The sequence below is a fragment of the uncultured Halomonas sp. genome (assembly GCF_947501415.1).
Lineage (GTDB): Bacteria > Pseudomonadota > Gammaproteobacteria > Pseudomonadales > Halomonadaceae > Halomonas.
This window is the reverse complement of record NZ_CANMVL010000011.1, coordinates 225,135-281,089: the sequence shown is the minus strand read 5'-3', so window position 1 is coordinate 281,089 and position 55,955 is coordinate 225,135. Positions and strand designations below refer to the sequence as shown.

At 62.3% G+C, this 55,955-nt stretch carries 54 protein-coding genes and 1 pseudogene (2 of these 55 cut by a window edge); 24 read left to right on the top strand and 31 right to left on the bottom strand.

Translation table 11 applies throughout. The features are described from left to right. Both Q0894_RS09845 and Q0894_RS09840 read left to right on the top strand, forming a co-directional pair. Positions 1-262: the 3' portion of a cytochrome c gene (locus Q0894_RS09845; RefSeq protein ID WP_299234500.1), read on the top strand. Its footprint begins 80 nt before the window's first position; the window shows 262 of its 342 coding nt (coding positions 81-342); its start codon lies beyond the left edge, outside the window; the stop codon is at positions 260-262. Positions 263-269: 7 nt separating this feature from the next. Next, the gene (locus tag Q0894_RS09840; RefSeq protein WP_299234497.1) at positions 270-1,478 is read left to right on the top strand and encodes a cytochrome D1 domain-containing protein; all 1,209 of its coding nucleotides are present in this window, start codon (positions 270-272) and stop codon (positions 1,476-1,478) included. Between the two features lie 150 nt (positions 1,479-1,628). Here Q0894_RS09840 and Q0894_RS09835 read toward each other — a convergent pair whose 3' ends face one another. Then, complete coding sequence (locus tag Q0894_RS09835; RefSeq protein ID WP_299234495.1) at positions 1,629-2,786, bottom strand: cytochrome P450; 1,158 nt, start codon at positions 2,784-2,786, stop codon at positions 1,629-1,631. Positions 2,787-2,876: 90 nt separating this feature from the next. Next, entirely contained in the window at positions 2,877-3,290 is a 414-nt protein-coding gene (locus Q0894_RS09830) for a MarR family winged helix-turn-helix transcriptional regulator (protein ID WP_299234492.1), read from the bottom strand. A gap of 120 nt (positions 3,291-3,410) precedes the next feature. On the opposite strand from Q0894_RS09830, the gene Q0894_RS09825 reads away from it, so the two are divergent. Together Q0894_RS09825 and hmpA are read left to right on the top strand one after the other, a co-directional pair. Next, a complete protein-coding gene (locus Q0894_RS09825) occupies positions 3,411-3,977 on the top strand; it encodes a YIP1 family protein (RefSeq protein ID WP_299234489.1) in 567 nt (188 codons plus the stop codon). A 117-nt stretch (positions 3,978-4,094) separates the two neighbouring features. Further along, positions 4,095-5,264 (top strand): NO-inducible flavohemoprotein, encoded by a 1,170-nt coding sequence (gene hmpA, locus Q0894_RS09820; protein WP_299234486.1) that lies wholly within the window; start codon positions 4,095-4,097, stop codon positions 5,262-5,264. 100 nt (positions 5,265-5,364) lie between these two features. Here hmpA and Q0894_RS09815 read toward each other — a convergent pair whose 3' ends face one another. The 5 genes from Q0894_RS09815 to Q0894_RS09795 all read right to left on the bottom strand — a co-directional run bounded on the left by Q0894_RS09815 (position 5,365) and on the right by Q0894_RS09795 (position 11,683). After that, positions 5,365-6,072, bottom strand: a complete 708-nt coding sequence (locus tag Q0894_RS09815) for a succinate dehydrogenase iron-sulfur subunit (RefSeq protein WP_299234483.1) — start codon at positions 6,070-6,072, stop codon at positions 5,365-5,367. A 26-nt stretch (positions 6,073-6,098) separates the two neighbouring features. Next, positions 6,099-6,446: a hexameric tyrosine-coordinated heme protein gene (locus Q0894_RS09810; RefSeq protein WP_299234480.1), complete on the bottom strand. Its 348-nt coding sequence runs from the start codon at positions 6,444-6,446 to the stop codon at positions 6,099-6,101. Between the two features lie 115 nt (positions 6,447-6,561). Continuing rightward, positions 6,562-9,690: an efflux RND transporter permease subunit gene (locus tag Q0894_RS09805; RefSeq protein ID WP_299234477.1), complete on the bottom strand. Its 3,129-nt coding sequence runs from the start codon at positions 9,688-9,690 to the stop codon at positions 6,562-6,564. Further along, positions 9,687-11,069: an efflux transporter periplasmic adaptor subunit gene (locus Q0894_RS09800; RefSeq protein WP_299234474.1), complete on the bottom strand. Its 1,383-nt coding sequence runs from the start codon at positions 11,067-11,069 to the stop codon at positions 9,687-9,689. The genes Q0894_RS09805 and Q0894_RS09800 overlap by 4 nt, the downstream gene beginning before the upstream one ends. Continuing rightward, complete coding sequence (locus Q0894_RS09795; protein ID WP_299234471.1) at positions 11,066-11,683, bottom strand: TetR/AcrR family transcriptional regulator; 618 nt, start codon at positions 11,681-11,683, stop codon at positions 11,066-11,068. The genes Q0894_RS09800 and Q0894_RS09795 overlap by 4 nt, the downstream gene beginning before the upstream one ends. 217 nt (positions 11,684-11,900) lie before the next feature. Between Q0894_RS09795 and Q0894_RS09790 the strand changes: the two genes are divergently transcribed. After that, positions 11,901-13,097 carry a PLP-dependent aspartate aminotransferase family protein gene (locus tag Q0894_RS09790; RefSeq protein WP_299234468.1) on the top strand — a complete coding sequence of 399 codons (1,197 nt, stop codon included), beginning with the start codon at positions 11,901-11,903 and terminating at the stop codon, positions 13,095-13,097. Continuing rightward, positions 13,097-14,143, top strand: coding sequence for a tellurite resistance/C4-dicarboxylate transporter family protein (locus Q0894_RS09785; RefSeq protein ID WP_299234465.1), 1,047 nt, complete (start codon positions 13,097-13,099; stop codon positions 14,141-14,143). The genes Q0894_RS09790 and Q0894_RS09785 overlap by 1 nt, the downstream gene beginning before the upstream one ends. Before the next feature lie 3 nt (positions 14,144-14,146). On the opposite strand, the gene Q0894_RS09780 is transcribed toward Q0894_RS09785, so the two are convergent. Continuing rightward, entirely contained in the window at positions 14,147-14,500 is a 354-nt protein-coding gene (locus Q0894_RS09780) for a helix-turn-helix domain-containing protein (protein WP_299234462.1), read from the bottom strand. A gap of 268 nt (positions 14,501-14,768) precedes the next feature. Here Q0894_RS09780 and Q0894_RS09775 point away from each other — a divergent pair, with 268 nt between their 5' ends. Genes Q0894_RS09775 through Q0894_RS09765 form a run of 3 tightly spaced genes read left to right on the top strand, consistent with a single transcriptional unit; the run spans position 14,769 to position 17,443 of the window. Beyond that, positions 14,769-15,764 carry a peptidase U32 family protein gene (locus Q0894_RS09775; protein WP_299234459.1) on the top strand — a complete coding sequence of 332 codons (996 nt, stop codon included), beginning with the start codon at positions 14,769-14,771 and terminating at the stop codon, positions 15,762-15,764. A gap of 9 nt (positions 15,765-15,773) precedes the next feature. Continuing rightward, positions 15,774-16,697, top strand: coding sequence for a U32 family peptidase (locus Q0894_RS09770; protein WP_299234456.1), 924 nt, complete (start codon positions 15,774-15,776; stop codon positions 16,695-16,697). A 5-nt stretch (positions 16,698-16,702) separates the two neighbouring features. Next, entirely contained in the window at positions 16,703-17,443 is a 741-nt protein-coding gene (locus tag Q0894_RS09765) for an anaerobic ribonucleoside-triphosphate reductase activating protein (RefSeq protein WP_299234453.1), read from the top strand. 81 nt (positions 17,444-17,524) lie between these two features. On the opposite strand, the gene Q0894_RS09760 is transcribed toward Q0894_RS09765, so the two are convergent. From Q0894_RS09760 to trmB, 4 genes are all read right to left on the bottom strand, one after another. Next, positions 17,525-18,295, bottom strand: a complete 771-nt coding sequence (locus Q0894_RS09760; protein ID WP_299234450.1) for a ribonucleoside-diphosphate reductase — start codon at positions 18,293-18,295, stop codon at positions 17,525-17,527. A 54-nt stretch (positions 18,296-18,349) separates the two neighbouring features. Next, a complete protein-coding gene (locus Q0894_RS09755; RefSeq protein WP_299234447.1) occupies positions 18,350-20,461 on the bottom strand; it encodes an adenosylcobalamin-dependent ribonucleoside-diphosphate reductase in 2,112 nt (703 codons plus the stop codon). Positions 20,462-20,499: 38 nt separating this feature from the next. Next, entirely contained in the window at positions 20,500-20,994 is a 495-nt protein-coding gene (locus tag Q0894_RS09750; protein ID WP_132041768.1) for an SCP2 sterol-binding domain-containing protein, read from the bottom strand. A gap of 314 nt (positions 20,995-21,308) precedes the next feature. Then, a complete protein-coding gene (gene trmB, locus Q0894_RS09745; protein ID WP_299234441.1) occupies positions 21,309-22,049 on the bottom strand; it encodes a tRNA (guanosine(46)-N7)-methyltransferase TrmB in 741 nt (246 codons plus the stop codon). A 291-nt stretch (positions 22,050-22,340) separates the two neighbouring features. Here trmB and Q0894_RS09740 point away from each other — a divergent pair, with 291 nt between their 5' ends. Then, positions 22,341-22,724, top strand: a complete 384-nt coding sequence (locus Q0894_RS09740) for a DUF423 domain-containing protein (RefSeq protein WP_299234438.1) — start codon at positions 22,341-22,343, stop codon at positions 22,722-22,724. 6 nt (positions 22,725-22,730) lie between these two features. Here Q0894_RS09740 and Q0894_RS09735 read toward each other — a convergent pair whose 3' ends face one another. Both Q0894_RS09735 and Q0894_RS09730 read right to left on the bottom strand, forming a co-directional pair. Further along, positions 22,731-23,144: a PaaI family thioesterase gene (locus tag Q0894_RS09735; protein WP_132041771.1), complete on the bottom strand. Its 414-nt coding sequence runs from the start codon at positions 23,142-23,144 to the stop codon at positions 22,731-22,733. Positions 23,145-23,325: 181 nt separating this feature from the next. Further along, positions 23,326-25,500 (bottom strand): malate synthase G, encoded by a 2,175-nt coding sequence (locus Q0894_RS09730; protein WP_299234434.1) that lies wholly within the window; start codon positions 25,498-25,500, stop codon positions 23,326-23,328. 232 nt (positions 25,501-25,732) lie between these two features. Between Q0894_RS09730 and Q0894_RS09725 the strand changes: the two genes are divergently transcribed. Both Q0894_RS09725 and Q0894_RS09720 read left to right on the top strand, forming a co-directional pair. After that, on the top strand, positions 25,733-26,716 hold the full coding sequence (locus Q0894_RS09725) for an alpha/beta hydrolase (RefSeq protein ID WP_299234431.1): 984 nt from the start codon (positions 25,733-25,735) through the stop codon (positions 26,714-26,716). Next, positions 26,713-27,201, top strand: coding sequence for a hypothetical protein (locus Q0894_RS09720; RefSeq protein ID WP_161422856.1), 489 nt, complete (start codon positions 26,713-26,715; stop codon positions 27,199-27,201). Before Q0894_RS09725 ends, Q0894_RS09720 begins: the two co-directional genes overlap by 4 nt. 1 nt (position 27,202) lies before the next feature. Here the strand turns inward: Q0894_RS09720 and Q0894_RS09715 are convergent, their stop codons facing one another. Continuing rightward, on the bottom strand, positions 27,203-28,705 hold the full coding sequence (locus tag Q0894_RS09715; RefSeq protein WP_132041775.1) for a YifB family Mg chelatase-like AAA ATPase: 1,503 nt from the start codon (positions 28,703-28,705) through the stop codon (positions 27,203-27,205). Between the two features lie 71 nt (positions 28,706-28,776). Continuing rightward, positions 28,777-29,136, bottom strand: a complete 360-nt coding sequence (locus tag Q0894_RS09710) for an accessory factor UbiK family protein (protein ID WP_161422855.1) — start codon at positions 29,134-29,136, stop codon at positions 28,777-28,779. Between the two features lie 269 nt (positions 29,137-29,405). Here Q0894_RS09710 and Q0894_RS09705 point away from each other — a divergent pair, with 269 nt between their 5' ends. The 3 genes from Q0894_RS09705 (at position 29,406) to glnK (ending at position 31,555) form a co-directional block, all read left to right on the top strand. Then, positions 29,406-29,744 (top strand): P-II family nitrogen regulator, encoded by a 339-nt coding sequence (locus Q0894_RS09705; protein WP_132041777.1) that lies wholly within the window; start codon positions 29,406-29,408, stop codon positions 29,742-29,744. A gap of 78 nt (positions 29,745-29,822) precedes the next feature. Beyond that, entirely contained in the window at positions 29,823-31,073 is a 1,251-nt protein-coding gene (locus Q0894_RS09700) for an ammonium transporter (RefSeq protein ID WP_161422854.1), read from the top strand. A 143-nt stretch (positions 31,074-31,216) separates the two neighbouring features. Next, entirely contained in the window at positions 31,217-31,555 is a 339-nt protein-coding gene (gene glnK / locus Q0894_RS09695; RefSeq protein WP_023004277.1) for a P-II family nitrogen regulator, read from the top strand. A gap of 137 nt (positions 31,556-31,692) precedes the next feature. Here glnK and Q0894_RS09690 read toward each other — a convergent pair whose 3' ends face one another. Further along, a complete protein-coding gene (locus Q0894_RS09690; protein WP_132041779.1) occupies positions 31,693-32,469 on the bottom strand; it encodes a ferredoxin--NADP reductase in 777 nt (258 codons plus the stop codon). A gap of 143 nt (positions 32,470-32,612) precedes the next feature. Here Q0894_RS09690 and Q0894_RS09685 point away from each other — a divergent pair, with 143 nt between their 5' ends. Beyond that, positions 32,613-33,539, top strand: coding sequence for a LysR family transcriptional regulator (locus tag Q0894_RS09685; RefSeq protein ID WP_299234409.1), 927 nt, complete (start codon positions 32,613-32,615; stop codon positions 33,537-33,539). Between the two features lie 72 nt (positions 33,540-33,611). On the opposite strand, the gene Q0894_RS09680 is transcribed toward Q0894_RS09685, so the two are convergent. Then, positions 33,612-34,040, bottom strand: a complete 429-nt coding sequence (locus Q0894_RS09680) for a host attachment protein (protein ID WP_299234406.1) — start codon at positions 34,038-34,040, stop codon at positions 33,612-33,614. Between the two features lie 202 nt (positions 34,041-34,242). On the opposite strand from Q0894_RS09680, the gene Q0894_RS09675 reads away from it, so the two are divergent. Next, entirely contained in the window at positions 34,243-34,710 is a 468-nt protein-coding gene (locus Q0894_RS09675; RefSeq protein ID WP_299234404.1) for a hypothetical protein, read from the top strand. A 140-nt stretch (positions 34,711-34,850) separates the two neighbouring features. Here Q0894_RS09675 and Q0894_RS09670 read toward each other — a convergent pair whose 3' ends face one another. Both Q0894_RS09670 and hemE read right to left on the bottom strand, forming a co-directional pair. Then, entirely contained in the window at positions 34,851-35,243 is a 393-nt protein-coding gene (locus tag Q0894_RS09670; RefSeq protein WP_299234401.1) for a VanZ family protein, read from the bottom strand. Beyond that, the gene (gene hemE / locus Q0894_RS09665) at positions 35,236-36,312 is read right to left on the bottom strand and encodes a uroporphyrinogen decarboxylase (protein ID WP_195689666.1); all 1,077 of its coding nucleotides are present in this window, start codon (positions 36,310-36,312) and stop codon (positions 35,236-35,238) included. Before hemE ends, Q0894_RS09670 begins: the two co-directional genes overlap by 8 nt. A 138-nt stretch (positions 36,313-36,450) precedes the next feature. On the opposite strand from hemE, the gene ribA reads away from it, so the two are divergent. From ribA to Q0894_RS09650, 3 genes are all read left to right on the top strand, one after another. Next, a complete protein-coding gene (gene ribA, locus Q0894_RS09660; RefSeq protein WP_299234395.1) occupies positions 36,451-37,086 on the top strand; it encodes a GTP cyclohydrolase II in 636 nt (211 codons plus the stop codon). Between the two features lie 146 nt (positions 37,087-37,232). Continuing rightward, positions 37,233-38,219, top strand: coding sequence for a GlxA family transcriptional regulator (locus Q0894_RS09655; RefSeq protein WP_132041786.1), 987 nt, complete (start codon positions 37,233-37,235; stop codon positions 38,217-38,219). Between the two features lie 138 nt (positions 38,220-38,357). Continuing rightward, entirely contained in the window at positions 38,358-38,909 is a 552-nt protein-coding gene (locus Q0894_RS09650; protein WP_132041787.1) for a cysteine hydrolase family protein, read from the top strand. 106 nt (positions 38,910-39,015) lie between these two features. Here Q0894_RS09650 and Q0894_RS09645 read toward each other — a convergent pair whose 3' ends face one another. From Q0894_RS09645 to Q0894_RS09620, 6 genes are all read right to left on the bottom strand, one after another. Further along, positions 39,016-39,918, bottom strand: a complete 903-nt coding sequence (locus Q0894_RS09645) for an EamA family transporter (RefSeq protein WP_299234392.1) — start codon at positions 39,916-39,918, stop codon at positions 39,016-39,018. Between the two features lie 98 nt (positions 39,919-40,016). Continuing rightward, entirely contained in the window at positions 40,017-41,408 is a 1,392-nt protein-coding gene (locus tag Q0894_RS09640; protein ID WP_132041789.1) for an FAD-dependent oxidoreductase, read from the bottom strand. A gap of 154 nt (positions 41,409-41,562) precedes the next feature. Then, on the bottom strand, positions 41,563-43,083 hold the full coding sequence (locus Q0894_RS09635) for an aldehyde dehydrogenase family protein (protein ID WP_299234387.1): 1,521 nt from the start codon (positions 43,081-43,083) through the stop codon (positions 41,563-41,565). 120 nt (positions 43,084-43,203) lie between these two features. Continuing rightward, entirely contained in the window at positions 43,204-44,031 is an 828-nt protein-coding gene (phnX, locus tag Q0894_RS09630) for a phosphonoacetaldehyde hydrolase (RefSeq protein ID WP_132043527.1), read from the bottom strand. 44 nt (positions 44,032-44,075) lie between these two features. Beyond that, positions 44,076-45,413 (bottom strand): MFS transporter, encoded by a 1,338-nt coding sequence (locus Q0894_RS09625; RefSeq protein ID WP_132043525.1) that lies wholly within the window; start codon positions 45,411-45,413, stop codon positions 44,076-44,078. 61 nt (positions 45,414-45,474) lie between these two features. Next, on the bottom strand, positions 45,475-46,641 hold the full coding sequence (locus Q0894_RS09620) for a 2-aminoethylphosphonate--pyruvate transaminase (RefSeq protein WP_366130994.1): 1,167 nt from the start codon (positions 46,639-46,641) through the stop codon (positions 45,475-45,477). 143 nt (positions 46,642-46,784) lie between these two features. On the opposite strand from Q0894_RS09620, the gene Q0894_RS09615 reads away from it, so the two are divergent. Further along, the gene (locus Q0894_RS09615) at positions 46,785-47,666 is read left to right on the top strand and encodes a LysR substrate-binding domain-containing protein (RefSeq protein ID WP_299234377.1); all 882 of its coding nucleotides are present in this window, start codon (positions 46,785-46,787) and stop codon (positions 47,664-47,666) included. Positions 47,667-47,844: 178 nt separating this feature from the next. After that, positions 47,845-48,058: pseudogene (locus Q0894_RS09610) on the top strand (IS1380 family transposase); the annotation flags it as partial. A 289-nt stretch (positions 48,059-48,347) separates the two neighbouring features. Here Q0894_RS09610 and Q0894_RS09605 read toward each other — a convergent pair. The 5 genes from Q0894_RS09605 to Q0894_RS09585 all read right to left on the bottom strand — a co-directional run bounded on the left by Q0894_RS09605 (position 48,348) and on the right by Q0894_RS09585 (position 53,960). Continuing rightward, a complete protein-coding gene (locus Q0894_RS09605) occupies positions 48,348-49,901 on the bottom strand; it encodes a Na+/H+ antiporter NhaC family protein (RefSeq protein WP_299234374.1) in 1,554 nt (517 codons plus the stop codon). A gap of 131 nt (positions 49,902-50,032) precedes the next feature. Further along, positions 50,033-50,803, bottom strand: coding sequence for a co-chaperone DjlA (djlA, locus tag Q0894_RS09600; protein ID WP_299234372.1), 771 nt, complete (start codon positions 50,801-50,803; stop codon positions 50,033-50,035). Further along, positions 50,803-52,779 (bottom strand): 1-deoxy-D-xylulose-5-phosphate synthase, encoded by a 1,977-nt coding sequence (gene dxs, locus Q0894_RS09595; RefSeq protein ID WP_299234369.1) that lies wholly within the window; start codon positions 52,777-52,779, stop codon positions 50,803-50,805. Before dxs ends, djlA begins: the two co-directional genes overlap by 1 nt. A 16-nt stretch (positions 52,780-52,795) precedes the next feature. Further along, positions 52,796-53,680, bottom strand: coding sequence for a (2E,6E)-farnesyl diphosphate synthase (gene ispA / locus Q0894_RS09590; protein ID WP_299234366.1), 885 nt, complete (start codon positions 53,678-53,680; stop codon positions 52,796-52,798). Beyond that, positions 53,670-53,960, bottom strand: coding sequence for an exodeoxyribonuclease VII small subunit (locus tag Q0894_RS09585; protein ID WP_299234363.1), 291 nt, complete (start codon positions 53,958-53,960; stop codon positions 53,670-53,672). Before Q0894_RS09585 ends, ispA begins: the two co-directional genes overlap by 11 nt. Positions 53,961-54,203: 243 nt before the next feature. Here Q0894_RS09585 and serA point away from each other — a divergent pair, with 243 nt between their 5' ends. Together serA and Q0894_RS09575 are read left to right on the top strand one after the other, a co-directional pair. After that, a complete protein-coding gene (serA, locus tag Q0894_RS09580) occupies positions 54,204-55,454 on the top strand; it encodes a phosphoglycerate dehydrogenase (protein ID WP_299234359.1) in 1,251 nt (416 codons plus the stop codon). A gap of 170 nt (positions 55,455-55,624) precedes the next feature. Further along, positions 55,625-55,955, top strand: partial view of an enoyl-CoA hydratase gene (locus Q0894_RS09575; protein ID WP_299234356.1) — the beginning only. 458 nt of this gene lie beyond the right edge of the window; the window shows 331 of its 789 coding nt (coding positions 1-331); the start codon lies at positions 55,625-55,627; its stop codon lies off the right edge, out of view.

Below are 55,955 nucleotides of genomic sequence, written 5' to 3'. Positions count from 1 at the left end.
GCCCTCCATCGAGCGCGAGGCCGAGCTCGAGACACTGCTCTATCAGGATTGCGGCTCCTGCCACGGCATGACCCTGCGTGGCGGCCTGGGACCGGCGCTGCCCGCGTCACGCATGAACGCCTATAGCCGCGAGGGTCTGGCCGCGCTGATCCTCCACGGCGTGAAGGGCACCGCCATGCCCGGCTGGGCCGATCTGCTGACCGAGCAGGAGGCGCTGTGGATCGCCGACCACCTGCAGAATGACAATCCCCTGGATGAGTGACCCCTTCATGCCCACGATGCCCCCATCACTTCGCAAGCCCCTCGCCGCCCTCTCACTTCTTGTCCTGCTGGCCGGCTGCCAGACCACGCCCACCGCCGAGCTACGCGGCACCGGCGATCTCGGTGTGGTCGTGGAGCGTGCGACAGGCAGCCTGGCGGTGGTCGACACCAGCGAGCGACGCATCCTCGAGCGCGTGGAGGGGCTCGGGGATCTCTCCCACGCCTCGGTGAAGTTCTCCCGCGATGCCCGCCATGCCTTCGTGTTCGGACGTGACGGTGGGCTGAGTCGCGTCGATCTGCTGACCGGCGAGATCACCCACCGGGTGATCCAGTCCGGCAACAGCATCGGCGGAGCCGTCTCCCAGGATGGCTCACTGGTAGCGGTGGCCAACTACGAGCCGGGTGGCGTGAAGATCTTCGATAGCGAGAGCCTGGAGGAGGTCGCCGATATCCCGGCGACCTGGGTCGATGGCAACGGCATTCAACAGCGCTCCAAGGTGGTGGGCCTGGTGGATGCCCCCGGCAATCGCTTCGTCTACAGCCTGTTCGAGGCCGGGGAGATTCATCTGGTCGACATGCATGGGGACGCCCCCGAGGTGACGCGCTTCACCGATATCGGCAAGCAGCCCTACGACGCCCTGATCGGCCCCAGTGGCCGCTACTACATCGCCGGGCTATTCGGCGAGGATGGCCTGGCGCTGCTCGATCTGTGGCACCCGGAGCAGGGTGTTCGCCGCATCCTGCCCGACTACGGCCGCGGCGAGGAGCGCCTGCCGGTCTACAAGATGCCCCACCTGGAGGGCTGGACCCTGGCCGGCGACGAGGCGTGGCTGCCGGCGGTGGGTCGCCACGAGGTACTGGTCGCCGACGGCGACGACTGGACACTGGTCGATCGTATCCCGGTCCATGGTCAGCCGATCTTCGTGATGCGTCGCCCCGACGAGCGCCAGGTCTGGGTCAACTTCGCCCATCCTGACAACGACGTGGTGCAGGTCATCGACACCGAGAGCCGCGAAGTGGTCGCCACCCTGACACCCGGTGAGGCGGTGCTGCATATGGAGTTCACCCCCAAGGGGGAGCACGCCTGGGTCTCGGCCCGCGACAGCGACCGGGTGGTGGTCTATGACACCCATACCCTGGAGGAGATCTCACGCCTTCCCAGCGAGTCACCCAGCGGCATCTTCTTTACCGACCGGGCTCACCGCATAGGACTCTAGCGAGAAGGGACTGCCCCCGGCTCGGCCGGGGACAGTCCCTGATGGTAGTCCCTGATAGTAGAGTGCCATTCGGCTCTGAAGAGCCGCCACCGAAAGAGGGAAGGCGCCCGGTCGGCACCTTCCCTGATTATGACATGGTCAAAATGACCCTCAGCGGCGCACGTGCAGCGGCACCTCGGAGTAGCCCCCGGCAGGATAGAGGGCACGCACCGCGGGGCGACCCGGCAGCGGGGCGATATCGACCGTGGCGTCGAGCAGCGCATCCATGAAGTCCTCGAGCTCCATGCGCGCCAGCGGCGCTCCGGGACAGACATGGATTCCCGCCCCGTAGAGCAGGTTGTCTGCAGGATCGCGATCCAGGCGGACCTCGTCGGGAGCCTCGAATACCGTCTCGTCGCGATTGGCCGAGCCCCACAGGATCGTCAGGCGTTCGCCGGCCTCGAGGCGGCGGCCGCCGATCTCCACCGCGCGGGTGGCGATGCGGCGATTGGACATCAACGGCGCGTCGAGGCGCAGGATCTCGTCGATGGCCGTCGAGAGCTGGTGGCGATCGGCACGCAGCCGCCCCTGCAGCTCGGGGTCGGCGGCCAGGTAGCGCATCAGGATACCGATGCTAGCCGAGATGGTGCCGAGCTCTCCCACCGTCCAGTTGCGCAGGATGCTGACGATCTCCTCATCGGTCAGCGCACGGCCCTCGACGGTCTCGTTCATGATGCGAGTGGTGACATCATCCGGGGCATCATCGCCGGCCGCGCGACGACTGGCCAGCTGCTCGCGGATCACGCCGTCGAACTCCAGCGCCAGCCCCCCCAACGCCTCGCGATCCTGGGCCAGGGTAGCGGCCTGCTGACGCTTCACCCAGGCCCGCAGTGGCTCGTGAAGCGTGGTCGGCCAGCCCATGAAGGCACACTGGATCTCCAGGGCGAAGTCCTGTCCCATCTCGGCCATCGCCTCCACCTCACCGTCGGCGGGAAGCCGGGCCACCACCTCCTCGGCGATGGCACGGCACTGCGGGGCAAACTCGGCCATGGCCTCGGGCCCGAAATAGGGCTCGATGATGCGCCGGAAGTGCGTGTGTTCGGGCGGATCCATGGCATTGGGCACCGAGAGATGACGGCTGGCCGCATTGCTGAAGGTCTCGTGATCCTCGAGAACGCGCCTCACGTCTGCATGGCGAAACAAGGACCACTGCAGGTAGTCGCTGAAGGCCACCGGGCAGCGGCCGCGCATCTTGTCATAGGCGGCAATCTGGTCGTTGAGGACATCCTCGGCGCGGGGATCCCAGTCCTGCTGACGTGTATCGCTCATGTCATCTCCTCGAATCGGGTGAGAAACGCAGCAAGGAGACCAGAAGACGGCCCGAGGCGCATTGATTCAGGTCAGCCGGCCCTTCGCCACTCAGGGCAGCTCGGGCCATCCGGGAAGGTGGAACTCCTCATGCAGGTGACGCAGTTCCGGCTGATGCAGCTCGGCAATTCGCCGGGCCAGTTCGGCGCCACGGTCCAGCAGGTGCACCTCGATACGCCGGCGGTCGCCACGACTCGCGCGGCGCTCCACCAGGCCCAACTGCTCGCAACGGTCGACCAGCGCCACCGTACCGTGGTGCTTGGCCTGGAGCCGTTCCGCCAGCTCCCCGATGGACGCCCACTCCCGCCTCTCGAACCCCAGCAGATGAAGCAGCAGCTGGTATTGCAGCGGCGTCAGGCCGTGCTCGCGGCAGATATCGTCGCTCTGGCGCAGAAAGCAGCGCAGCTGGTAGCGAAAGTGAGAAAGACGCTGAAAGTCCTGCTTGGTCAGGGCGTCATCGCACATGAAGAGTACCCGGCATATACATCGACACTATCTCCGCCGCTTGACAGTAGAGGGGTGGCTGCCTAAACGTTAAACAACAATATCATAGAATGATACTTTTCCACCGACGAGGATGCCGCAATGAACCCACTGACCGTGATTCGACTGCCCTTTACCCGCCAGGCGGGCTGGAAGACGCTACGGGGCCGCAAGCCATCGATTCCCACCCTGGCCTGGTGCCTGGTGCTGCCCATGTCACTGCTGCCGCCGGTGCTGCTCTACTACGCAGGTACCCACTATGGCGATGACTTCGTCATGGGCTTCGCCGACAGGGAGTGGCGCTTTATCACCACCATCCTGTTCCTGGCCGAGCTGCTGACCTTCTTCGTGATGGGCTGGCTGATCCATGCCGTCGTCAATGGCACCCGTGAACTCTCGATCGACTATCACGACGCCTACCTGCTGGCGGCACTTGCACCACTGCCGCTGTGGTCATCGGCGATCGTGCTGCTGATTCCCAGCCTGCTGCTCAATGCCCTGGCGGTGCTGGTGGCTCTGGGCATCTCCTGCAGCCTCGTCTATCACGGGCTTCAGGCACTGTGCGAACGCCGCGATAACGACATCAACACCATGTCGGCCACCTACACCATCATGGCCGCCGGTGTGCTGGCCTGGGGCCTGCTGATGGCCATCGTCTGGGCCTACTGAGCCAGGAGCGTTTGAGCCAGAGCCTTGCTGCGGCGCAATATCGCAGGGTGGTATCGCGGGGGATAAAGATGTATTTTACACGCACCTTAAAACATCCCCCACGACGGAGCCCCCTCGATGCTGACCCAGGAGCAGGAACACCTGATCGCCGCCACCGCCCCGGTGGTCGCCGAACACCTCGACGCCATCACCCAACGCTTCTACCCGCTGCTGTTCCAGCGCTACCCACAAGTGAAGCCGCTGTTCAACCAGGCTCATCAGGCCGATGGCGGCCAGCCACGGGCCCTGGCCGCCGCCGTGCTCGCCTATGTGCAGCTGCGCCATGATCGTGAAAAGGTACGCGAGACCCTGGCCACCGTCGTCGGCAAGCACGTCTCCCTGGATATCCGACCCGAGCACTACCCCCTGGTCGGCGAATGCCTGATGGCCGCCATCGGCGAGGTGCTGGGCGACGCCGTGACGCCGGAGGTCGCGGCCGCCTGGCAGGGCGTCTACGAGGAGCTGGCCGGCCTGCTTATCGAACTGGAGGAGTACCGCTATCGCGAATTCGAGCAGTGCCCCGGCGGCTGGCGCGGGCCTCGTGAGTTCCGCATCGCCGACGTTCGCCAGGAGAGTGCGGTGATCCGCTCCTTCGTACTCGAGCCGGTGGACGGTGGCCCCGTCGCCGACCATGTGCCAGGCCAGTACATCGGCGTACGCCTGACCCTCGACGGTGAACCGGTCTATCGACACTACAGCCTGTCGGCCCTGCCCAACGGCCAGAGCTACCGTATCTCGGTCAAGCGCGAGCCAAAGGGCCGAGCCAGCCGCCATCTGCATGATGCCATGGGGGTGGGTGATACCCTGGCGCTGCTGCCACCGGCCGGCGACCTGACCCTGGCCGAGGGTGACGAGCCTCTTCTTCTGGCCAGCGGTGGGGTCGGCCAGACGCCGCTGCTGCCCATGGCGCACCATGCCCTGCGCCAGGGACGACGCGTGGTCTATCTGCATGCCGCCCTGGATGCCGAGCACCACGCCTTCCGTGACGAGGTCGCAGCCCTGGCCGCGGAGCACCCCGAGCGGCTACACGTCATCAGCATCCACGAGTCGGGCAGTGCCGCCGACCATAGCGGGCGAATCGATCGCGACCTGCTGGCAAGCTACCTGCCGAAAGGCGGCCGCTGCTACTTCGTCGGCCCCCAAGGCTTCATGACCGCCGTGGACAGGGCGCTGGCCGAGCTGGGAGTGCCCGATGAGCGCCGCCATTACGAGCATTTCGGCCCCTCGCAGCCCCTCGGCGCCGCCTGAAGCCGCTCACACCTGTATACACATAACAGCGACGCCCCGTTCTGGCCGGGGCGTCGTCGCAGGCACGCTGTTCAAGCACTGAGTTGTAGCAGACCAGCCATCAACTGCCACGGGTCATCAGCATCGCCTTGATATGACCGATGGCGCGCATCGGATTGAGTCCCTTGGGACACACCCAGGTGCAGTTGGCGATCTGCCGGCAGCGAAACACGCTGAAGGGGTCGTCGAGTTCGGCCAGGCGCTCCTCGGTGGCGGTATCACGGCTGTCGATCAGGAAGCGATAGGCCTGAATCAGCCCAGCCGGGCCGATATACTTGTCCGGGTTCCACCACCAGGAGGGACAGGCCGAGCTGCAGCAGGCACACAGGATGCATTCATAGAGGCCATCGAGCTTCTCGCGCTCTTCGGGGCTCTGCAGGCGCTCCCGAGCGGTCGGCGGCGTATCGTTGATCAGCCAGGGCCGGATCTTCTCGAACTGGCGGAAGAACAGTGTCTGGTCGACGACCAGGTCACGAATCACCGGCATTCCGGGGAGCGGACGCAGGATCAGGGTATCCCCCCTGCCCAGCACCTCCTCCACCGACGTGATGCAGGCCAGGCCATTCTTGCCGTTGATGTTCATGCCATCGGAGCCGCACACCCCCTCCCGACAGGAGCGCCGATAGGTCAGAGTGGCGTCCTGCTGCTTCAGCTCCTCGAGCACGTCGAGCACCATGGCCTTGCGGAAGCGCTCATCCACCTCGCGAGTCTCCATTCTCGGCAGCGCATCCTGCTCCGGATGATAGCGATAGAGACGCACACTAAGCATGGTCACTCTCCCCTGGCGGGACGTATCTACTCCCGCCAGTAATCGTTGGCCGCGGCAACGGTCTGGAAGTGGGTGGCGATGACGTGGGAGACCGCGATCAGGCTATCCGCATCCTCGGCATACTCGGGTCGCTCGGCCTTGCGCACCTCGGCATCCGGCTGGGTAGTTGCCACGCCCTTCTGGGAGAGGGTTACCGCCAGGGCAAAGCCCTGCTGAGGCGTCTCGGTGATCAGGCTCGGCAGCCAGGTGTCGCCGCCTGACATCGTCTCGTGACTGTCCGCGGCGGCAGTGCCGCCCATCACCAGTAGTGTCGCCAGCAACAGGCCAGCGGCGGAACGGATTCCTGAGCGTCGTGCGTGAGGGAAAATAAGCATGCTGGTCTCCTGTTTGACCACTGGGCTGGCGCGATTACCAGGCAAAGGTGCCATGCAAATACACCTTTAAAGCTAGTCGAGGATGCGCGACCGTCAAGGCAATTGCGCGGGCGGGTCACTCTGTTTCGCTTACCTCCCGACTCACCCCCTGACTCGCCCCTCCGCGGGTCCAGCCCCAGTCATCGAGCAGCACATAGAGTGCCGGGATCACCAGCAGCACCAGCAGGGTCGCGCTGAGCAGGCCGAACACCACGGCGATCACCAGCGGCTTGATGGCATCGGCCTGAGTGCTGGTCTCGGCCAGCAGGGGCGCCAGGCCGGCGATGGTGGTCGTGGAGGAGATCAGGATGGCGCGCAGCCGATCGCGGCTGGCCTGGCCGGCGGCCGCCACCGCGTCCAGGCCGCGCTCACGGTGCGTCTTGATGAAGTGGATCAGCAGGATGGCATTGTTGACCACGATTCCGGCCAGCGAGGCGGCACCGATGAGCGAGGGCATGGAGAGGTAGTAGCCCATCAGCACATGCCCCCAGAGGGCCCCGATAAAGGCCAGTGGAATGGAGAGCATGACGATCAGCGGCTCCATATAGCTGCGAAACTGAAAGGAGAGGATCACGAAGATTCCCACCAGGCCGATCAGCAGGCCACGCGCGATGGAGCCGCCGGTCTCCGCGGAGCTGGCCACCTGCCCCTCGAAGGTGACGGCTACCTCGGGGTGGCGCGCCTCGAAGTCGGCCAGCCAGCCACTATCCACCAGGTCATCGACGATCGCCTGGGCGCTGGCCCGGCGGGCATCGACATTGGCCTCCACGGTGACCGTGCGACGACCATCGATACGGGTGATGCGTGCCCACTCGCGACGCTCGGCCACGTCGGTCACCACCGAGAGGGGCACCCGGCTACCGCCGGGCAGCAGCAGGGCCTGGTCGGCCAGGTCATCGAGGCCATCGCGGTCGGCCTCGGCCTGGCGCACCAGCACCTCTATCTCCTGCTCGCCGATACGCTGGGTATCGGCAATCTCGCCGAGCAGGGCCGCCCGCAGCTGGCCGGCCACCTCCTCGGCGGTCAACCCGAGCCCGTGAGCCCCGGGCGCCATGGAGTAGGCGCGCTGGGGCTTGCCCAGGCGCTGATCATGCATGACGTTGTAGACCGCCGAGTAGCCCTCGAGATGCGCGGCCAGCTCCAGCGCCGCCGCCTTCATGGCATCGAGATCCTCGCCGGTCAGGCGCACCTCTATCGGCACTCCGGCGGGGCCGAAGCCCGGCTCCTGGATGATCAGGCGCTCCACCCCCGCGACCTCGCCGATCGCCTTGCGCCACTCCGCTGTCAGGGTGTCCAGCGTCACCGAGCGTGTCTCGGCGGTCAGCAGATCGACGCTGACCGTCGCCACATGGGGCCCTGCCTCACGCGCGCTGAGGTTATGGTTGAAGCGCACCTGCATCGCCTCGACCAGCGCCGCGCCTTCCGGCTGCTCGGGCGAGTAGCGGGCATCGAGCTCCTTCATGGCCGCTGCCACTCGCTCGGCCACCGCCTCGGTGCGCTCGAGCGGCGTGCCCTGGGGCATCAGGATACGCGCCTCCAGCACGTCGCCGTCGATATCGGGCATCGCCTCGCTGCCAAGATGACCACCGGCCATGAAGCCGACCGACCCCAGAATCACGGCAAACATCGCGCCGAGCACCCCATGGCGGAAACGGATCGCCCGGTCGGCCAGCCTTCCCACCCCCTCGCGAAAGCGCTCGAAGCCGCGATCGAAGGCGCGGCGAAAGCGGGAATCATGGCCCTGCTGCAGGTGCTTCACGCTCCCCTTGAGGTGATGAGGCAGAATCCAGAACGCCTCGACCAGGCTCGCCGCCAGGGCGGCGATCAACACCACCGGCAGAACCTCGAGCACCGCGCCCATCTCGCCGGCCAGGAAGGAGAGCGGGACGAAGACCGAGGCGGTGGTCAGAAACGACGACAGCACCCCGGGCAGCACCTGACGGGTCCCGGATACCACCGCTGCCAGCGGCGAGGCACTCTCCCCCGCGTGGGCGGCGATGCTGTCGGTGATGACGATGGCGTCGTCCATGACGATGCCGATGGCCATCAGCAGCCCCACCAGGGTGATCATGTTCAGGGTGAGCCCGCTGAGTCCCATCACCAGGAAGGCGCCCATAAAGGCGGCGGGCAACCCCAGCACCGCCCACAGCGCCAGGCGTGGCCGAAAGAACAGGCTCATCACCAGCACCACCAGCGCAAGCCCCATCAGGCCGTTGGCCACCAGCATCTGCAGGCGATCGCGGACGATGCCGGTCATGTCCTGGGTCAGGGTCAGCGTTACGCCACCCTCGAAGCGGCGACGCTCCGCTTCGATCAGCGCCTCAAGCTGCTCCTTTACCGTCAGGGCGTCATCGCGCAGGCTCTTGCTTACCTCCAGCACCAGCGACGGCTCGCCGTTGAAGACAATCTTCTCCTCATCGCGCTCACCGGTTTCGGTAAGGGTGGCGATATCGCCCAGCGTCAGCTCACCGCCGGCCGGGTCGGAGACCACCACCAGGCGCGCAAGCTCACGCAGCGAGCGGCGCTGGTCGGTAAAGCGCAGCAGGATATCGCGCTCTGGGGTCACCAGGGTGCCCAGCGGCAGATCCAGGCTCTGGGCGGAGACCCGACGCGCCAGGTCGCGGGCCGAGAGTCCGTGCTGACCCAGCACCTCGCCGGGCACCTCCACCTGCCACTGGCGCTGAGACGTGCCGTGAATCGCCACATTGGCCACACCGGGCAGGACCATGATGCGCTCCTCCAGGCGCAGGGCGTACTCCTCGAGCTGCGAGGTAGGCATATCGGAAGAGACCGCGACTGCCGCCACCAGGTCGCTGCGGTGCAGCTCGCGCACCACCGGCGGGTCTGCCCGGGCCGGAAACTCGCTGATGGCAGCGACCTCGGTGTCGATCTCGCTGAGAAAACGCAGGGAATCGCCGCCGGCCTGCATGGTGGCGGTGGCACTGGCCAGGTTGTCCTGGGCCACGCAGACGAATTCGTCGAGGTACTCCACCCCCTTGACCGCCTCATGCAGGCGCCGGCACACGGCATCCTCAACGTCGGCCGCGCTGGCTCCGCGGTAGACCACCTCGACGCTCACCTCCACCGGGCGATAATCGGGGAATGTCTCGCGCTTGAGCGTTGGGGCCGTAAAGAGCCCGGCGGCGAGCAGCAGCACCAGCAGCAGATTGGCGGCGGTGGGGTGAGCGGCAAACCAGCGGATCATGGCTGCGCCTCCTCCTGCTCTTCGCCCAGCGCCTGGCCGGCAATCCGCGCCTCCAGGTCCCGGTCACGCTGCCCGGCGACGGCCATCCCGGCGATCGTCGTGGAGAGGTCATCGACCACCACCATCTCGCCGGGGGCCAGGCCGGTCGAGATCACCGCCAGGTCCCCCTGCTCGAAGGCCACGCTCACCGCCCGCCGCTCGAGGCGTTGATCGGCATCCACCAGCCACACCTCGCCCTGATGCACCGCGCCGGCCGGTATCGCCAGCCGAGGTTCGGGGCTCGACGCGGTAAGCCGCGTACGTACGTACATATCACGCTGCAGTGGTGGGCGATCCGGCGGCCGGGCATCTCGGTAGGGGTGATCGACCCGCACCACGGCACGCACCGTTCGAGTGGCCGGGTCCAGCCCACTGGCCACTCGCACCAGCTCGCCCGACCAGCCAATACCCTCGGCACCGACCAGCAACAGCTCGGCATCGACCGCCGAGAAATCCAGCCGTTCGCCCAGATCCAACCCCTGGCCGAAGGGCTCATCGGGCAGCACCGCGCCCAGCAGGCGACGCATCATGCCGATGGGAATATGCGCCTCCACCTCGGCGGCGGCCAGGCTCTCGGCCTGGAACAGTCGCTGCCCGCTACCCACGAACTGGTACCGCTCCACCTCGACATCGCTCAGGCGCAGATCATAAGGCGCCTCGAAGCGGGTATCCGACAGGTCCTTTCGAGCCTGGGCCAGGCGCACCTCGGCCCGCTCACGCTGGGCCTGGAGCACCTCGCGCCGCGCAGGCATCAGTGCCAGCGTGTTCTCCAGTGAGGCCACCGCCCGACGCTGCCCCACGGTGCTGCGTCGCTGCTCGTCACGCCGCGAGGTGGAAACCGAGCCGCTGGCTGCGAGGCGCTCGATGCGCGAAAGCTCCTGCTCGGCCAGGGCAAGCGCCTGCTGCTCCAGCGCCAGCAGGCGGCCGGTGTTCTTCTCCTCGGCCTCGATCTGCAACAGCTCACCGTCCAGGCGTGAAAGCTCCGCCTCCGCCTCGGCGATGGCCAGCTCATAGCGACTGGGATCCAGCGCCACCAGCAGCGTGCCCTCGGGCAGCAGGGTACCGCTCGCAAGCCCAGAGTGCCGCTCCACCACGCGCCCCGCCACGTTGGCAACCGCCTGCCAGGTCTCGGCGGGGCGCGCCACGCCGTGGCCACGTGCCTCCAGGCGAAACTCCAGGGGCCGGACCTCGATGAACCTGACCGGGGTGGCGGATACCGCCGTTTCCTGGCGCTCGGGAGCCTGGCGATTGGCCACGAAGAACATCAGCAGCGCCACTCCCACGGCGACGCCGATCAGCACCGTCAACCCCCTTCCCAATCGCCGTACCCAGGACCTCATGCACCACCTCCCGCCTCGACGCGAATGCCGTGTCGATAGAGATCGAAGGCCGCCGGTGCTCGATCGACGATACCGGCCACGTCATCGGCGATCAGCGACTGCAACACCAGCCCCTGGACACAGCCGATAAACTGGCCAGCCGCGGCGTCCAGATCGAGCCCGGGGCGCAGCTGACCCTGCCGCCTGGCCTGCTCGAGCAGGTGCAGCAGGCGAGAGCGATAGCGCTCCATCAGGCCACGCACCAGGCGGCTGGCAGCGGTAGGCCGCGGGTACTGCAACTGGCCCATCAGCAGTCGCGGAACCCCGGGGTGCTCACCGATAAAGGCCACATGAGCCAGAAACATCGCCTCGAGGGCCGCCAGGGGGTCCTCGATGCCCTCGGCGGCGGCAGCGACCCGTGCCATGACCCGCTCGGCGATCCAGGCCACGGCGGCCTCCCAGATCGCCTCCTTGTTGGGAAAGTGTCGAAACAGCGCCCCCTGGGTCACGCCCATGTGCCGAGCGATGCACCCGGTCGTCAGGGTGGCGGGCTCCTCATGGCCGCATAGCTCGATCACCGCTTCCACGGTGCGCTCCCGTCGCTCGTCGGCGGGGAGGTGCTGACGTTGAGGCATGCTGGACCTCCAAAGATAGTAATTGATTACTAACTTAGGCGATCGCCAGTCGCTCTGCCAGGCCTCGTTGTCACACCTCTGACCACGGTCAATTTATGCGGGAAAGTCACTGAATCCCATGGATCCTGTCTTTCAAAACAAACCTAACTTATTGAAAGCAAATGGATAGCATGGGAAAACAGGGCTAGATTCAGGAAAGACTCGTCGGAGAATCAGGATGCCAAAGACTCGCTCGTCCCACCTCGGGCCCGCCACCCGGGCCATCCATGGCCAACGGCAGTGTGATGCCTTCGGCAGCCCGCATATGCCGATCTACGACACCACCACCTTCGCCTATCCGGACACCGCCGCGCTGCTGGAGGTGACCGAAGGCCGCCGCCGCGGCCCTCTCTACTCCCGCTATGGCCTCAACCCCACTCTCTTTGCCCTGGAGGAGACACTGGCCGCGCTGGAGGGAGCCGAGGCGGCATGGGCCTTCTCATCCGGCATGGCCGCCATCAGCACCCTGTTCCTGAGTCATGGTCGGCGCGGCATCGTCTGCCTGGGCGATGTGTATGGCGGCACCCTGGGCCTGCTCGAGCAGCAGCTTCCCGAACTGGGCATCGAGACGCACTTCATGCCGGAAGGGCATGACCCCGATACGCTGGAACGCCTGCTGGCGTCGGGTACGGGGCTGGTCTACCTGGAAACACCGACCAACCCGACGCTGCAGCTGATCGATATCGCGGCGGTGGCCGAGCAGGCCCACCGCCACGGCGCCCTGGTGGCGGTGGATGCCACCTTCGCTACCCCCATCAACCAGCAGTCGTTGGCGCTGGGCGCCGATATCGTGGTGCACAGCGCCACCAAGTACCTGGGCGGGCACAGCGACCTGACCGCCGGTGCCGTCATGGGGCCGGTCAGACTGCTCGAGCCGATGTGGCGATGGCGTCAGAACCTGGGCAGCGCCCTTTCCCCCCAGATAGCCTCGCTGCTGTCGAGAAGCCTGCGTACCCTGCCGCTGCGCATGCAGCGCCATGAGGCTTCCGCCCAGGCCATCGCCGAGGCACTGCTGGATCATCCCGCCATCGACCGGGTGCTCTATCCCGGCCTGCCCTCACACCCCGGGCATTCGCTGGCAAGGCGACAGATGCGTGGCTTCGGCGGCATGGTCAGCCTGAAGATAGCAGGCGGGCGCGATGCGGCCACCGCCGTGGCCGACCGGCTGACACTCTTTGCCCTGGCCCCCAGCCTAGGGGGTGCCGAGAGCCTGGTGACCCAGCCCTGCACCACCTCCCATGCGGATCTCTCGACCGAGGAGCGCACACGACGCGGCATCAGCGACGGCATGCTGCGCCTCTCTGTCGGCCTGGAGGATGTCGAGGACCTGCTTGCCGACCTGCACCAGGCGCTGGACCCGGAGCCGGGGAGCTGATGCCGACCCTGCTCAGGCACAGTGCCATGCTGCTCGATCGCGCCGCGGCCGGGCTCTTTCCGGGATACTTCGCAGTCACGATGGCGACAGGCGCCACCTCCATCGCCTGTCACCTGCTGGAGATGAGACTCCTCTCCCTGGCACTGCTGGCCGCCAATCTGCTCGCCTACACGGCACTCTGGGGGCTGACGTTAATTCGCCTGGTGCGCTACCCCAGACGCCTGGCAGACGACATGATCGACCACGCCCGCGGCCCCGGCTTCTTCACCATCGTCGCCGGCACCTGCATTCTCGGCACCCAGTTTCATCTGGTAGCGGGAGAGGACCGTATCGCCGCCGAGTTCTGGTGGGTAGGCCTGACACTGTGGGGCCTGATCATGTACCTGTTCTTTATCGCCGTGACGACCCGCGAGGAGAAGCCCAACCTCGCCAGCGGCATCAACGGTGCCTGGCTGCTGGCGGCCGTCAGCACCCACTCGGTGTCGATCCTTACCGCGCTGCTGCCGTGGAGTGGACCCTCCGACCTTCGCCTGTTCTTCGCCCTCTGCATGTTCCTGATCGGCTGCATGCTCTATCTGGCGATCATCACGCTGATCTTCTATCGCCTGACCTTCCTGGAAGTGACGGTAAAGAGCCTGACGCCTCCCTACTGGATCAATATGGGTGCGGTCGCCATCGCCACCCTGGCCGGCTCGACGCTGATCCTGCGCGCCGGCGAGGGTGGGGTCATCGCCGACTTCAAGCCGTTCCTGCTCGGTTTTACCGTGTTCTTCTGGGCCACCGCCAGCTGGTGGTTTCCCCTGCTGGTAGGGCTGATGCTGTGGCGCCACCTGATCCGTCGCCACCGCCTCGTCTACGAACCCCAGCTGTGGAGCATGGTCTTCCCGCTGGCCATGTACACCACCGGTACGCTGCGCCTATCAGCGGCCCTGGAGGCACCGTTTCTGATGCCAATCCCCGAACTGATGATCTGGCTGGTCCTGCTGGCCTGGAGTGGCACCAGTGCGGCCATGTTTCATCACTTCTGGCACCTGGCACGGGCCTGAGACCTACTTGATGCCCAGCCGCCTGGCGAGCTTGTGCAGGTTGCTGGGATCCAGTTCCAGGCGACGCGCCGCCGCCGCCCAGCGACCCTCGCAGGCATCCAGGGCCTCACGAATCGCTCGACGCTGGATCATCTCCACCTGTTCGCGCAGGCTCGGTGCGGCGATCGACGCCGGGCTACCCGATCCTTGCGGCACGCTATCGCCCCTCCCCTCGGGGATAGGCAGGTCGAGCCAGGCCGGCCCCAGGGTAATGATCTCGTCGCGTCGTGCCCCGTGGCTCAAGGCCTTGATCGCCGCGCGGCTGATCACATGCTCCAGTTCACGCACATTACCCGGCCAGGCATAGGCCAGCAGCATATCGCCACCTGCGACGAGATTCCCGAATACCGACTTTTGGCCGGGCTCTGCCACTATCTAAACCCGCAGAGGGCAGCGCCGGCTTCCAGCGGCTCTACCGCCAGATCGCCGACCACCACACCGGCCTGCGCCTGGGGCACGGCGAGCAGGCCGACTTCTGCCCGCTCTGCGACGCCAGACCCGACTACGCCTCCTTATGATCCGAGTCAAAAGGCCGCGCGGGATAGTCGACTAGCATGGTCGGAATTCCCACCACAGGAGGCTCACCATGGAGCTCGTCTGCCCCGCCGGCAACCTGCCCGCCCTCAAGCGCGCCGTGGATGAAGGGGCCGATGCCGTCTATTTCGGCTTTCAGAACACCACCAACGCCCGCCAATTCGCCGGCCTCAACTTCACCGACAAGCGTGCCAGGGAGGGCATCGACTATGCCCACGCCCGCGGCAAGCGGGTCTTCTGCGCCATCAATACCTATCCGCAGCCGGACGGCTGGGCGATGTGGACCCGCGCCGTGGATCAGGCCGCGGATCTCGGCGTCGACGCCCTGATCATGGCCGACATGGGGCTGCTCGACTATGCCGCCCGCCGCCACCCGGATCTCGCCCGCCACCTCTCGGTGCAGGGCTCGGCCACCAGCCATGAGGCGCTGAGCTTCTACCACGACCAGTTCGGCATCAAGCGCGCCGTGCTGCCCCGTGTGCTCTCCATGACCCAGGTACGCGACCTGGCGAAGCAGAGCCCGGTGGAGCTCGAGGTATTCGCCTTCGGCAGCCTGTGCATCATGGCCGAGGGGCGCTGCTATCTCTCCTCCTACCTGACCGGCGAGTCCCCCAACACCCGCGGCGTCTGCTCCCCGGCGGCCCATGTGCGCTGGGAGGAGACCCCGGAGGGCCTCGAGTCGCGCCTGAACGGAGTGCTGATCGACCGCTACGGCGAGGGCGAGAACGCCGGCTACCCCACCCTGTGCAAGGGGCGCTTCGAGGTAGGGGGCGAGACCTATCACGCCATCGAGGAACCCACCAGCCTCAACACCCTGGAGCTGCTGCCGGAGCTTGCGGAGCTCGGTATCGCCGCGGTGAAGATCGAGGGGCGCCAGCGCAGCCCGGCCTATGTCTCGAAGGTGGCCGGCATCTGGCGTCAGGCCCTGGACCGCCTGGCACGAGCCCCGGGACGCTTCCACACCGAGCCCGCCTGGATGACCGGTCTGGGCGAGGTCTCGGAAGGCAGCACGACCACTCTGGGCGCCTACGAGCGCCGCTGGAAATAGGAGAGCCCCATGCCCGCAACCCCCATGCTTCAGCTGTCGCTCGGCCCGGTGCTCTTCTACTGGACCCGCGAACACTATGCCGACTTCTATCGCGAGGCCGCCGACTGGCCGGTGGAGATCGTTCATCTCGGTGAGTCGGTCTGCTCGCGGCGCCGTGACATGAAGCTCGACGACTGGCTAGGCATAGGCCTTGAACTCGCCCAGAGCGGCAAGCAGGTGGTGCTCTCGAGCCAGACCCTGATCGAGTCCGAGGCCGACCTGCGCGATCTGCGCAAGCTGTGCGACAACGGCGAATTCCTGGTCGAGGCCAACGACCAGAGTGCCCTGCAACGCCTGTCGGCGGCGAACCGGCCCTTCGTGGCCGGCGCCGCCCTCAACCTCTACAACCCCGCGACCCTGTCGGTACTCTCCCGCGCCGGCATGCGGCGCTGGCAGGCCCCGGTGGAGATGTCCCGGGACGACCTGGCCCGGCTGCTCGACGACTGCCGCCAGCAGGGCCTCGACGCCCCCTGTGAGGTGTTCGCCTATGGCCATCTGCCGCTGGCCTGGTCGTCGCGCTGCTTCACGGCGCGGCGCTACCAGAAGCCCAAGGACCGCTGCCAGTTCGTCTGCCAGAAACACCCCGAGGGGTTGGCACTGCGCACTCAAGAGGCGTCCCATCAGGTGTTTACCCTCAACGGCATCCAGACCCTCTCCGGAGCCTGTCAGGACCTGCGCCACGAGGTATCGGGCATGGCCGAGATGGGTATCGGCGTGGCACGCCTGAGCCCACGCCCGAAGGGCATGGCAGAGGTGGTCATGGCCTTCGATGCGGCGCGCCGGGGTGAACTGCCTGCTCCCGACCCGCTCAGCCTGGTCGACGCCGAGATCTGCGACGGCTACTGGCACGCCCGCCCCGGTATGGATCACAGCCGGGCCGCCGGTCTCGGGTAGGCACCATGCGGATCCCCCTGGCGCCCGCCCCGCAGGCCCCTGTTCGGCTACCCATCGCGGGTTTCGAGGCGCGCGATGACCACGCCTTCCCGGGGCGCCGGGCGGCGGTGGTCTACCTGCAGGGGTGTCCCCTGCAGTGTGGCTACTGCGAGACGGCGAGCAGCATGGGGCCAGCACGGCGAGCCGCCGCGGGGGAGTGGGAGGCCATCGAGGGGCTGCTGGCCGCCCGGGGCGGCGACCTCGATGCCGTGGTATTCAGCGGTGGCGAACCCACCCTGCACCCGGACCTGCCCGCCGCCGCCGAAGCCTGCCGGGCACTGGGGCTGGCGGTGGGGCTGCACACCGCCGGCGCTTACCCCGAGCGCCTGGAACGGCTGCTGCCGCATCTCGACTGGGTGGCCCTGGATACCAAGGGGCGTGGCGCCGACTTCGACCGCATCGCTGGTCGCGCGGGTATCTGGCGCCGACACGCGCTCAGCCTGTCGCTGCTGCTGGAAGACTCGGTACCCTTCGAGTGCCGCACCACGCTGCACTGGCGCGACTTCAGCCTCGACGCCCTCGAGCAGCTGGCCATGACCCTGGCCGACTGCGGGGTGCGTCGCTACGCCATCCAGCTCGCCCGCCTGGAGCGCTGCCTGGATCCGGCCTATCGTAGTGCGGTGGAGGGTGCCCCGCCCCGCGAGGCGCTGGAAAGTCTGGCACGCCGGCTGAAGCGCCACTTCGATCATCTCGAGCTACGCGGCTGAGCCCCCAGACGCCACCGCCCCGGGTCACAAGAGTGACCCGGGGCGGTGGGTTGGCGGCTCTGGCTTGTCAAAGCCTGACGCTTACCCGCACTTGGACCAGCCGCAGCCGGAATAGCAGGTGGGGCAGCCATCCATCATGACCAGCTCGCCATTGCACTCGGGGCAGTGGCCGACCACGGTGGGGCCGTCGCCCTTGGCCTTGCCGGACTCCTGGCTCTTGCCGGCCTCCTGGGTCTTGCGTTCGGCCTGCTCGATCTCCTCAGCGGTAGGCGGCACCCAGAGGTGGCCGCTGGCCTGACGCTGAGCGTAGCGCGTCACCAGCTCCTCCACCGGAACCTGATTGCCGTCCTGATCGAGGAAACCACGCCGATAGAGGATCTGCTGGATCGACCAGGCGATGGCCGCGACCTCGGAGTCATGGAACATCGGCTTGCCCCAGCGGTTCATGCCGCAGCGCACCAGGCCCTTGTCCCAGGCCACCTTGCGCAGGTCGGCCACCGCCTGGGTGACATAACCGCCACGGGCCGCCAGCGACAGGCTACGCATGGTAGCGGTGATCCACTGGTGCTCGCTGGAGAGCTGGCCGGAGGGGAAGAAGAACTCCACCGGACGCTCGATCACCACACGCTTGCCGTTGAGCACGCCCTCGACGGGCATGAACGACACCAGCAGGTAGACCTTCTTGCGGCCTTCGGCGCCGACATAGGAGATCTTCTCCGACACGGCCTCCAGGGTCCCCTCGGGACGCGAGGGAATGCGGACCGTGAGCGGGTTCTCCTCGGCCAGCGGCGGCTCTTCCACCGCCTTCTTGACGCTGTAGGAAACGATCTTGGAATTGATCTCGACGGCCATCAGGGGCTCCTCCGATAAATTGTCAGTTGGCACGCGGCAGCTGAAAGGCTCGGCTTACCACTTGCCATAGGTGCCTTCCTTCAACGCGTCATAGAGGTTGGCCGCATTGTGCTCCTCACCGTCATAGATGACCTTCTCGTCACCCGCCAGCTCGACGCTCTCGCCGTTCTCCAGCTCGAACACGTAGGTGGTGTTCTTGAGGTCGTCCTCGCGCACCAGCACCCCCTGGAAGGCTTCCGGGTTGAAGCGGAAGGTGGTACAGCCCTTCAGCTTGCTGGCGTAGGCGTCGAGGTAGAGATCCTTGAACTCCTCGAAGGGGAACTCGGTGGGCACGTTCACCGTCTTGGAGATCGCCGAGTCGACCCACGTCTGGGCGGCGGCCTGCACCGCGACATGCTGCTTCGGCGAGACGGCATCGGCGGTGATGAAGTACTCCGGCAGGTCACTCTCCACGGCATCGGCGGCAATGAAGTGACGATAGGCCGCCAGCTCGAAGGAAACAACCTCGACCTGCTCCTTGGTCTTCTTGCCCGCCTGGATGACGTTACGGAAGTAGCGGTGCGAGAACGACGGCTCGATGCCGTTGGAGGCATTGTTGCCCAGCGACAGCGAGATGGTGCCGGTCGGTGCGATGGAGCTGTGGTGGGTGAAACGCGCACCGTGCTCGGCCAGCTGGCCGACCAGCTCCGGCTCCACTTCGGCGACCTTCTGCATGTAGCGGCTGTAGCGCGCATGCAGGATGCGACCGGGGACCTTGTCGCCGACCTCGTAGCCGTCCTTCTTGAGCTCGGGGCGCTCACGCAGCATCTTCGGCGTGATCTCGTAATCCTCGGCGAGCGCGGGTGCCATGCCCTTCTCGCGGGAGAGCTCGAGCGCCTGCTTCCAGCCCTCGATGGCCAGGTTGCGGCTCACCTCTTCGGTGAACGCGAGCGACTCCGGTGACCCATAGGGGATCTTGAGCATGGTCAGGGTGGAGCCCAGGCCCAGAAAGCCCATGCCGTGACGACGCTTGGCTTCGATCTCGCGGCGCTGCCCCTCGAGCGGCAGCCCACTGATCTCCACCACGTTGTCCAGCATGCGGGTAAAGATCGCCACCACCTCACGGTAGCGCGCCCAGTCGAAGCGCGGCTTCTTGCCGAAGGGGTCGATGACGAAGCGGGTCAGATTGACCGAGCCCAGCAGGCAGGCACCCTCCGGCGGCAGCGGCTGCTCACCGCAGGGGTTGGTGGCGCGGATCTCCTCGCAGAACCAGTTGTTGTTCATGCGATTGACCTGGTCGATCAGGATGAAGCCCGGCTCGGCGTAGTCGTAGGTGGAGCTCATGATGGTGTCCCACAGCTCGCGGGCCTTGATCACCTCGACGATACGGCAGGCCACACGACCCTCGGCATCGACGGTATAGCCCTCTTCCACCACCGGCCAGTCCCGGTAGATCAGCTCGCTCTCGTCGACGTCATCCTTCTCGCCGGCATGCAGCGGGAAGGCCAGCGGCCAGTCGCTGTCGTTCTTCACCGCCTCCATGAACTCATCGGTGATCAGCAGGCTGAGGTTGAACTGACGCAGGCGGCCCGCCTCGCGCTTGGCCTCGATGAACTGGCGCACATCGGGATGGCCGACATCGAAGGTGCCCATCTGGGCGCCGCGGCGACCGCCGGCGGAGGCCACCGTGAAGCACATCTTGTCGTAGATATCCATGAACGCCAGGGGACCGTTGGTGCCCGCCCCGGCGCCGAACACGAAGGCACCCTTGTGACGCAGGGTGGAGAAGTCATAGCCGATACCGCAGCCCGCCTTGAGGGTCATGCCGGCATCCACCACCGAGCCGAGGATATCGTGCATGGAGTCGCGGATGGTGCGCGATACCGTGCAGTTGATCAGGCTTACCGCCGGCTTGTAGGCCTCGGCACCGGCGTTGGACATGATGCGGCCGGCAGGAATGGCGCCATTCTCCAGCGCCCAGCGAAACTTCGGCAGCCAGGCATCGGCCTGCTTGCCTTCCACCGCGGCGAGTGCCCGGGCCACGCGGTCCCAGGTGGCGGCCACGTCCTGGTCCACGGGCTCGCCGTGACGGTCCTTGAGGCGATACTTGGAGTCCCAGATATCACGGGACGGCCCCTGCAGGGGCACCTCGTTGGATGACTTCACTGCCTTGGTGGAAGTGCTCATTCGGATGGCTCCGGAAGAAATACGTTAATCGAAAAATGTCAGCTCGTGCGTCTTGCCAGTCGTTCCAGGCGGACCAGCAATTCGCCGAAGGGCCCCTGGGCCAAGCCCTCCTCGCGTCCGTCGAGCAGGTTCTTGACCATCAGGCCCAGTTCGGTGTCGCCCTCGATCAGCAGCCGGCGCTGGAAGAACAGCGCGTCGGGATCCTCTCGCCGGGTCGCCAGGCAGAGGAATTCTCGCCAGCCACCGCGAATGGTGGCCTCGCCGGGCTCATGACACACCAGCAGACGCTCGTTCTCCTGGGTGAGCGTCAACGACATGCCGATGTCCTCGATGGCCAGGGTGATACGGCGCCCCTCCAGGGCGTCGAACTCCCCCTCGGCCAGAGGCTCGGCGAAGGTGCGATTGAGCAACGGCTCCACCAGACGGCGCTTGATGCCGACCGGCACGCGCGGATCGATGGCGCGAATCAGTTGGGCGGGTGCGGGAGGATGCGGCAGGGCATGTAACGGTAAAGGCAACAACGGCAGGGACATGACAGCTCTCCTGAAGGATAACCATGCGGCCAGGAGCCTGTCGGACTTGACGCCGATCTACTTCGAAATCCGAATCTCTCGTTGTGATCGCTCAAATCCGACAGGCCCCCAGGCCACCGAACCGTTCATCCTAGGCCGCTGCTCCCGGGGCTGCACTGACATGCATCATGTCGGTGGCAGGCCTCATCCTCACCCGCGGCCCGACTACCATATATAGTCCATATCCGGTCAGCAAGCCCCATATCTGGTGAAACCTGGGGTGCATCATGACCTATTTTCATTTGACAGCCTGGCCCCGCGAAGTAGCGTCAGCTTCACCCGACTCGACGATAGATAAGATCCCAGACCCCGTGGCCCAGTTTCTCGCCGCGGGCCTCGAACTTGGTCAGCGGTCGAAACGCCGGACGTGGCACATAGGGTGAGGTCTCGGCGTCGGCGGTATTGGCGAAGCCATCGGCGGCATCCATCACTTCGGCCATCCACTCGGCATAGGCTTCCCAGTCGGTGGCGAGGTGGAAGGTACCACCGGCCTTCAGCCGCGTACGCACCAGCTCGACAAAGGCGGGCTGAACGATGCGCCGCTTGTGGTGCTTCTTCTTGGGCCAGGGATCCGGGAAGAACAGCTGCACGGTATCCAGGCTCGCCTCGGGAAGGCACTGCTCCAGCACCGCCAGGGCATCCTCACGGTAGACACGCAGGTTGGTGAGGCCACGCTTGTCGACCTCGTCGAGCAGCTTGCCGACACCCGGCGCATGCACCTCGATCCCGATGAAATCGGTAGCGGGGTGAGTCTCGGCCTGCTCCACCAGCGAGGCCCCCATGCCGAAGCCGATCTCCACCACGCGAGGGGCTTCACGGCCAAACAGGGCATCGAGGTCCTGGCGACCGTCGGCCAGGGTCAGGCCGAGTCGCGGCCATACTTCCTCGAGCCCGCGGGTCTGGGCCTGGGTCATGCGCCCGGCGCGCAGGACATAGCTCTTGATGCCGCGGCGATGCAGCGGGGCATCCGCTCCCTCCGGGCCGGTCGTCTTGTCATCATGGTGGGGGTCGGTCATGGCGCGGGGCTGCTCTCTGAACGGAATCTTCTGGGCTTGGATAGATCGGGGGCGCGTATTGTAGCGGCTAAGGCCGCCGCAGGGTACGGTAGGTAGTCAAAGTCGGCGAACTCGCGAGGCTGATCCGGCGACAGGTCCCGGGGCGCCGGACCGTCGAGGGGGCGCTATGAATACCTCCCTGTACGCTACCTCGGCCATCCCTGGTCCTCGGACCCCCTCTTCTACCTGTCCCCGGCGCCTCTCGACGACCAACACAACCGAACCGATCAGGCAAGGCTAAGGAGCATCAGAATGCAGGACAGGAGATGGTGGCTGGCCGCGGCGCTCTCCGGCGCCCTGGTGGTGATCGCCGGCGCCTTCGCCGCCCACGCCCTGGAGGGGCAGCTGACCCCACGACTGGCGGCGGCCTTCGAGACCGGGGTGCGCTACCAGGCGTGGCACACCCTGGCACTGCTGGCGGTGCTTGCCTGGCGCAGCAGCGTTCGCCTGCCCGGTCAACGGCTGGCCATGGGGCTATGGGCGGCCGGCATCGCGCTCTTCTCCGGCTCGCTCTACGCCATGGCACTCAGCGGTGTGACACGACTGGGGGTAATCACGCCGATCGGGGGCACCCTGATGATCGGTGGTTGGCTGGCATTGGCGGCCGCGATTCTGCGCGCACCGCCCCGTGGCTGAGGCCCATCAGTCACGATCCGGCAGGGCATAGGTGGCGGTGACCAGGGCCACCGGCTCCTCCTGGCCGGCGGAGAAGAGCTGAACCTCGCCCACCGCCAGGCGACGACCCAGCTTGAGGAGGCGAGCGGTGGCGATGATATCGCGATCGCCCCGTGGGCGGCGCAGGAAGCGACAATGCAGATCGCTGGTCACCGCCATGGGCTCGGGGCCGATCTCGGCGAGGATCGCCACATAGAGGCAGACGTCGGCCAGGCCCATCAGGGTAGGGCCGGAGACGCTGGCACCGGGACGCAGATGCTCGTCATCGATGGCCAGGCTCATGGTGGCCTTCATATGATCGACGGCCTCGATGGTGCCGATTCGCTGGGGAAAAACCTCGTCGAGGAAGTCTTCGATGGCGGCAGCTGTCATCACGGGCATGGTGGGGCCTCCCTGCGGTAGCGAGTGACGATGGTGAGTGCATCAGGCACCACCTTAGCCGACTGGCCGCGACGCCGACAGTGCCACCCCCTACACTCATCAACGAAAGCGCCCCCGCGGCATGATGACCGCGGGGGCGCTCGATCGAAACCTCGACCGAAGACGCCAAGGTCCCGATTGCTTACTTCGCCTTGTGCACGGCGCGCCAGTGGTGCAGCAGCGGCTCGGTGTAGCCGGAGGGCTGTACGCGGCCCTTGAAGACCAGATCGCTGGCGGCCTGGAAGGCGCTGGAGCCCTCGAAGTCCGCGCTCATCGGCGTGTAGTCCGGGTCACCGGCATTCTGCTCGTCGACCACCTTGGCCATGCGCTTTAGGGTCTCCTCAACGCGGGCGGCGTCGACCACACCATGGTGCAGCCAGTTGGCGATGTGCTGGCTGGAGATGCGCAGCGTGGCACGGTCCTCCATCAAGCCCACATCGTGGATGTCCGGCACCTTGGAGCAGCCCACACCGTGCTCGACCCAGCGCACCACGTAACCGAGGATGCCCTGGCAGTTGTTGTCGAGCTCCTGCTGCAGCTCCTCATCGCTCCAGTCGGTGTTTTCGGCGACCGGCACGGTGAGCAGATCATCGAGACAGTCGGCCTCGCCCTGCGCTTCCATCTCGCGCTGAATCGCGCTGACGTCCACCTGGTGGTAGTGCAGGGCGTGCAGTGCCGCAGCGGTGGGCGACGGTACCCAGGCGGTGTTGGCACCCGCCTTGGGGTGACCGATCTTCTGTTCGAGCATGGCGGCCATCAGGTCAGGCATCGCCCACATGCCCTTGCCGATCTGGGCACGGCCACGCAGGCCACAGGCCAGACCCACCTGAACGTTGTTCTTCTCGTAGGCCTGGATCCAGGCGGCGCCCTTCATGTCACCCTTGCGGATCATCGGGCCCGCTTCCATGGCGGTGTGCATCTCGTCGCCGGTGCGGTCGAGGAAGCCGGTATTGATGAACACGACACGGGAGGACGCCTCGGCAATACAGGCCTTGAGGTTGACCGATGTGCGGCGCTCCTCGTCCATGATGCCCATCTTGAGGGTATCGCGCTCCATGCCCAGCAGGTCCTCGATACGGCCGAACAGCTCGTTGGAGAACGCCACTTCCCTGGGGCCATGCATCTTGGGCTTGACGATATAGACCGAGCCCTCACGCGAGTTGCGCAGGTCGCCCTCGCCCTTCTTGAGATCGTGCAGGGCCGCCAGGCTGGTGACGATGCCATCGAGGATGCCTTCAGGCAGCTCGTTGCCTTCGGCGTCGAGTACCGCGGGGGTCGTCATCAGATGGCCGACGTTGCGCACGAACATCAGCGAGCGACCCGGCAGGGTGATGCTGTCACCGTCGGTGTTCTGCCAGGTGCGGTCGGCATTGAGGCGACGGGTAAAGGTCTTGCCGCCCTTCTCCATCTCCTGCTGCAGATCGCCCTTCATCAGGCCCAGCCAGCTGGAGTAGACGCTGACCTTGTCCTCGGCATCCACGGCCGCCACGGAGTCTTCACAGTCCATGATCGCGGTCAGGGCAGCCTCGACCATCACGTCCTTGACGCCGGCCGGGTCGGTCTTGCCGATCGGATGGGTCGGGTCGATCTGGATCTCCAGATGCAGGCCGTGATTGCTCAGCAGGATCGCCTCGGGGCTCTCCGCCGGGCCATTGAAGCCCACCAGCTTGCCGGCGTCCTTGAGCCCGGTCTCGCGGCCTCCCTCCAGGGTGACCACCAGATGGCCATCACGCAGGGCATACTTGGTGGCATCGCGATGGGAGCCGGTCGCCAGCGGCGCGGCACGGTCGAGCACACCTCGGGCGTAGGCGATGACCTTCTCGCCACGCTTGGGATTGAAGCTGCTTCCCTTCTCGGCACCATCCTCCTCGGAGATGGCGTCGGTACCATAGAGGGCGTCATAGAGACTCCCCCAGCGGGCGTTGGCAGCGTTCAGCGCATAGCGTGCATTGTCGACCGGCACCACCAGTTGCGGACCTGCCTGGACGGCGACTTCGCGGTCGACGTTGGCAGTACTCACCTCAACCTGAGCCGGAGACGGCACCAGGTAGCCGATCTCCTCGAGGAAGGCGCGATAGGCGGCCATATCACGGACCGGACCGGGGTTCTCACGATGCCAGGCGTCCAGCTTCTCCTGAAGACGGTCACGCTCGGCGAGCAGTTCACGGTTCTTCGGGGTCAGATCATGAAAGAGGGCATCGACGCCGGCCCAGAATGCCTCGGCATCGACGCCGGTGCCCGGAAGCGCCTGCTCGTTGATAAAGCGGTCCAGTTCGGCGGCCACCTGGAGACGGTGGCGTGTGACACGCTGGGTCATGGTGAATCTCCTCACACGGGGCAGACGGCGGGTGCCCACCGCGCTGCCATCAACAGGGTTGGGTGACTGCGTAGCTATCAGTTTGTGGAAAATACTTCCACATGTAAAGCGAAGAGAGCCTCCTCCCCGGCGAGACTCGACCAAAAGATAATGCCGCAGGACCGACCCATCCGGCACGCATGGTGACGCCTCGCGCTTGGCGCTAGCATGGTGGAACACCGTGGAGAATCTGATGAGTGACTTTACCCCCCTGCAGGCGCTAGGCCCATTCCGCAAGGTCGACCCCTCGGCCGAGCTGCCTGGTGGCGATCATCTGGAGCGTTATCTGGGCCACTACGGTCTGGCACCGCTGCTCGCCGGACGCGTGGGGTTGCACCTCGGCTTCCTGGACGCCGGTGGCTTCCGCCTGTGGGCCTCGCTATGGAGCCCCGCCGAGCCCATCGGCACGGTCTTCGTGGTTCACGGCTACTTCGACCACCTGGGACTCTATCGTCACCTGCTGGAGCGACTGCTCGATCGAGGCTGGCGGGTGGTGCTGTGGGATCTGCCCGGCCACGGACTCTCCAGCGGCCGGCGCGCCTCCATCGAGGACTTCGACGACTATGGCGCCTGCCTGCGCGCCCTCCAGGACCATCTGCGGCGTGAAGGGCTGGCGCCCCACCCCTGGCTGGGCATCGGCCAGAGCACCGGGGCGGCGATACTCGCCACCGACGCCCTGACCCGCGGCACGGAGAGCCACTGGGCCGGTCTGGCCCTGCTGGCTCCCCTGGTGCGGCCCTGGGGCTGGCGGCAGTCGAGCTGGCTTCACCTTCTGGTGGGACCCTTCGTGCGCTCCATCCCGCGCAAGTTCCGCGACAACTCCACCGATGCCGAATTCGCGACCTTCCTTCGCGAGCAGGATCCGTTGCAGGCCGACCGACTGGCGGTGGACTGGGTCAGCGCCATGCGTCGCTGGATGCCTCGCCTGCTGGCACTGCCCCCCACCCCGGTGCCGACCCTGATCCTGCAGGGAGAGCAGGACCTGACCGTGGACTGGGTATGGAACCTGGAGGTGCTCAAGGAGAAATTCCCCAATGCCGAGGTCCATCTACACCCCGAGGCACGCCACCACCTGGTCAATGAGGCGGAGCCCATCCGCCAGGCGCTCTTCGACACCCTGGACCGCTTCATCGACGCCCTGGCCCCCAGCCCCGCAGCGGAGAACACGCCACCATGAACACCTCCTCACGCCTGACCCTGCTGGCACTGCTGGCGCTGCTCACCGGCTGCGCCGGCGCCCCGGAGCGACCCGACAGCGGCATTCGTCAGGCGCTGTTCAACCTTGGCGAGCGCGCCGCGACGCGGGTAATGGCCGCGCCGGAACTCCCTCGCCCTCCGAGCGACCAGGTGCTGCTGCTCTCCCCCTCCGAAGTCGACGCCAGCCTCGGCATCGAGGACGAGCGCTTCCAGGAGAGCCTGGTTCGCGCCCTGCTGGCGGTCAGCGACGGTCCTCAGGTGCTCGACTGGGGCGATGGCCTGAGCGAGGGCGGCGACAATCAGTGGCAGCTGGAGAGCCACCTCGAGGCGGACGGCCCACGCCTCACCCTCTCCGATCGAGAACTTCTGCCCTACCGCCTGAAGCTGACACTGCGCCGCCCCGGCGAGGAAGCGGCTCGCTGGCAAGCCAGCCTCCAGGGGGCCCTGGACGCCACGGCGCTATAACTCACCCCTTCAGCAGTCGATCGAGCTGGCGATACCCCACAGCCTCGATCAGCTGCTCACGCTCCGGCGCTGACGCCCCCGCCAGGTCGGCCAGGGTCAGGGCCACCCGCAACACACGATGGTAGGCCCGCGCCGAGAGCCGTAGCCGTTCCAGCACCTCGGCCAGCCAGGCGCGATCGGCCGCCGAGAGGCCACAGGCCGCCTCCAGTTCACGCCCGGCCAGATGAGCATTGAGCGCACCCCGCGCCAGCTGGCATTCGCGCGCGGCCAGCACCCGCCGGCGGACCGTCGCGGAGTCCTCGCCGGCCTGGTTGGCGGTCAACTGCTCCGGCGGCAGCGCCGGCACCTCCACCTGTAGGTCGATACGATCGAGCAGTGGACCCGAGAGGCGCGACTGGTAGCGCTGGATCTGTGCCGCCGTGCAGTGACAGGCCTGGCGCGGATCGCCCAGGTGACCACAGGGGCAGGGATTCATCGCCGCCACCAGCTGGAAGCGCGCCGGATAGCGGCGCTCGTGGCTGGCCCGAGCGATATGGATACGCCCCGACTCCATGGGTTCGCGCATCACCTCCAGCACATGACGCGGAAACTCCGGTAGCTCATCGAGGAACAGCACGCCGTGGTGGGCCAGGGAGATCTCGCCGGGGCGCGGCCTCGTACCGCCGCCCACCAGCGCCACGGCGCTGGCGGTATGATGCGGCGAGCGGAAGGGCCGACGGCCCCACTCGGCGCGCAGCGGCAGCCCGCTGACCGAGCGTACCGCCGCCACCTCCAGCGCCTCCTCGTCAGTCAGCGGCGGCAGGATGCCCGGCAGGCGACTGGCCAGCATGGTCTTGCCGGTTCCGGGCGGGCCGGCGAAGAGCAGGTTGTGGCCGCCGGCGGCGGCCACCTCCAGGGCGCGGCGGGCCTGAAACTGTCCGCGTACCTCGGCCAGGTCGGGCAGCGGCCGTGTCGCCTCGGGCGGGCGCATCAAGCGATGGGGCGTGATCGGAGTCTGGCCCAGCAGGTGGGCCACCACCTCGAGCAGATGATCGGCGGGCAGTACCTCAAGCTCACCGGCCAGCGCCGCCTCATCGGCATTGGCCCATGGCACGATCAGCCTCCGCCCCGCACGACGCGCCGCCAGGGCCAGCGGCAACACCCCCTCCACACGGCGAAGTGCACCGTCCAGCGCCAGCTCGCCGACGCTCTCGGTGTTCTCCAGACAGGCGGGAGGCAGCTGTCCCGAGGCGAGCAGCAGCCCCAGGGCGATGGGCAGATCGAAGCGACCACCCTCCTTGGGCAGGTCGGCGGGAGCCAGGTTGAGGGTGATACGCCGCAGCGGGTATTCGAAGCCGGCATTGACCAGGGCGCTGCGCACCCGCTCCCGGCTCTCCTTCACCGCCGTCTCCGGCAGGCCGACCAGCGTCATGCTGGGCAGGCCGTTGGAGAGGTGCACTTCCACCTGCACCTCGGGTGCCTCAAGACCGAGGCCGGCCCGGGTGTGCACGATCGCCAGCGTCATGGGCGCTCCCTCGCGAATGGAATGCCTTCAGGCTAGCCTAGCCAGCGAGGGCCAGCGAGGGAACGCGCGTCTCAGCGTCCCGCTTCGCCGGCGCCTTCTTCAGGAGGGGTCGACGCCTTGTCCGTAGCAGTGGGCTGGGGCTTGTCGGCGGCACCGGCATCACGGGAGACGGTATCACCGCCGGCCTGGGCCTCCACCAGTGCCTCCAAGGCCGCCACCTGCTGCTCCAGCGACTCGACCCTGGCTCGGGTGCGCTGCAGCACGTCCATCAGGATGTCGAAGTCCTCGCGTGAGACCAGCTCCAGACGGTCGAAGGCGCCCCTCACCACCTGCTGGACACCTTTCTGCACCTCTTCGGGCGCCTGGGAAGCCCCCTGCAGACGCTCGCCGATCTGCTGGGCCAGCCGGCCGATTCTGTCGTGGGTCACCATGGTGATTCTCCTGATTGGGAATGATGGCCTACAGGATACGCGTGGCACCTCCGGGACGCATGCCCTCTTGCAGGGCATATGGCATGAGCCTCGGCACCATCACAGAGCATGGGCCTGTTAGACGGCCTGACAAGGTGCCGCTCGCGGTCGAGAGCGGTAACACAATCTATTGATATTGAATGGATTAAATGTTCGCTGGCATGCCATGCGCATGGTGCTGATCAGCCACCCCATCGGGTCGCCTCTCATCGCCAACGAGGAGACAGGCCATGAAGCTGATCAGCGCGATCATCAAGCCCTTCAAGCTGGACGACGTCCGCGAAGCACTCGCCGACAACGGCGTGCAGGGCATTACCGTTACCGAGGTCAAGGGCTTCGGACGCCAGAAGGGGCATACCGAGCTCTATCGCGGCGCCGAGTATGTTGTCGACTTCCTGCCCAAGGTGAAGCTCGAGATCGCCGTGGAAGACGAGCGTCTGGAGGACGTGCTCGACGCCATCTGTACCGCCGCCGGCAGCGGCAAGATCGGCGACGGCAAGGTGTTCGTCACCGCCCTCGAGGAGGTGATCCGCATCCGCACCGGCGAACGCGGCACCGATGCCGTCTGATCGCCGCGACCCACCTGAAGTCGCCTGCCACTTACCTGCCTGGAGGCGCCTGCGGCTTAACTGTCTGGAGAAAGCCCCATGAGTGACCTGATCGAACTGAGCTATGCGCTCGATACCTTCTACTTCCTGATCTGCGGCGTGCTGGTGATGTGGATGGCCGCCGGTTTCGCCATGCTCGAGGCGGGTCTTGTGCGCGCCAAGAACACCGCCGAGATCCTTACCAAGAACATCGCCCTGTTTGCCATCGCCTGCACCCTGTATCTGCTGGTGGGCTATCACATCATGTACGCAAGCCCCGATGGCGGCATTCTTCCCAGCATCGGTGGACTGCTGGGCAGTGAGAACGGCGTGGATGCCGTGCTAGCCGGCGGCGATGACGCCCCCTACTACGCCATGCGCGCCGACTATTTCTTCCAGGTGGTATTCGTGGCCACCGCCATGTCGATCGTCTCCGGCGCCGTGGCCGAGCGCATGAAGCTATGGGCCTTCCTGGCCTTCGCCGTGGTGATGACCGGCCTGATCTATCCGGTCTCGGGCTACTGGACCTGGGGCGGTGGCTGGCTCTCCGCCGCCGGCTTCTCCGACTACGCCGGCTCCGGCATCGTGCATATGGCCGGTGCGGCGGCGGCCCTGGCCGGTGTTCTGGTGCTCGGCCCGCGCAAGGGCAAGTACGGCAGGGACGGCAGCGTCTACGCCATTCCCGGCGCCAACCTGCCGCTGGCCACCCTGGGTACCTTCATCCTGTGGATGGGCTGGTTCGGCTTCAACGGTGGCTCGGAGCTGAAGATCTCCGACGTGGCCTCCGCCAACAACGTCGCCCAGGTGCTGGTCAACACCAACGCCGCCGCTGCCGGCGGGGTCATCGCCGCCCTGATCGTGGCCAAGCTATGGTTCCGCAAGGCCGACCTGACCATGACCCTCAATGGTGCCCTGGCCGGCCTGGTGGCCATCACTGCCGAACCCCTGGCTCCCACCGCACCGGGCGCCGCCCTGATCGGCGCCGTGGGTGGGGCCATCGTGATCGCCGCCATCGTGGCCCTCGACAAGCTGAAGATAGATGACCCGGTCGGTGCCATCTCGGTGCATGGGGTGGTCGGCATCTGGGGCCTGCTGGCGGTGCCGCTCAGCAATGGCGGGGCCAGCATCGGCGCCCAGCTGCTCGGCATCGTCGGGATCTTCGCCTGGGTCTTCCTGACCAGCCTGGGGGTCTGGAGCCTCCTCAAGGCGCTGATCGGCATCCGGGTCAGCGAGGAGGAGGAGTATGCGGGTGTCGACCTGGCCGAATGCGGCATGGAGGCCTACCCCGAGTTCAGCGTGGCCAAGCAGTGAAGGCCATGCACCGAAGTGAGCAGGCGTGCTCCACTTGCCCCCGAATGGGGGCTTTTTTTCTTCCCCGCCGGCGGCGTGTATCCTAGAAGCAACCCGCCTATCGACGGCGGCACGTCCGCCCAGGAACCGACGAGGAACCAATCATGAAACTGGTGACCGCCATCATCAAACCCTTCAAGCTCGATGACGTCAGGGAGTCCCTCTCGGAGATCGGCGTACAGGGCATCACCGTCACCGAGGTGAAGGGCTTCGGCCGTCAGAAGGGTCATACCGAACTCTACCGTGGCGCCGAGTACGTGGTGGACTTCCTGCCCAAGGTCAAGCTCGAGGTCGCCGTGGATGACGAGATGGCCGAGAAGGTGATCGACGCCATCACCAGTGTCGCGAATACCGGCAAGATCGGTGACGGCAAGATCTTCGTGACACCGCTGGAGCAGGTGATCCGGATCCGCACCGGCGAAACCGGCAAGGACGCGGTCTAGGCCCGAAGCTCGAAGCTCGAAGCTCGAAGCTCGAAGCTCGAAGCCAGACTTAACGACACCGCCCCCGTGGCAAGAGCCACGGGGGCGGCTTTTCTTCCAGCTTCCAGGCGCGAAGCGCCGCTCTTCCAGCTTTCGGCTTACTTCTCGACAAACGCCCGCTCGATCACGTAGTCACCGGGCTCCCCCATGCGCGGTGAGATCTTGAAGCCCAGCTCGTCGAGCAGTTCGCTGGTGCTCTCCAGCATCGAGGGGCTGCCGCAGATCATGGCGCGATCCTGCTTGGGATCCAGTGCCGGCAGGCCGGTATCCTCGGCGAGCTTGCCACTGCGGATATGATCGGTCAGCCGGCCCATGGTATGGAACGTTTCACGGGTCACCGTCGGATAGTAGACAAGCTTTTCGCTGATCTCCTCACCCAGATATTCATGAGCCGGCAGCTCCTGCTGGATAAAGTCGGCATAGGCCAGCTCGCTGACGTTGCGCACGCCATGCACCAGCACCACCTTCTCGAAGCGTTCGTAGACCTCCGGGTCCTGGATCAGGCTCATGAACGGAGCCAGGCCGGTGCCGGTGGAGAGCAGGTAGAGATTGCGTCCGGGCAGCAGGTCATCGGTGACCAGGGTGCCGGTGGGCTTGCGGCTCACCATGATCTGGTCGCCCACGGCGAGATGCTGGAGTCGCGAGGTAAGGGGGCCATCGGGCACCTTGATGCTGAAGAACTCCAGATGATCCTCGTAATTAGGGCTGGCGATCGAGTAGGCGCGCATCAGGGGTTTGCCGCTCACTTCCAGCCCAATCATCACGAACTGACCATTCTTGAAACGCAAACTGCGCTCGCGGGTGGTGCGAAAGCTGAACAGGGTATCGTTCCAGTGATGGACGCTGAGAACCTCTTCGAGGGCAAACTTGCTCATACCGCCTCCTTTAGTATTCCAAAAAAGAATAAAAGATTGATAAAGATTTGGTTTGAATTCTAAGACAGGAGGCGTTATCTGTTAAATGGATTGTATGGATAACCTTTATTTGCAATATTGATATAGACCATCGGAGCTTGCCCATGCGTTTTACCCTGCGCCAGCTGGAGGTCTTCGTCGCGGTGGCCCAGCACGAGAGCGTGTCCCGAGCGGCTCGTGCCCTGGCGCTCTCCCAGTCTGCTGCCAGCAGCGCCCTCGCCGAGCTGGAAAAGCAATTCGACTGCCAGTTGCTGGATCGCCACGGTAAGCGCCTGCGCCTCAACGCCCTGGGCTTTCAGCTGCTGCCCAAGGCGGTAGCGCTGCTGGATCGCGCCGAGGAGGTCGAGGAGCTGCTCCATGGTCAGCAGGGCATTGGTGTGCTCGATGTGGGTGCCACCCTGACCATCGGCAACTACCTGGCCACCCTGCTGATCAGTGATTTCATGCAACGCCATCCCGGTAGTCGGGTCCGCCTGGCGGTGCGCAACACCCGCACCATCGTCGATAGCGTGCGCCACCATCGGTTGGACCTGGGCTTGATCGAGGGCCAGTGCGAAGAGGAGGACGTGATCTCCCAGCCCTGGGTGGAGGATGAACTGGTGGTGTTCTGTTCGCCCCGTCACCCTCTCGCAACGGCCGGAGAGGTGGAGCTGGGGCGACTACTGCACGAGGCCTGGATCATGCGCGAAGAGGGGTCGGGGACGCGTCTGACCCTGGAGCAGGCGGCCCGTCATCGGCGCAGTCGCTTCAATGTGCTGCTGGAACTTGAGCACACCGAGGGGATCAAGCGCGCGGTGGAGTCAGGCCTGGGCATCGGCTGTGTCTCCCGGCTCGCACTGCGTGATGCCTTCCGGCGCGGCAGCCTGGTGCCCATCGCCACGCCGGAGCTGGACCTTAGCCGTCAGTTCACCTTCATCTGGCACCGCCACAAGTATCTCGCCTCCGGCATGCGTGAGTTTCTCAAGCTATGCCGACAGATGACCGAGGGCGCCACCCGCAGCGACCAGATTGACCTGCCGAAGGTGCCCTGAACGCTGCATTTCAACAACATCGGGCCCGGCAGTGCCGGGCCCGATGAATACACCTGAGGATCAGTCGAGTGATCAGCGCATATCGCTGACCGCTTCTTGAATATCCTCCAGGTTCGCCTTGGTGAGATCCTTGGTCAGGGAGTGAATCACCAACTTCGCGGTGGGAGCGTCGAGCTTGTCACGTAATTGACCGAGAAAGCGGGCCGGGGCCACCAGAATCAGCTTCTCCAGGCTGTTGTCGACGCGTGCCCGATAGAGCCGTTCGGCAACCTGCTTGGCGAACACCTGCTCTTCATGGGTGCGCGCCGCGCTCTCACCACCGGAAGAGCGCGAACTGGTCGACGTCGACTCATGCACGTCGGCGCCGCGATCGGTGACCAGGTCTCCTTCATGCAGTCGGTTCGCCGCATGCACCAGGCTCTCCTGCTCGACCAGCTTGAGCGCGTCACGAGTGAAGATTCGTGCCCGCGCCGCATCCGCCACCACGATATAAGTTGTCATAGTCACTCCTTGATACCGGTGGAACGACGGCCGGCGCCACGCCGACCGCTCTGGATCAACAATGGCAAGCGCCTTGACGCGGGTCAACCCGCACCGACGGTAATTGGCGACAACTGCAGCGGCGTCTGTTCTGGGGTAGCATTTCCACTGACCGGCAGGATGCCGGCACACTTATCGCCACGATGTGGCCCGGGAGGCCCCGATGCGTCAGCTACTGTTTCCCCGCCGCCCACTATCCCGCGGCACCCTGCTCACCTGTCATCTGCTGCTGCAGGGCGGTCTGGCCCTCGGTGCAGGGCTGTGGCTCGCCCCCCGCACCCCTTGGCTGGCCGCCACGACCTGGCAGGAGGGCTGGCCCGTCCTGGCAATGGGCGCCGGCCTCTGGCTGCTGGCCGCCATGCTGCTGCGCCTGGTGGCCGAGCTCTCGCTGCTGCCCCATCATCTGGCCGGCCAGCTCCGCGCCGGCCCGGTCATCACCCGCTCCTGGGAACGCCGCCCGGCGGTACATGATCCTCAGTCCGCCTGGACCAGCGAGGCGCGTCCCCTGACCGCCACGGACGATGCGGTAGGCAGCCCCCGGGTAACCCGGCCCGCCGAGCCACTACGCTCCCGCAGCGGCCGCAAGCCCACCCCGGACTCCACCGACACTCCTCATGACGAGCCTTCATGACGTGCCTTTATGACGTGCCTTTATGACATGCCTTTATGACATGCCTTTATGACATGCCTTTATGAGGCTCCCCCAGGGGCACCATCGCACCGCTGACCCTGCGACCCGTCAACCTCGACCAAGATCTCTTTACTGTCTCATCAATCTGGCCGTGCGATGCACAGCAGCCAGCGCAGGCCGGCCAGCAGCAGCACGGCCGTTGCGGCACCGAGACCATTGGCGAGGATGTCGGCCCAGTCGCCACCACTACGCCCCGGCACCAGAAGCTGGGCGAACTCGATGATGCCTCCGAAGCCGACGACGAGCAGCAGGGTAATTGGCAGGCGCACGCCGGCTAGACCGAGCAGCCCCGCCAGACCAGCATAGCCGATGAAGTGATTGAGCTTGTCCCAGGGCAATTGCCTTGGCATCTCGTTACCCGGGGTCAGACTACCGATGACGATAATCAGCGCCCCCACAACGGCCAGCGCCGCCCATAGGCGGCGCCGGTCGTGCAATCGTCTCAGGCCAGCAAGCCCCGCCCATTCAGCCATGGGAGATATTGCGGTGATAGGCCGGGCTCAGGTCGTGCAACGCCTCCATGAAGGCGGTGACGTTATCCGGGTTGGTGAACTGACTGATACCGTGCCCAAGATTGAAGACATGTCCGGGACCTTCACCGTAGCTCTCCAGGATACGGCCGACTTCAGCACGAATCGCCGACGGGCGAGCGAACAGCACGTTGGGGTCGAGATTGCCCTGCAGGGCCACCTTGTCGCCCACCCGAGCGCGGGCGCTGGAGAGTTCGGTGCTCCAGTCCAGACCCACTGCATCGGAACCGGCCTGAACGATCTCCTCGAGCCAGTGGCCGCCGTTCTTGGTAAACAGGATCACCGGCACGCGACGCCCCTCATGCTCACGGATCAGACCGGCGACGATCTGCTCCATGTAGCGCAGCGAGAACTCCAGATAGGCCGGCGTGGTGAGGACACCCCCCCAGGTATCGAAGATCTGCACCGCCTGTGCACCCGCGCGGATCTGGGCGTTGAGGTAATCGGTCACGGCCGTGGCCAGGGTATCGAGCAGATCATGCATCACGCTGGGCGTGTCATAGAGCATGGTCTTGACGTGGCGGAAGTCCTTGCTGGAACTGCCTTCGACCATATAGGTCGCCAGCGTCCAGGGACTGCCGGAGAAGCCGATCAGCGGTACCCGCCCGTTCAGCTCGCGACGGATGGTGGAGACCGCCCGCATCACGTAGTCGAGATCGCGCTCGGCGTCGGGCGCGCTGAGCGCCGCCACCTCTTCGGCGGTGCGTACCGGCTTGCGGAACTTGGGCCCCTCGCCCGTCTCGAAGTAGAGCCCCAGCCCCATGGCATCGGGAATCGTGAGAATGTCCGAGAAGAGGATCGCGGCATCCAGCGGGAAGCGCTCCAGCGGCTGCAGGGTGACCTCACAGGCCAGGTCCTGATTGCGACACAGATCCATGAAGCTGCCGGCATCGGCGCGGGCGGCGCGGTACTCCGGCAGGTAGCGGCCTGCCTGACGCATCATCCAGACCGGAGTGCGGTCCACCGGCTGACGCGCCAGGGCGCGCAGAAAGCGATCGTTCTTGAGTTCCATGCAGAGGGTCATCCACGATGAAATGTATTCTGCATTGTACCCGATCCATGCGCTCCGGTCGTGAGCCTCGCTCGCCTTCCTGATAGAATGGCGTCCTACTCCAGCGGCGCCGCCCGCGGCCTGAGAACGAGGTAACCCGTGACGATTCGCTTTATCGCCGCCTCCCGGCTGCCCACCCCCTGGGCGACCTTCACCATGCACGGTTTCGAAGACGAGGCCACCGGCAAGGATCATATCGCCCTGACACTGGGTGACGTGGCCGATGGCGAGCCGGTGCTGGGCCGGGTGCACTCGGAGTGCCTGACCGGGGACGCGCTCTTCTCGATGCGCTGCGACTGCGGCTACCAGTTGCAGGAAGCGCTCAAGCGGATCGCCGAGGAGGGACGCGGGGTGCTGTTCTACCTGCGCCAGGAAGGGCGAGGCATCGGGCTGCTCAACAAGATTCGTGCCTACCACCTGCAGGACCAGGGGGCCGATACCGTGGAAGCCAACGAGCGGCTGGGCTTCGCCGCCGACCTGCGCCGCTATGACCTCTGCGTGCCGATGCTCGAACACCTGGGCATCGCCGCCCTGCGCCTGATGACCAACAACCCTCGCAAGGTAGACGCCCTGAGCCGTGCCGGCATCAGCGTCGCGGAGCGGGTGCCGCTGACCACCGGCCTCAACCCCCACAACGAGCACTACCTCTCCACCAAGGCCGGCAAGCTGGGACACATGATGGCGCTGGGCGACTTTACCCCGGTCGAGGAGACCAGTAACAAGCAGAAACCATGACACTACTCCATCCTCGAAGTTACTATAAGTGCCTTGAGGATGTGGAGGACTAAGTCATTATTAATTCACTTCTGCGAGTTTAGCTTTATACAACCCAGAAAAAATGAAAATGCCGTTATCTTCTTCGAAAAGGGGCGTTGAGCCAAATGGATAAAGCGCAGACGCTCGAAATAGGTTTGGTGCTATATCCTGGAGTGCAACAAGCAGCTGTGTTAGGCCTGACCGACCTCTTTTGTGTCGCTAGCCGTATGGCATCATCGCGTCTTCAGAGCCCCGCTCCCCCATTACTGGTCACACATTGGCAACAAAGTGCTGCAGATACTCCACCCGTGTGCATTTTTAATAGCGCCCCAGGCGCGCCCTCCGTGTTATCAGCGTTAATCCTACCACCCACCCTGAACGAGCCACACAAAGAGGATAAAGCGTCGGCTCTTTCGAAGTGGCTTCACCAACGGCATGCAGACGGAGCCGTACTGGGGTCCGTGTGCGCCGGAGCCTTCCCGCTAGCCGCAACAGGTATAATGGCCGGCCGCAGAATGACAACCCACTGGACTTATGCCGATTTACTTCAGCTTCGCCACACCAATATACATGTAGACGCCGACCAGTTACTTATTGATGACGGGGACGTCATTACTGCTGGTGGCCTTATGGCTTGGACAGACTTAGGATTAAAGCTGGTGGATCGCTTACTGGGTCCAACTGTAATGGTCGAGATGTCGCGTATGTTAGTTGTAGACCCTCCCGGTCGGGAGCAGCGCTACTATAGCGCCTTTTCGCCTCGTTTGACCCATGGAGATAGTGCGATACTCAAAGTGCAACACTGGCTACAGGCAACCCAAGCCAAGAGCGTGGTATTACCCTCCTTGGCAGCACGGGCAGGCTTGGAAGAGCGCACCTTCATGCGCCGCTTCCGAAAGGCCACAGGCATGACAACGACAGAGTACTGCCAACAACTACGCATAGGCCAAGCCCGTGAGTTATTACAATTCGAAAAAACAACTATTGAAAAAATAGCATGGCAAGTCGGTTATAACGATACTGGTGCCTTCCGTAAGATCTTTACACGCATTGTAGGCCTGTCACCTAGTGCGTATCGGCAACGCTTTTTCACAAAAATTCAGAGCGAATAATAAAAACCAGGTCTATTCCACTTCAGTTTGGCAACAACTGATGGCGTCATTGACACCAAAAATGTCGTTTCCGCCACTTCCCCTCATGCCACACATAGGCAAACATAACATCTCCCAATCCATCGATGGAGTTGCACCTTGAAAAATCTTGGTTTGATCATCATTGACCTGCAGAAAGAGTATCTTCCAACCGGTAAGCTACCCCTGAATAACATCGAGACTGTAGCAGACAACGCAGCCAAGGTTCTTTTCGATGCTAGAGATAAAAACATCCCCATTATTCACATTCGACATGAATTCGCCAATGGTGAAGCGCCGGCATTTGTACCAGGCACAGAGGGCGTAGAAATACAACCTAATCTTCTTCCAGCCGATAATGAGACAGTCATCGTCAAAAACCACATCAACGCATTTCGCGGTACAGACCTCAAGCAGCAGCTCGATGCTCACGGTGTTGAAGAACTAGTCATTGTGGGTGCTATGAGTCACATGTGTATCGATGCCTGCGTGCGCGCTGCAGTTGATATGGGTTACCCAGTCACAGTGCTACACGACGCTTGCACTACGCTGGACCTAGATTTCAACGGCGTGACTGTACCTGCGGCGCAGGTGCAAGCGGCAACGATGGCGGCATTTGAGTTCGGCTATGGCACCGTGACTTCAACGGAATCATACTTGGGTACGAAATAGTTAGCTCTGACATCCTCCATCTTAAACCCGATTATCTGCAAGCCCTCTTAATTTTTCATAGCAATATAACATGATGAAAGCAGGGGGCTTTCAACTCCTAAGAAAGTCAAGTTAGCGCAACCATTAGCCCAACAATAATAAATAAAGCACCAAAAAATCTGGGGATATAAAACCTCTCCCCTAGCCAAAAAACACCTATAACAAGTCCAAATATAATACTAACTTGCCGTAGAGCAACAACCAAGCTAACATTTTCAGTAAAGCTCATTGCCACTAATACAAGCCCATAAGTAGTTGACATCATGATTCCAGCTATTGAAGCAACTCCTTTTATTGACCAGGCTGTTTCAAATTGTTGGTATTGACGAGTGCAAATCATCCATAAGGCAATCGGAACTGACATGGCCCAATACTGCAATGCCAGATAGTAAATGGCAGAATATTCATTCGAAACATACAGTCCCATAGCATGAGTTAAAATATTCAAAGCTTCTTTGTCAAGAACTGAATATCCTGCTGTACCAAGTGCTGCAAAACCAGCCCAAAGGATCCCTGGCTGCAAATAATCTCTAATCTTTAATTCTTTGAAACTGGTCACAGGAAGAAAAATACAGCCAATAAATAATACAAAAAAACCTATCCACTGGTTACTGCTGACAGAATACCCCATAAGAAATATCGCAGCTCCAACTAGTAAAACTGGAAAGCCACGCGCCAGAGGATAGACAATACCCACATCTGCATTTTTATAAGCGTACACAATCCCCGTTAAGTACACCATTTGGCACAGCCCACTAACAACCAAAATCCACCAAAACTGGATGGAAATCTCTTCTACAGGGAACCTTGTGCCAAACCATACTATATAAGGTGTAAACAACACTGAAGCAGCTGTGGTTGCAGAGAGTAGAAAAGCAGTACCAGATGCTTGATAAAACTTTCCTACAGCGTTCCACCCAGCATGAAGTGCAGCGGAAATAACAACAATAATAATTGCAGTTAAAGACATCTTACACCTCTTGAAAAAGAGAGCTCTCATTAAAAATCTAAAGACAAACCAAAAAAATAAAAAAGGGGCTGCAAGCCCCTGTTCTAATAAATAGTTTTTTAACTTTTATCCGACTTACCTGCTGCCGCGGCGAGTTTTGATAATCGTATATCATAGAATTTTGGCTTTCTCTCTACATCTTCCGCGTATTCTTTACGCCTAATTGCATTTCGGACCATCAATGATCCAAAATAACGGAAAGGTTCTGGCGGAAAGTAACCCAAAGGTCCTCTAGCAAGTGGTGATTTCACCCAATCATTATCCAAACCTAAAACTAAAGACGATAGGATTTGACCGCCCATATGGCATGGTCCAACTCCATTTCCAGAATAACCAAATCCATAAAAAATATTACTGCTATTATTTAGCTTTCCAAAGAATGGCAACCCAGTTACTGAACGATCTGAAGCACCATTCCAAGACGCTTCAATCTCTACCCCACTCAGCTCAGGGAAAAAGCTTACAAGACTTTTATGGAGATAATTTCTATAGGGAGAGGGCTTATCGAAAACTGGAGAAACCTTTCCTCCATAAGAAAAAGTATTACCCCCCTTTCCTAGCATAATCCTCCCATCTGGTGTTCTGTGATAGTAGTGAACAAATGTTCTTGAATCCAGGACGCTCACCCCACTTGTTAATCCAATTTTTTCCAGAACTTCTGGACAGGACTCAGTAATAATCATGTCACTAGAGACAATAGCGATCGTACGCTCGAAGCGAGGAAATGAACGCGCCATCCACGCGTTGATGCCCAAAACTATTTTTTCAGCCCTTACATTTCCACTAGGCGTTACAACCGTTGCTGGCACACCCTCTTCCAGCTTCAACATGGGAGTGCTTTCAAATATTTTGACACCTAACTCAATGGCAACTTTTCGCATCCCCCGAACAAGCTTTCCTGGCTGTACAGTCGCGGCAACAGGTGAGTACCATGCTTCTATATTTTTATCCGACCCAGACATCTTTTTAACATCGGAAAGCGAAAGTTTGCGAAATGAGTTTACCCCCTGGCTCTCAAGGGCAGAAATTACACTGTCATTGGCTCCTAGCTGAGATGAATTAGTTGCCGTATAAAGAGTCCCGTCCAGCAAAAAATCAGCATCAATTTCATATTTTTCACAAAACTTACCTATTGAATAAATACTTTCCTCTGACTCTTTTACAAGCCGTACAGCCTCTTCTTCTCCAAATAGCTTTTCAAGAGTAAAGTATTTTGCTGACCATGTGAGTGCACAGCCACCATTTCGCCCACTAGCACCAGCACCACAAACATCGGCTTCAACAACCACCACATCAACATCTGGCGACTGTTCTTTAATCATTATGGCCGTCCATAGGCCAGTGTATCCCCCGCCAACGATACATACGTCGGCCTCAATATCATTCTCTAACGGAGGGCATTCTAAAATCTCTTCTTCATCTAGAGCTTTCTTTATCCAATATGGTCGCATTTAAGCTCCCTCCGCATAACTTATCATCAAGAAATTAAACCTTGAAAGGCCAGATCAAACACAAGGAAAATGATATTAAAATATGCGATGATAACCGAAGTTTTTCATTAAACTTTTATTCAATTACCATCGCTTTTATATAGAACATTAAGCCTTAGAAGAAGCCCAGCGGATTGATGTCATAGCTGACCAACAGATTCTTGGTCTGCTGATAATGCTCGAGGGCCACCTTGTGGGTCTCGCGACCGACACCGGACTTCTTGTAGCCGCCGAAGGCCGCATGCGCCGGATACTGGTGGTAGCAGTTGGTCCACACACGGCCGGCCTGGATGCCACGCCCCATGCGGAAGGCCACATTGATGTCGCGACTCCAGACGCCGGCACCGAGGCCGAACTCGGTATCGTTGGCGATCGCCAGCGCCTCCTCCTCATCCTTGAAGGTGGTCACCGCCACCACCGGCCCGAAGATCTCCTCCTGGAAGACGCGCATCTTGTTGTGGCCCTTTAGCAGCGTCGGCTCGATATAGAAGCCCTTGTCATAGGCCGGATCGAAGCTCGCCTTGTCACCGCCGGTGAGCACCTCCGCCCCCTCCTCGCGGGCGATAGCCATGTAGGACATGATCTTGTCGAACTGCTCCTGGGACGCCTGGGCCCCCACCTGGACATCGGTATCCAGCGGGTTGCCGCGCTTGATCTGCCCGACCTTCTCCATCACCTTGGCCATGAAGGCGTCATACATGGACTCCTGAATCAAGGCTCGGGAGGGACAGGTGCACACCTCACCCTGGTTGAAGAAGGCCAGTACCAGCCCCTCGGCGGCCTTGTCGATGAACGCTGGCTCGGCGTTCATGATGTCGGCGAAATAGATGTTCGGCGACTTGCCCCCCAGCTCCACGGTGGAGGGAATGATGTTGTCGGCGGCACACTTGAGGATATGCGCGCCTACCGGGGTCGAGCCGGTGAAGGCGATCTTGGCGATGCGCTGGCTGGTGGCAAGCGCCTGGCCAGCCTCGGCACCATAGCCATTGACGATATTGACCACGCCCGGGGGCAGCAGATCGCCGATCACCTCCATCAACTTGAGGATCGAGGCGGGCGTCTGCTCGGCGGGCTTGAGCACCACGCAGTTGCCAGCGGCCAGGGCCGGCGCCAGCTTCCAGACGGCCATCAGCAGCGGGAAGTTCCAGGGGATGATCTGCCCCACCACGCCCAGCGGCTCGTGGAAGTGATAGGCCACGGTATTGGCATCGATATCGGCGGCGCTGCCCTCCTGGGCACGAATGCAGCCGGCGAAGTAGCGGAAGTGATCGACGGCCAGCGGCAGGTCGGCGTTCAGCGTCTCGCGCACCGCCTTGCCGTTGTCCCAGGTCTCGGCGACCGCCAGCATCTCGATATTCTGCTCGATGCGGTCGGCGATCCTGAGCAGTATGTTGGAGCGCTCCGCGGCGGAGGTCTTGCCCCAGGCCGGTGCCGCGGCATGCGCTGCATCCAGCGCCTTGTCGATATCCTCGGCGCCGGAGCGGGGAATCTCGCAGAACACCTCGCCGTTGACCGGGCTGACGTTGTCGAAGTACTGCCCCTTGACCGGCGGAACGAACTCGCCACCGATATAGTTGCCGTAGCGCGACTCGAAGGATACCGGGGAATCAGTACTGCCGGGATTGGAATAGATCATAGTAGTTTCTCTTGTTGTCGTTTATTCACAATAAATATTTATATTTACAATAATGCTAGCGTCTTTAAAACCACTACCGCTAATGAATGCGCGAGCACAATCTACTCGCGCGTTCATACATCAGAAAGACTGTGGCATTTCTCCCTTTTCAAGCCTGGCATTTATGTCTGCAATCACAGCGGGTAGCTCATTGATAGTTTCAATCATGTAATGTGGCCGAGAGTCTTTGAAAAGCTCTTCAACCCGCTTTTTCTCTTTAGCCAGCAAATCTTTAGGCATGCTGACATACTCATCATAAGTTACACCAAGCGCATTTCCTGAACAGGTGAGAGCCACTGTCCACATCCCAGCGCTCCTGCCCTCTAGAATACCGGGGGTCGTATCATCGACTTTAACACACGCCGCCACATCACTCACACCCAACTGCATGACGTTAGACAGCGACTGTGCTGGATAAGGCCTGCCGTTAGGAACCTCATCAGTGGCAACAACACAGTCTGCCACATAGTTATTCTCCTTTGCCATCTCAACCACTTTTTCCATCACAACAGCAGGGTATCCGGAGCAGGAACCAATTTTAACTCCGTTCTTCCTAAGATCATTAATAACGTCTAGTGCACCAGGGATAATTTCTGAATGCTCCCCTATCTTACTAATCTGAAGAGGCATGAAGCGATTATAAATCGTAGTCACATCTTCATCAGTAGGAAGCCTTCCAAACTCTTCTTTGAACCTATTAGCAATAGCATTTTCATTGCACAGAGTTCGAATATGATCCCACTTCCCCATTCCCATAGGGCCACGAGCCTCTTCCAAAGTCACCTCGACATTAAACTCTGAGAAAGCCTCCACAAAAATCTGAGTAGGTGCGAATGATCCAAAATCAACAACAGTTCCCGCCCAATCTAGGACTACGGCCTGAACTGACTTAGGGTTTTGATATTTCATTTCACTGCCTCCTGGGAATTTTATTAACTATTAATAATCTAAAGCTATGCAACAGCTTTTGATTTATCTAGGTCGCTTAACCTTTTTTTCTCGACACTCTCAGGCGTAACATTCCAGTTCATTGACAAAATGATAGTTGCAACAATTGCAGTCCCTGTAAACACCATGAAAACAGTTTCTGTATCGAAGAAGCCAGGCAACAATCCTCCCATTACTGCTCCTACAGAACCGCAGCCGTTTACAAACCCTGAAGCTGTGGCAGCTGATCCCTTTCCAAAGTCTATCGCAGCTGACCCACAGATCATCGAGTCAGGCCCATATAACGTCAAGCCAACCATAAATAGTAAAGCGACAACAACAGCAACACTTCCAGTCTGCATGGCTGGGACAAATAGTATCAGAAGCCCTGATAGAACTATTAGGCTGACAGTACATGCAGGAAACCGACGGGCATTAAACAATTTATCAGAAATAAAGCCTACAACGATTGGCCCAAAAAGTCCTGCCACTTCAAATGCGGTTGGAACAATAGCTGCTGCAACCTTTCCAATTTCGGGCATTTTCTCATAGACCATGACAGGCCCCCAAAACAGGATCGCATAGCGTGCCGGTTTTAGTAGAAAATAAGCTAAACCCAAAGTAACAACCGTTCTATTTCTCAGGGTTTTAGAGAGGCTTTGTAAAAAGCTCGCTCCTTCCTCTTGAAGCAGCTCCTGCTCTTCTTCGGCCTCCGGATCGACCGGAGGTAAGCCAACGTCTTTTGGTTTATTCCTCTGAAAGATAAAGAAAAGCAGTGCAATTACCCCAACAAAAATAGAGCTGGAAATAAACGCTGCTTTCCATGAGTCGAAAACAGTATATGCCCAGTAGCCTGCAAAAGGAGAAGCTACCAATCCTCCAAAAGCATAGCAGGAGCTCCATAATCCAAGGATTCGCCCACGCTCTTTTACGGCAAAAAAACTACCCACATTCTTGCAAAGACCCGACCATCCAGTTGACTGAGCAAGCCCTTGAACAACCATGCAAGCAGCAAAGATTGGTACCGTTGCAAACGTTCCCATTATAAATGCTGCAGCAGCAGATATAATCAGTCCCCCCAACACAACCACACGTGGGCCAAATCGATCGGACAGAATACCCCAGGCAAACTGTCCTACTGCATAAGCGGCTAGATACGTAGCATCCAGCTGCGCCATAACCGATTTTTCTAACTCAAAGGTGGGATCATCCGCTATACCAAGCTTTGCTATTGAAAAAGCTTTTCTTGTAAAGTAGAAGGCAGCATAAGCAATCCAGGTGATTGCAAAAATCTGCCACCTCCATCTTCCAATAGAGCTAACTGCCTCTTCTAGAAGAGTTTTTCTATATTGGTATTTGTTCATTGTTATATACCACTCTCTTTTTCAATACTGCAAGAACACTATTGACTATTCAATCTAACACCTATACTCCATCAACAGACATAGCTGCAAGAGATTCTTCGACTGCTTTTATAAGGTCAAGCACGACATACTCATCAATTTGTCCAATGCAACCCATCCGGAAACTCTCTACTTCAGTAAGCTTCCCAGGGTAGATGATGAAATTTCTTTTCTTTAGCTCATCATAAAACTTCTTAAATTCAAAATTTTCGTTATCTGGTGACAAGAACGTTGTGATTATGGGAGAAAGCCATACATCATCCAGCAAGGTTTCAAATCCTAACGCTCTCATTCCTGATACAAGTACATCTCTGTTGCGACTATAACGGCTATGGCGACCAGCGACTCCCCCTTCTTCAGCATGTTGCTTCAGAGCTTCATGGAAGGCAATCACAGTGTGTGTGGGCGGAGTGAAGCGCCACTGACCAGTTTTCTCCATATGCTTCCACTGCTCATACAAATCTAAACTCAGTGAGTGTGAGCGCCCTTTACTACTTTCTAGAAGTGTTTTTTTGATGATAACAAATCCAAAACCAGGGACACCTTCGATGCATTTATTGGCCGATGAGACCATCACATCAAAGGGAACTTCACTAACGGTCAATGGCACACCACCGAATGAGCTCATCGCATCAACAATCAGCCCTTTTCCATGCTTCTTAACAACGCTTGATATCTCTTTAAGTGGATTTAAAATTCCTGAACTTGTCTCACAGTGTACAAGAAAAACATCGGTAACATCTGGATTTTTCGTGAGGATTTCATCCACCTCCTCAGGTGAGGGAGGGAGGTAGTCCCCTTTATCCAGAACAACATAATCTCTTTTTAAATAGTCAAGTGTTAGGGCTGCTCTTTTTCCATAGGCGCCATTCATGAGAAGAAGGGCCTTTCCCTTGACATCAATTGCGGTGGCTAGCGACGCCTCAACGGAGAAGGTACCACTCCCCTGCATCGGTACACACACGTAGGTGTCACTATCTGCACCCGCCATTTCCAATAGGCTAGACCTGATATGAGCCGTGGCTTGATTAAAGTCCGCATCCCACGATCCCCAGTCACGCAGCATCGCTTCCTTGGTAGCTAGTGAGGTCGTTAGAGGACCTGGTGTCAAAAGGTAGGGTTCTCCAGCGGAGGTTTTCAGTTTCAATGACTCTGCGTTGATTTTTTGGGCTTCTGTCATGGTTGTCATTTTTTCGCCTCACTACTGTGTTGTTTCTGGGTGTGTCGCGCGCCAAGCAAAAAGGCTGATCCGCACAACCGACAGCAAAGCAAACCTTGAAAAATAGGTAAAATCGATTTATCCTATGAAGAAAATAATCCTGGGTTATAATTATGACTATTTCTCATTCTCAGTTACGGGCATTTCATGCTGTTGCAACCAGTGGCAGCTTCACTCTTGCAGCTAAAAGATTAAATCTGAGCCAGCCTGCAGTATCGGATCAAGTTAAAAAGCTAGAAGACAGATATAATATAAGTTTATTAGTCAGATCCAAACGCCAAATAACCTTATCGCAACAAGGTGAAAAACTTCTATCCATTACCAACACTATTTTCTCTGCAACGGATGATGCCGAGTCCTATCTAACCAAATCCAAGCAGTTGCAGACCGGCAGTATATCAATTGCTGCTGACTCGCCCGTCCATGTGATGCCATATATAAAAGTATTCAAGGAAAAACACCCCAATATATCCTTCACGTTAAGCTCTGGGAACTCAGAAGAATGCATAAAAAAAGTTATAAAGCATGAGTCTGACTTTTCGGTGACGGCAGAGCCAAGCAATATAATTGACCCTCGCCTTAGCACGATTGAGCTCAGCAGGGATAAGTTGGTCGTGATTGCACCAACAAGCCACCCATGGTCAGGTAGGAAAGAAGTAGAGCTACATGAGCTAAGCAATCAGCCCATTGTCATTCGAGAAAAAGGATCAATGACTAGAATTGTATTCGAAAAAACAATGAAAGAAAAAGAGCTTCCTATTTTTCCTTCAATTGAAGTAGAAGGCCGGGAAGCAGTGTTGGAAATGGTGCTAGCTGGACTAGGGATCAGTGTCGTGTCAGAGGCTGAAAAAAAAGGCTATAAGGATATAGCATCTATACCAATAAGAGGTTGTAGCGCTAAGATGAGTGAAATACTTTCTTGGCAAGCCTCTCAAAGTGAGAAGGCCACAACCTCCGCATTTATTGACTGTGTTAGAAACAATATATCACTATAAGAACAAAAATATAAGACAGTGTGGATGTAACTCATAAATACTGCGCTCGTGTCTGGTGTCGCCTCCTAAGAGCAGAGGATTTACTAATTGGCAGGCTCACTAGCTTGAGTAAAGCTTCCCAGCATTCGATGCAAACTAAACAGCAAACTATATTAAAGTTATATAGGATCCCCACACCTCCACCGTTCAGGACATGATGGCTCGCAATGAGATGCGAATGCTGCTGAGTCTCTACAGGCATCAAGTCCTGTATGGCCTGCAATGACTGCTGGAGCGGCTGGCACCGGCACGGCTGGAGTCTGACCAGGATGCGTAAGCAGGTGGGTCGCCGCTAGTCAGTGCATGCTAGACATATCACTGCTCGCCTCGAGGCGACTGCCGACAAGTGGTGACCGACGTTGCTGAATGGGCAGCCGGAATTAACTGCGCTGAGCTGACGCCCAGCGACACTACGACTGAGAGTGCCACCATAGTGGCTGACGACCTCGGCTGCTCTGGTGGCTTCAACCCGTTACTAAAAGTCATATATAGGCGAAAAAAACCTTATTTTAGCATATGCTAGCGGACCCTCAGGCCACCGATGCTGCTCTTGAGGACCGGGTCCGGAAGAAAGGGCCTTCACGTGGCTCGATCAACGTCCTCACGAGGGAGTCAAGGTTAACCGAGCCACCGGGGCTCGCCTCAGTTCACCTTGGTCGCCACCCGCTTGCGGGGCGCCCCCCACAGCAGCCTGAGGGCGATGGCAATGGTCAGCAGCACGACCACGCCGCTGGCCCCACCCAGCAGGGTGCTCCCCGTCAGCCCGGCGACGAAGAAGGCAACGATACCCGCACTGCCTGCGGTAAGCGCATAGGGAAGCTGGGTCCGCACGTGATCGATATGGTCACAGGATGCTCCGGCAGAGGTAAGGATGGTGGTATCCGAGATGGGCGAGCAGTGGTCACCGAAGATGCCGCCACTCAGCACCGCCGCGATGGTCAGCGCCAGCGGCAGGTCCATGGCCGCGGCCACCGGCATGGCGATGGGAATCATGATCGCAAAGGTGCCGTAGGAGGTGCCGGTGGTAAAGGCCACCAGCGCCGCGATCACGAACAGCAGCACCGGCACCAGGCTGGGCGACAGGCTCGCTTCGGCCAGTGTCACCAGATAGGCGGCGGTGCCAAGCTCGGAGGTCACGCTGCCGATCGACCAGGCCAGCGTCAGGATGATGTAGACCAGGGTCATGCTCTTGATGCCATCGACCACGATATCCATGGCTTCACGGAAATCGAACAGCTTCTGCATCATGCCCATGGTCAGGCCAACCACCACGGCCACCAGCGTCGCCAGCAGGATCGACAGCCCGCCCTTGGCATTGCCCACCGCGGTGACCAGGTCATTCTCGGGGAAGTTGCCGGTCCATAGAAACAGCGGCGGAATCATCATCAGCAGTACGCCGATCGGCACGAGCATATTGCGCTTGCGTGCCTGCTCCTCGTTCACGGCGCTGTCGCTGACGGTATGGCGCTCGGAGGGCGGCATGGCGCCGGCTGCCATTATCTCGCCGGTCGTGCGGGCACGGTGCTCCGCCGCGGCCATGGGACCGAAGTCCCACTGGGTGATCAGCAGAAAGGCAATCAGCCCGAGCGCCAGCCAGGCATAGAAGTTCAGCGGTATGGTCGACAGGTAGATCAGGTACTCGGAGCCACTGGCGCCCATATCGACCAGCTGCGTGCCGATCAACCCCATCACGAACACCACCCAGGTGGATACCGGGCCAAGCAGGCACATCGGCGCCGAGGTGGAGTCGACGATATAGGCCAGCTTTTCCCGAGAGACCTTCATCTTGTCGGTGATCGGGCGCATCACGCTGCCCACGGTCAGGGCGTTGAAGTAGTCCTCGAAGAAGATCAGGATCCCGAGCCCCATGGTGGCCCCCTGGGCGCCGCGCCGCGACGCCACCCGCGCCGAGATCCAGTGCGCAATGGCCTGGGCTCCTCCCGAGCGCTCCAGCACACCGATCAGGACGCCGAAGAGGCCACAGTAGATCAGCACCGTCACGCTCCACTCATCGCCCACGCTGGGGATGATGAAGGCATCGAAGGTGTCATAGAGCCCCGCCGCCGGATTGCCGCCTGCCAGCATGGTGGCACCCAGCCAGACCCCGCAGAAGAGGGCCGGAATCACGTTGCGCGTCATCAGCGCGAGCGCTATCGCCAGCAACGGCGGCAGCAGGGAAAAGGCACCGAAAGACATGACGGTTGCTCTCCTTGGAATCTTGGTGGCGTTCTCGATGGCGTGGTTGGTGGCGTGGTTGGCGCGGCCGGTGATCGATCAAGTCGCGGCCAACTCACGCCTGAAGGGGGAATCGGGGAGTCTTCGAAGGTTCAGGCGACGTCGCGCGCCTTGCGGATGCGCTCGTAGGCGTTGCTGATCTCGCTGGTGCGCTCCTTGGCCACCTCGCGCATGCTCTCGGGCAACCCCTTGGCGGCGAGCTTGTCGGGGTGATTCTGGCTCATCAGACGCCGATAGGCCTTCTTGACCTCGGCGTCACTGGCATCCTCCTCGACCCCCAGCACCCGGTAGGCATCGGCCAGGGTCGGGCCGCTGGCCGCACCACCCCCGGCCTGCTGACCGGCGCCATGCAGCATCGCCTCGACCTGGGCGATCTCCGCCTCGGAACAGCCGAGTCCGCGTACCACCCGCATCAGCATCTCGCGCTCGGCGGGATGCAGGCGACCGTCGGCGGCGATCGCCGCCAGCTGTACCTGCAGGAATACCTGACGCAGCGCGGGCTGGCTTCCCAGCAGGCTGCGCACCTTCGCCAGCTCTGCATCCAGGTCGAAGTCGGCCGCCTTGCCGCGATTGAAGTCGGCCCGGGCCCTGGCACGCTGGGCCTCGTTCAGGCGCAGGCGCTCCCACAGCTGCCGCGAGGCATCCAGCTCATCTTCGGTGACCTGGCCATCGGCCTTGCACAGGCAGCCCATGACCGCGAAGGTCGAGGAGAGAAACTGCGCCTGGGAGGCGGCCAGCTTGCCCAGCATGCTGCGGCGCAGGCGGGCGACGAGCCAGTAGCCGAGCCCGCCACCGATAAGCGCGCCGACGAGCCCTCCGATCAGGTAGCCGAGGCCTGCGCCAATCAGAACGACAAACCACATCAGCGCATCTCCTCTTTCACGGTGGCGTCGACGGCCACCAGGCGACGTCGAATGGAAGCCTCGATGCCATCGGCATCCAGGGCGCATTCGGCCAGCAGCTCGCCGGGTTTGCCGTGCTCGACGAAGGCGTCGGGCAGGCCGAGATTGAGCACCTCCCTGGAGATCCCCTCGGCGGCCAGCAGCTCGTTGACGGCACTACCGGCTCCACCGGCCACCACATTCTCCTCCAGGGTCACCAGCAGGTCATGGTCGGCTGCCGCCGCCAGCACCGCCTCGCGATCCAGGGGCTTCACCGAGCGCATATTGAGGTGGCTGGCATCGAGTCGCTCGGCCACTTCGGCCGCCGGCGTATTGAGGCTGCCGAAGGCCAGCAGGGCCACCCGCCGCCCACTCTCGGCGTCGCTCTCGCGGCGCAGCTGCGCCTGCCCGATGGGGGCCGGCTCGAGGTGGGCGGGAATCGCGGTGCCGGGGCCGGTACCCCGTGGGTAGCGAACCGCCGCCGGCCCGGAGTGATGATAGGCCGCGCTGAGCATCGCTCGACACTCCGCCTCATCGGCCGGCGCCAGCACCACCATGCCGGGCACACAGCGCAGATAGGAGAGGTCGAGGCTGCCGTGGTGGGTAGGGCCATCCTCGCCCACCAGGCCGGCGCGATCGATGGCGAAGGTGACATCCAGATCCTGCACCGCCACATCATGGATCAACTGGTCATAGCCACGCTGCAGGAAGGTCGAGTAGATCGCCACCACCGGCTTCATGGCCTCACAGGCCATGCCCGCCGCCAGGGTCACGGCATGCTGTTCGGCGATGGCCACATCGAAGTAGCGATCGGGGTAGGTCTGCGAGAAGCGCACCATATCCGATCCCTCGCGCATCGCCGGGGTGATACCGATCAAGCGCGGATCGGCGGCGGCCATATCGCACAGCCAGTCGCCGAAGACGCTGCAATACTTGCGGGGCTTGGGGGGCGGCGTGGAGGCCGCGTCGCTGCTGCCCTGGACGACCGGCTTGAGCGGTGGCGTGGTGGCGCTGTTCTCGCCCTTCTCCAGCTTGGTGATCGCGTGATAGCCGATAGGGTCGGCCTCGGCAGGCAGAAACCCCTTCCCCTTGCAGGTCCTGACATGCAGAAACTGCGGCCCCTCCAGGTCACGCATATTGCGCAGGGTCTGCACCAGCAGCGGCAGGTCGTGACCGTCGATGGGCCCGATATAGTTGAAGCCCATCTCCTCGAACAGGGTGGCCGGGCTGACCATGCCCTTCATGTGTTCCTCGGTGCGGCGTGCCAGCTCCAGCGCACCGGGCAGGTGCGACAGCACCCTCTTGCCGCCCTCGCGCATGGTGGTATAGGGCTTGCTGGTCAGGATGCGCGCCAGATAGCTGGCCATGCCGCCGACGTTCTCGGAGATCGACATCTCGTTGTCGTTGAGCACCACCAGCAGGTTGGCATCGACATGACCGGCATGGGCCAGGGCCTCGAAGGCCATCCCCGCGGTCAGGGCGCCGTCGCCGATGACCGCGCAGACCCGCCGCCGCTCGCCGCGGGTGCGGGCGGCCAGGGCCATGCCGAGCGCCGCCGAGATCGAGGTGCTGGAGTGGCCGACACCGAAGGTGTCGAACTCCGACTCGGCGCGCCGCGGGAAGGCGGCCAGTCCGCCATGGTGGCGGATATTGGGCATCGCCTCACGGCGTCCGGTGAGGATCTTGTGGGGGTAGGCCTGATGGCCCACGTCCCAGACCAGGCGGTCATGGGGCGTCTCCAGCGCCTGGTGCAGGGCCACGGTGAGCTCCACGACGCCGAGGCCGGCCCCGAAGTGCCCCCCGGAGACCCCCACGCTATAGAGCAGGTAGGCGCGCAGCTCATCGGCCACCTGCGCCAGCTGCGCGGTGGACATGGCGCGCAGCGCCGCCGGAGTGTCCAGAGTGTCGAGCAGCGGCGTGGCCGGACGCTCGACGGGAATATCATCGAACAGCTTCATGTGGGCATCTGTCGTGTCAGTGGTCACGCTCGATCATGTATCGGGCCAGCGCCAGCAGCGGGAAGGCGGACTCACCCAGCGGCGCCAGGGCGGCGGCGGCCTCCTCGACCAGCCCCGCCGCCCGGGCACGAGCCCCCTCGAGCCCCATCAGGCTCGGATAGGTGGGCTTGTCGCGAACGGCATCGGCGCCCGAGGCCTTGCCCAGGGTAGCCGTGTCCCCGATCACATCGAGTACGTCGTCGTGGATCTGGAAGGCCAGGCCGATGGCCCGGGCGTAGGCGTCCAGGGCGTTCAGGCGCGCATCATCCTCGGCCACCGCCACCAGCCCGCCCAGACGCACCGCGGCACGAATCAGCGCCCCGGTCTTGTGAGCATGCATGGTCGCCAGGGCCGCGACATCAGGGTGGCCGCCAACGGCCTCGAGGTCCAGCGCCTGGCCGGCCACCATGCCATCGCGCCCCGATGCCTCGGCGAGGCTGGCGATCATCGCCGCCAGCCGAGGATGCCGGGAGCGGGCAATCACCTCGAAGGCGAGAGACTGCAACGCATCCCCGGCGAGGATCGCCGCGGCCTCGTCATAGGCGCGGTGCACGGTCGGCTGGCCACGGCGCAGATCATCGTCGTCCATGGCCGGCAGGTCATCGTGAACCAGTGAATAGGCATGGATCAGCTCGATGGCCATGGCCGGGGCATCGAGAGCATCATCATCGGCGCCCAGGGCGCGGCCGGCGGCATATACCAGCACCGGACGCAGCCGCTTGCCCCCCACCAGCACGCCATGGCGCATGGCGGCCTCGAGCCGCGGGGCGGGAGCGGCACGCTCGGCGAACAGTGCTTCTAGGCACGCATCCACGCGCGCACGGTCCGCGGCCAGCGCGGTCGTCAGGATGTCAGCGTCCACTGTCGTCCTCCGACGGCGGTGTGAAGGGCTCGAGCTCGATACCCCCCTGGGCGCCCTCGGTCAGGGCGCGCACCTTGAGTTCCGCCTCGTCGAGGCGACGCTGGGCATCACGCGTCAATCGCACCCCCTCCTCGAAGGCGGCAAGCGACTCTTCCAGCGACAGCTCGCCGGACTCCAGCCGCCCCACCAGGCCCTCGAGCCGCTCGACGGTGGCGGCGAAGTCCGCGGACGAGGCATCATCGGCCTGTGGTTCCCGGGACCGCTCGTTGCGCTCAGCCATGGTGCTCCTCTACCGTCCCCGATAGTCAGAAAGAGTTCATTCGAAGGGCGACAGTATACACGCTCTCCCCGGGGGGTCGTCTCCCCACCGCTTGACGGCCCGAAGATCCCCATGAACTTGCGCCTGGCTCATGTGAGCAGCGCAGCATTTTCATCCTGGCTCATCCGGTGGCTGTGATACGATAACCGCCTCACCAGTTTCTGACACAGCATGCGGCTCGCGCCGGAAGGGGTTGATTCGACCATGGCAAAGACGTCCCTGGACAAGAGCAAGATCAAGATCCTGCTTCTCGAGGGCATCCACCAGACTGCGGTGGACAATCTTCGCAACGCCGGGTACTCGAATATCGAGCACCTGCCCACCTCACTGGATGAAGCCGCGCTGATCGACAAGATCCGCGATGTCCACTTCATCGGTATCCGTTCGCGCACTCAGCTCAACGAGCGAGTGTTCGACGCCGCCGAGAAGCTGGTGGCCGTAGGCTGTTTCTGCATCGGCACCAATCAGGTCGACCTCGATGCCGCCCTGGCGCGCGGTATCCCGGTGTTCAACGCCCCCTACTCCAACACCCGCTCGGTAGCCGAGCTGGTGCTTGCCGAGGCGATCATGCTGCTGCGCGGCATCCCCGAGAAGAGCGCTCGTGCCCACGAAGGCGGCTGGCTCAAGAGCGCCAAGAACTCCCACGAGGCCCGTGGCAAGACCCTGGGCATCGTCGGCTATGGCAGCATCGGCTCTCAGCTCTCGGTGCTCGCCGAATCGCTGGGATTCGACGTCATCTACTACGATGTGGTGGCCAAGCTGGGCATGGGCAACGCCCGCCAGGTCGGCAGCCTCGAAGAGCTGCTGGCGAAGGCGGATGTAGTCAGCCTGCATGTCCCCGACCTGCCCTCCACTCGCTGGATGATCGGCGCCGAACAGATCGCCTGCATGAAGCCGGGGGGCATTTTGATCAATGCCTCCCGCGGCAGTGTGGTGGTGATCGAGCCCCTGGCCGAGGCGATTCGCGAGGGGCGTCTCAACGGCGCCGCCGTGGATGTTTTCCCGGTAGAGCCCAAGGGCAATGACGAAGAATTCGAGAGCCCGCTGCGCGGCCTGCCCAATGTCATCCTGACCCCGCATATCGGTGGCTCGACCCTGGAGGCACAGGAGAATATCGGCATCGAGGTCTCCGAGAAGCTGGCGACCTATTCCGATAACGGCACCACCGTCACCTCGGTCAACTTCCCCGAAGTGGCACTGCCGTCTCACCCGGGCAAGCACCGCCTGCTGCATATCCACGACAACGTGCCGGGCGTCATGTCGGAGATCAACCGCGTGCTCTCCGAGAACAGCATCAACATCGCCGGCCAGTACCTGCAGACCAACGACAAGGTCGGCTACGTGGTCATCGATGTGGACAAGGCCTACGGCCCCCAGGCGCTGGACGCCCTGCGCCAGGTGGCGCACACCCTCAAGGTGCGCGTGCTCTACTCCGAGGGTAGCCAGGACATCTGATCCATCACACCAGCCCGGTACCGCACTCCTCGCCGCCGCGTCCTCCCGACGCGGCGGCTTGCGTTTGGAGACAGGACAGGCTCTCCCTTGGTCGATATGCGCAAGCACAGCCAGGTGCGTTAGGCTGTGGCACGGTTCTCACGGTACCCGAACAACAACAGGAGACACCCATGAGCGAAACGACCCCACCGGTGCTGCGCCACGATGCCGAAGGCGTGACCACCCTGACCCTCAACCGCCCGGGAAGCTTCAACGCACTCTCCGAGGAGATGCTCGAGGCGCTGGGCATCGAGCTCGAGCGGCTAACCGACGACGGCGCCGTACGCTGCGTGGTGCTCGCCGCCGAGGGGCGCGCCTTCTGCGCCGGCCACGATCTCAAGCAGATGCGCGCCCACGGTGACGACCGCGACTACTTCCAGGCGCTCTTCACCCGCTGCGCCAAGGTGATGCAGGCCATCGTCGAGTTGCCGGTACCGGTGATCGCCCGGGTTCAGGGCATCG

Excerpts from the sequence above, each read along its gene's own strand:
- Q0894_RS09830 (WP_299234492.1), bottom strand. The coding sequence starts at position 3,290 with ATGTGCGATGACGCCCTGACCAAGCAGGACTTTCAGCGTCTTTCTCAC.
- hemE (WP_195689666.1), bottom strand. The coding sequence starts at position 36,312 with ATGGAACTCAAGAACGATCGCTTTCTGCGCGCCCTGGCGCGTCAGCCG.
- Q0894_RS09805 (WP_299234477.1), bottom strand. The coding sequence starts at position 9,690 with ATGATCCGCTGGTTTGCCGCTCACCCCACCGCCGCCAATCTGCTGCTG.
- Q0894_RS09680 (WP_299234406.1), bottom strand. The coding sequence starts at position 34,040 with ATGACAACTTATATCGTGGTGGCGGATGCGGCGCGGGCACGAATCTTC.
- Q0894_RS09705 (WP_132041777.1), top strand. The coding sequence starts at position 29,406 with ATGAAGCTGATCAGCGCGATCATCAAGCCCTTCAAGCTGGACGACGTC.
- Q0894_RS09690 (WP_132041779.1), bottom strand. The coding sequence starts at position 32,469 with ATGAGCAAGTTTGCCCTCGAAGAGGTTCTCAGCGTCCATCACTGGAAC.
- Q0894_RS09605 (WP_299234374.1), bottom strand. The coding sequence starts at position 49,901 with ATGTCTTTCGGTGCCTTTTCCCTGCTGCCGCCGTTGCTGGCGATAGCG.
- Q0894_RS09625 (WP_132043525.1), bottom strand. The coding sequence starts at position 45,413 with ATGAACAAATACCAATATAGAAAAACTCTTCTAGAAGAGGCAGTTAGC.
- Q0894_RS09790 (WP_299234468.1), top strand. The coding sequence starts at position 11,901 with ATGCCAAAGACTCGCTCGTCCCACCTCGGGCCCGCCACCCGGGCCATC.
- Q0894_RS09810 (WP_299234480.1), bottom strand. The coding sequence starts at position 6,446 with ATGCTTATTTTCCCTCACGCACGACGCTCAGGAATCCGTTCCGCCGCT.
- Q0894_RS09735 (WP_132041771.1), bottom strand. The coding sequence starts at position 23,144 with ATGCCCGTGATGACAGCTGCCGCCATCGAAGACTTCCTCGACGAGGTT.
- Q0894_RS09670 (WP_299234401.1), bottom strand. The coding sequence starts at position 35,243 with ATGGCTGAATGGGCGGGGCTTGCTGGCCTGAGACGATTGCACGACCGG.
- Q0894_RS09775 (WP_299234459.1), top strand. The coding sequence starts at position 14,769 with ATGGAGCTCGTCTGCCCCGCCGGCAACCTGCCCGCCCTCAAGCGCGCC.
- Q0894_RS09585 (WP_299234363.1), bottom strand. The coding sequence starts at position 53,960 with ATGGCTGAGCGCAACGAGCGGTCCCGGGAACCACAGGCCGATGATGCC.
- Q0894_RS09675 (WP_299234404.1), top strand. The coding sequence starts at position 34,243 with ATGCGTCAGCTACTGTTTCCCCGCCGCCCACTATCCCGCGGCACCCTG.
- djlA (WP_299234372.1), bottom strand. The coding sequence starts at position 50,803 with ATGTGGTTTGTCGTTCTGATTGGCGCAGGCCTCGGCTACCTGATCGGA.
- Q0894_RS09710 (WP_161422855.1), bottom strand. The coding sequence starts at position 29,136 with ATGGTGACCCACGACAGAATCGGCCGGCTGGCCCAGCAGATCGGCGAG.
- Q0894_RS09760 (WP_299234450.1), bottom strand. The coding sequence starts at position 18,295 with ATGGCCGTCGAGATCAATTCCAAGATCGTTTCCTACAGCGTCAAGAAG.
- Q0894_RS09720 (WP_161422856.1), top strand. The coding sequence starts at position 26,713 with ATGAACACCTCCTCACGCCTGACCCTGCTGGCACTGCTGGCGCTGCTC.
- Q0894_RS09700 (WP_161422854.1), top strand. The coding sequence starts at position 29,823 with ATGAGTGACCTGATCGAACTGAGCTATGCGCTCGATACCTTCTACTTC.
- Q0894_RS09765 (WP_299234453.1), top strand. The coding sequence starts at position 16,703 with ATGCGGATCCCCCTGGCGCCCGCCCCGCAGGCCCCTGTTCGGCTACCC.
- Q0894_RS09815 (WP_299234483.1), bottom strand. The coding sequence starts at position 6,072 with ATGCTTAGTGTGCGTCTCTATCGCTATCATCCGGAGCAGGATGCGCTG.
- Q0894_RS09750 (WP_132041768.1), bottom strand. The coding sequence starts at position 20,994 with ATGTCCCTGCCGTTGTTGCCTTTACCGTTACATGCCCTGCCGCATCCT.
- glnK (WP_023004277.1), top strand. The coding sequence starts at position 31,217 with ATGAAACTGGTGACCGCCATCATCAAACCCTTCAAGCTCGATGACGTC.
- dxs (WP_299234369.1), bottom strand. The coding sequence starts at position 52,779 with ATGAAGCTGTTCGATGATATTCCCGTCGAGCGTCCGGCCACGCCGCTG.
- phnX (WP_132043527.1), bottom strand. The coding sequence starts at position 44,031 with ATGAAATATCAAAACCCTAAGTCAGTTCAGGCCGTAGTCCTAGATTGG.
- Q0894_RS09725 (WP_299234431.1), top strand. The coding sequence starts at position 25,733 with ATGAGTGACTTTACCCCCCTGCAGGCGCTAGGCCCATTCCGCAAGGTC.
- Q0894_RS09640 (WP_132041789.1), bottom strand. The coding sequence starts at position 41,408 with ATGCGACCATATTGGATAAAGAAAGCTCTAGATGAAGAAGAGATTTTA.
- Q0894_RS09785 (WP_299234465.1), top strand. The coding sequence starts at position 13,097 with ATGCCGACCCTGCTCAGGCACAGTGCCATGCTGCTCGATCGCGCCGCG.
- Q0894_RS09840 (WP_299234497.1), top strand. The coding sequence starts at position 270 with ATGCCCACGATGCCCCCATCACTTCGCAAGCCCCTCGCCGCCCTCTCA.
- Q0894_RS09825 (WP_299234489.1), top strand. The coding sequence starts at position 3,411 with ATGAACCCACTGACCGTGATTCGACTGCCCTTTACCCGCCAGGCGGGC.
- Q0894_RS09835 (WP_299234495.1), bottom strand. The coding sequence starts at position 2,786 with ATGAGCGATACACGTCAGCAGGACTGGGATCCCCGCGCCGAGGATGTC.
- Q0894_RS09645 (WP_299234392.1), bottom strand. The coding sequence starts at position 39,918 with ATGTCTTTAACTGCAATTATTATTGTTGTTATTTCCGCTGCACTTCAT.
- Q0894_RS09685 (WP_299234409.1), top strand. The coding sequence starts at position 32,613 with ATGCGTTTTACCCTGCGCCAGCTGGAGGTCTTCGTCGCGGTGGCCCAG.
- trmB (WP_299234441.1), bottom strand. The coding sequence starts at position 22,049 with ATGACCGACCCCCACCATGATGACAAGACGACCGGCCCGGAGGGAGCG.
- Q0894_RS09615 (WP_299234377.1), top strand. The coding sequence starts at position 46,785 with ATGACTATTTCTCATTCTCAGTTACGGGCATTTCATGCTGTTGCAACC.
- Q0894_RS09715 (WP_132041775.1), bottom strand. The coding sequence starts at position 28,705 with ATGACGCTGGCGATCGTGCACACCCGGGCCGGCCTCGGTCTTGAGGCA.
- Q0894_RS09635 (WP_299234387.1), bottom strand. The coding sequence starts at position 43,083 with ATGATCTATTCCAATCCCGGCAGTACTGATTCCCCGGTATCCTTCGAG.
- Q0894_RS09740 (WP_299234438.1), top strand. The coding sequence starts at position 22,341 with ATGCAGGACAGGAGATGGTGGCTGGCCGCGGCGCTCTCCGGCGCCCTG.
- Q0894_RS09780 (WP_299234462.1), bottom strand. The coding sequence starts at position 14,500 with ATGCTGCTGGCCTATGCCTGGCCGGGTAATGTGCGTGAACTGGAGCAT.
- Q0894_RS09730 (WP_299234434.1), bottom strand. The coding sequence starts at position 25,500 with ATGACCCAGCGTGTCACACGCCACCGTCTCCAGGTGGCCGCCGAACTG.
- serA (WP_299234359.1), top strand. The coding sequence starts at position 54,204 with ATGGCAAAGACGTCCCTGGACAAGAGCAAGATCAAGATCCTGCTTCTC.
- Q0894_RS09795 (WP_299234471.1), bottom strand. The coding sequence starts at position 11,683 with ATGCCTCAACGTCAGCACCTCCCCGCCGACGAGCGACGGGAGCGCACC.
- Q0894_RS09800 (WP_299234474.1), bottom strand. The coding sequence starts at position 11,069 with ATGAGGTCCTGGGTACGGCGATTGGGAAGGGGGTTGACGGTGCTGATC.
- Q0894_RS09655 (WP_132041786.1), top strand. The coding sequence starts at position 37,233 with ATGGATAAAGCGCAGACGCTCGAAATAGGTTTGGTGCTATATCCTGGA.
- hmpA (WP_299234486.1), top strand. The coding sequence starts at position 4,095 with ATGCTGACCCAGGAGCAGGAACACCTGATCGCCGCCACCGCCCCGGTG.
- Q0894_RS09620 (WP_366130994.1), bottom strand. The coding sequence starts at position 46,641 with ATGACAACCATGACAGAAGCCCAAAAAATCAACGCAGAGTCATTGAAA.
- Q0894_RS09770 (WP_299234456.1), top strand. The coding sequence starts at position 15,774 with ATGCCCGCAACCCCCATGCTTCAGCTGTCGCTCGGCCCGGTGCTCTTC.
- Q0894_RS09755 (WP_299234447.1), bottom strand. The coding sequence starts at position 20,461 with ATGAGCACTTCCACCAAGGCAGTGAAGTCATCCAACGAGGTGCCCCTG.